We start from the raw sequence: 57,378 nt of genomic DNA on the forward strand, positions 1-57,378 counted from the left end.
CAACTGTCACTTCTTTTACCGTGCCTGCCTGCTCTACCTCAAGCGCTAATTCTGGTGCTTTTTTAGCCCCGTCGCTTGCTTTTGCAATAGCAACCACGATGTCATCATAATCTTCCACCACTACACCATTGATGGTTTGCAAACGGGCTCCCGTTTCTACACCAGCAGCCTGTAAAGCACCGCCATCTACCACCGTTACTTGATTGGTCTGGGTATCAGGGACACCTCCCTGTAAGAAAAAGAGGAGGATAAAAGCCAACAAGCCAAGAATGAAATTATTCATCGGACCTGCAAAGTTAGTGATGAGCCTTCCCCAGATAGACGCATTTTGGTATTGTACATCTAGTGGAGCAATCCGCACTTCTGTCCCATCTTCTTCCACAATGGTCGCGTCGTGGTCCACCTTGAACGTTTTTTCTTCCTCTAACACAAGACCGGTTATTTCCAGCTTACTTTCAAAATCAAAAGAAGTCACATTCATGGGGAGGCTCGTATTGTCCAACATTTTATTCGACAGATTGATTCGAGTCACAATCCCTTCATCATTAATGGTCAACGAGACAGGCGTGCCGGTTTTAATCTCGGTCGTGTCTTCACCCCAACCAGCCATCCGAACATAGCCACCCAAGGGCAGTATACGGATGGTGTAGGCCGTCCCATCTTTTCCAGTATGTGCAAAGATTTTCGGACCCATTCCAATGGCAAACTCTCGGACAAGAATGCCCGATTTTTTCGCAAAATAGAAATGTCCAAATTCATGGACAACCACTATCACACCAAATATAAAGATAAAGGCAATAATTCCCTGCATAGATTCTCCTTAAAATAATCCAAAGAAGTGCATCAACGGAAAGACAAAAATCAAACTGTCAAAACGATCTAAAATACCGCCGTGTCCTGGAATTAACTTTCCAGAATCTTTGACACCAAAATGGCGCTTGATGGCACTTTCAACCAAGTCTCCAAATTGAGCAAAAATTGAAAAGAGGGCTACTAATCCCATCATTTCAAGGAAGGAATACTGACCTGCCAATTGCTTGTCAAACAACAAGAAGATGGCAGCAACAACCACTGCTGAAAGAATGCCACCCAGACTACCTTCAAGCGTTTTATTCGGAGAAACCCTTGGCATCAACTTACGACGTCCAATTTGACGACCAATCATATACGCTCCAATATCCGTTGCCCAGACGATAAAAAGCGCAAAGAGAACGGTGTTAATACCATCCATTCGAGCACTGACTAGCTGATGAAAACCAAATCCGACATATAAACTCGAAGCAATCGGATACACCACATCAGAATACGAATATTGACCAATTTGAAAAACGACAGATGAGAGCAGCAAGAGCACTACAATTGCATAGGCTGTATAATTCCCATCCGTTGGCAGAAAAGAAAGGTAGTTCTCCAAAGGCAGAGTCAATACGAGAGCTGCCAGCATGGCCAAGACGCCTTCGATGGAACTCGGCGACAATCGATTCATCTTCAACAGTTCTGCTGTCCCAATCATAGCTAATAAACCGATTAACAACTGAAATGGGACCCCTCCCATCACAAGTAAGGGGATAAAAATAACGAGGGCTAAGGCTCCGAAAACAACCCGCTTTTGTAAATCTTTATTCATCATATTCTCCTTAAATGCCACCAAATCGACGATGGCGACGATTGTATTCTACAATAGCCTCTTTCAATGCTTGTTCATCAAAATCGGGCCAGGCAATATCGGTAAAATACAGCTCACTGTATGCTGTCTGCCACGGCAAAAAGTTACTCAACCGGATTTCACCACTCGTCCGAATCACCAAATCGGGATCCCGCAATCGATCTGGTAAACTCCCTGTATAGAGATAATCTGCGATGACAGCCTCGTCAATATCACCGGGATTAAACTTAGCATCCAAGGCATCCTGTACGATTGATTTAACTGCTCGTGTCAACTCATCACGGCCACCATAATTCAGTGCAAAGTTCAAGATTAAACCAGTATTGTTCTTAGTCTTTTCTTCTGCTTTTTGCAAGGCATTCAAAGTGGCTTCTGGCAGGCGTGTATGGTCTCCAATCATCTGAATTTTCACATTATTGGCATGCAAATCAGGTACATACTTATCATAAAATTCTACTGGAAGATTCATGATGAACTTCACTTCCTTTTCAGGACGCGACCAATTTTCTGTGGAGAAAGCATAGACTGTCAACACCTTGACACCCATATCTGAAGCAGATTTCGTGACTGCCTGAAGGGCATCCATCCCTGCCTTATGCCCCATAATACGGGGTTGCATCCGTTTCTTCGCCCAACGACCATTTCCATCCATAATGATGGCAATATGCTTAGGGACCTCTAAAACGATATCTTCTGTTTGTTTCTTTCCAAAACCAAAGCTAAACATAGTATTTCCTCATTGATAAAATCATTTTATTATACCACATTTTGGACAAATATAGCCAATTTGAGATAAAAAGAAGGTGAAGAGGCTATTCCTCTTCACCTTTGTAGCTTCGATTGTTACTTTTGAGAACTGTCCAGTACCAAGAAACCTCTGTATAGCCCTGATGCTCATACATGGCTCTGTTTTCTTCTTCCGAGATTAGAATAACTTTCTGATAATCTGCAATGGCAGCTAGTTGGAGGGCTGTCCCAATGCCACGACCACGGTATTCCTTAGCCACGTGGAAATCATCGACTTCAACGTATGCACCAAAAAACCAAGCAGTGACATCTCCGATAATTTTATCCCCCTCCAAAGCTAGATAGACCTTGGAAGAATTCGACAAGAGAGTTTCCTCGTGGTCTGCCTTCATCTGATTCGCATAGACCTGTCCGTATTCCAAATTGCCTTGATATTTCATTTGGATATAGGTTTCCAGATGCTCTTCTGTTAACTCTACAATCTTGATGGCACCAAGATCACGGGGGGGCAGTTGCAATTGGTCTACAGAATTGGTAAACACTAGGTGCTTGGAAAATTCAAACCCTTGCTCCTCCAACTCCTTCCGTAGCACATCTGAAAACTCTTCTTTCTCTGCAAAAAAGAGAAAGGCAAAATCGCTCGCGTAATTAGCTTGTTCATCTGCTATATAGGCCAAATCTACCTTCAGTTCATCTACTGTCGGCATCACCTTGTAGCTTAGATAATTTGAAAAATACCGTTCTGATGTGACAGGATTTTTAAAATACTTGAAGCGGTCATTTTCTTTATAAATCGGTTCTCCAGATTCTAGTAGTTCCTTATAGTTCATCCTATCCTCCCTTGTTTACAAAAAAAGAATAACAGATGTTATTCTTCAATGGCGCTTTCTGTTTGTTCAGCCGTTTCTTCGACAGCTACTTCTGTACTTGTTGCTGCCTCTTTGACACGGTTGCGAATAGCAGAACGGTCGAAAGTCAAGTAGACACCATCAATGTCTAAGACGACCTTTTGTTCATTGATTTCATCAACGATACCATAAAGGCCACCGATGGTCACAATCTCGTCACCTTTTTTAATTTGGCTGAGACTGTCCATACGATTTTTTTGTTGCTTGCGTTGTGAATAAAACATCCACGCTACCATCGCTAACATCAGCGCTGGAAAAAATAATTGTTCCATGAGTAACTCCCTTTTTTCTAATAATTTTTATTATATCAAATTTAACCTTGAATGCCAATCAACTACTTGACGCGAAATAGGTTTTAACCTCATCCACATACCCATACTGCTGATTATAGGCTGCAAGGCGTTTTTCATCATGTGTATAGGTGTAACCTTCACGCACTAGTCGCTCATAGAGCTCGAGGTATGGCAAGCCTTTCTTCTTAGCCAACGCAATCTCATCCTCCACATCATAGGCCACCTTACGAAACTGGATCTGGTCAATCTCCGCTTCACCTAACGTCAGCACTAAATAATGTGCTCGCAAATCCAGCGGTACCTCCTCCCATTCGTAAAAGGGTTGGCCAATAGAACCAGGATTCAAAATCTGCCGTCCATACTGGTCATAACGGAACACTTGATGGTGAATGTGGGCATAAATCGCTACATCAACTTCCCGGTCCGGAAACAGTTTGTCTATTTCTTTCTGAGGCGCTGGCACGGTTAATTCTGGTCCATAATGCTTGTCCGGCAGGTTGTGAGAAAGCTGAAAACGAAGGCCATTGCGTTCCACTTTTTGCGTAATAGGAAAGGTACGTAGCCACTCCAAACTTTCTTGGGATAGATTTTCTAATACATACTGGTTGAGGCGGTAGAGGTGAACGGAACGTGCGGAGGAGAGGTCAAGTGGTTCTGATGTCACTACTTCCCTATCTTCCCACTCATCCCAGTTGCCACGGACACAGACCGTCACATTCAACTGCCGCAACTGCGCAACCATCTCTTCTCCTCCAGGACCAGGTCCACATAAGTCGCCCAAGAACCAATACTCTTCCACGCCGAGAGATTTCGCATCCGCTAAGACAGCTTCAAAGGCAGTCTGATTGCCGTGAATATCTGCTAAGATTGCAATTTTTGTCATCAGATTTCCTTACTAGAAAAGAGCGTTCCCGCTCTTTTTCAACTATTTGCTAACTATTTGCCCAAACTGATTCTAAAATGTTTGTTTGGTCACGGTCTGGTCCGACTGAGAAAGTCGAGATACGGACACCTACCAATTCACCAATACGGCGAACATAGTTACGGGCATTTTCAGGAAGCTCATCAAGGCTACGAACACCTGTAATGTCTTCTTCCCATCCTGGAAGTTCTTCATAGATTGGTTTGCAGCGCTTCAATTGCTCCAAGCTTGCTGGGTAGTGATCAATACGCTCACCATCCAGATCGTAAGCCACACAGATTTTGACGGTTTCTAGACCAGAAAGAACATCAATTGAGTTAAGTGACAAGTTGGTAATGCCTGACACACGACGGCTATGGCGCATCACGACAGAGTCAAACCATCCCACACGGCGCGGACGACCTGTTGTTGTGCCGTACTCATGACCGATTTCACGAATGCGTTCACCGATCTCATCAAAGAGTTCTGTTGGGAATGGTCCATCACCAACACGGCTAGTGTAAGCTTTACATACCCCAACAACCTTGTTGATCTTGCTTGGGCCAACTCCAGAACCAATCGTCACACCACCTGCAACTGGGTTTGATGAGGTAACAAATGGGTAAGTCCCTTGGTCAATATCAAGCATAACCCCTTGCGCCCCTTCAAAGAGGACACGTTTGCCAGCATCAAGGGCATCGTTCAAGATAACAGAGGTGTCTGTTACATATTGCTTAATTTGTTGCCCATACTCATAGTACTCTTCAAAAATCTCATCAAATGCAAGCGGTGTGCTATCATACATTTTCTCGAAGAGACGGTTTTTCTCTTCTAAATTAATTTTCAAACGTTCCGCAAAAATTTCTTTATCCAAAAGATCTGCAATACGGATACCAACACGCGCAGCCTTGTCCATATAAGCTGGGCCAATCCCTTTGATGGTGGTTCCGATTTTGTTGTCACCCTTTGCATCCTCTTGCAATTGATCTAACTTGATGTGGTAAGGCAAGATAACGTGGGCACGGTCAGAAATACGAAGATTGTCCGTTGTGACTCCCTCATCATGCAGATAAGCTAATTCTTTTACCAACGATTTAGGATTAACAACGACGCCATTTCCGATAACAGAGATTTTTTCTGGAAAGAAAATCCCTGATGGAATCAAGTGCAATTTGAATTTCTTCCCATCAATCACAATTGTGTGACCCGCATTGTCACCACCTTGGTAACGTGCAATCACTTCTGCATCTGCAGACAAGAAATCCGTGATTTTACCTTTACCTTCATCCCCCCATTGGGTACCAACAACTACTACTGATGTCATATTTTTGATTAGGGCTCTTGAAAATAGCAGAGCCTCCACCTTTCTTGAGAAACATGGCAGGAATTTCACCTGCGAGTTTGTCTTACACTCTATTATAAAAAAAAACGAACTTTTTTTCAAGATAAGATATCAAAAATAGAAAAGACGAATATTTGTTCTGATTTCAGCCCCAAAATACTTATGCCGCCGAATAATATTGAAAATCTCTTTTAAATTTTCAATCCCTGTATCAAAAATTTGTTTTTAGGCTGGAAAGGCGATAAAATAAGGATATTATCAAAGTAGAGGCATCTTATGAACTTATCAAGATTATTACAAGACGCTCCCCAAAATTTGCCCATTTTACAGGGAACTTTTGGACTCGAGCGCGAATCTCTTCGGATTAACCAGAACCATCGAGTGGCGCAAACTGCTCACCCTTTAGTTTTTGGTAGCCGTAATTTCCATCCCTTCATCCAGACTGATTACAGCGAACCACAACTCGAATTGATCACACCTATTGCTTCGTCTACAAAAGAAGCCCTGCGCATCTTAGGGGCCATCACGGATGTTGCCAGTCGTTCCATCAGCAAAGACGAATACCTCTGGCCACTCTCTATGCCACCCCAAGTGACAGAAGATGAGATACAAATCGCTGCATTAGACAATCCCTATGAATATCAATATCGAGTTGGCTTGGGACAACGCTACGGAAAACTCCTCCAGTCCATGAGTGGCATCCATTATAATTTTGAATTAGGGAAAGAATTAATCCAGCAACTTTTTCAACTCAGTGGATATGACAATCTGGTCGCTTTTAAAAACGATCTGTATTTGAAACTCGCACAAAATTTTTTGCATTATCGTTGGTTTTTGACCTATTTATATGGAGCAACTCCTCTAGCAGAAGAGGGATTCTTGAAAGATGCGCCAGAATTCCCTGTTCGCTCGCTGCGTAATAGCCAATATGGTTATGTCAATTCAGACGATGTTGCGATTTCTTTTGCTAGTCTAGAACAATACGTTACAGATTTAGAAACGACAGTCCAATCTGGTAAACTGTCTGCAGAGAAAGAATTTTATTCAGCTGTTCGCCTACGTGGTAGCAAACACAATCGAGATTATTTAACCCAAGGAATTCGTTATCTGGAGTTTCGATCTTTTGACCTCAACCCCTTTGAAGCACTAGCCATCAGCCAAGAAACACTGGACACCGTCCATCTCTTTCTTCTCAGCCTTTTATGGATGGAAGAATTAACAGATGTGGACAAGTGCTTAGAAAAGGCAACGGCTCTCAACAATCGCATCGCCCTATCTCATCCTCTTGAGCATTTGCCAGCCGAAGCAACTGTTCAGAAAATATTGGTAGCTATGCGTTCAATAGTGACTCAGTTCCAGCTAGAAGATTACTATATGACTCTGGTGGACAAAGCAGAGCAAGCCGTTCTTCACCCTGAGCAAACAATTGGTGGACAATTAGTACAGCACATTCAGAAGAATTCCCTTGAAGCCTTTGGGCAACAGCAAGGCCAAGCCTTCCATGACTATGCTTGGACAGCACCTTACGCTCTTAAGGGCTATGAAAATATGGAGCTCTCTACACAGATGGTTCTATTTGATGCCATTCAAATGGGCATTCAATTGGAAATATTAGATGAAAACGACCAATTCCTCAAACTCTGGCATGGGAATCATGTGGAATATGTCAAAAACGGCAATATGACCTCGAAAGACAATTATGTTGTCCCACTAGCCATGGCCAATAAAACGGTCACCAAGAAGATTTTGGACAAGGCTGGTTTCCCAGTGCCAGCAGGTAGCGAATTTGGAAATAAAACAGAAGCCCTTCGCTACTACGGACGAATCGCTCAAAAAGCCATTGTTGTCAAACCAAAATCCACCAACTTTGGTCTGGGTATTTCCATTTTCCAAGAACCTGCTAGTTTAGAAGATTACGAAAAGGCTTTAGATATTGCCTTTGCTGAAGATAGTAATGTCCTTGTGGAAGAATTTATCGCAGGCACAGAATACCGTTTCTTCGTCCTTGACGGCAAATGTAAAGCCGTCCTCCTTCGAGTGGCAGCTAATGTCGTTGGAGATGGGACACACACTATCCGTGAATTAGTGGCTATCAAAAACCAAAATCCTCTTCGCGGACGAGACCATCGTTCTCCACTTGAAATCATCCAATTAGGGGACATTGAGCTTCTTATGTTGGAACAGCAAGGTTACACACCAGAATCCATTTTACCTGAAGGTGTCAAAGCTGACCTTCGCGGCAATTCCAATATTTCAACAGGCGGAGATTCAATTGATGTGACCGAGCAAATGGACGACTCTTTCAAACAACTTGCTGCCGATATGGCGACTGCTATGGGAGCTTGGGTTTGTGGCGTTGACCTCATTATCCCTGATACAACAGTTCCATCAACAAAAGAAATACCTGCCTGCACTTGTATTGAATTGAACTTCAATCCTTCTATGTATATGCACACCTATTGCCATGAAGGGCCGGGTCAAATCATTACCAAAAAGATTTTAATGAAACTCTTTCCAGAAATGTAATACATTAGCGCTCTTCCTTTGAGGGAGCGCTTTTTCTATGGTCATAACGAAGAAACGCCTCTCTTTTTCGACTCAACTTTCTTTGTCACACCTTTACAGGCAAACAGTTGTTTTCTCATCCATTTTTCTGTAAAATGAAAGCAAGAATATTGTTTAGAAAGATGTGAAGCACATGGGGAATCGATATTACCCACCTCAGAAAAATAAAAATACTGCCCTCATCGCACTTGGAGTCATTATCCTACTCGTTGTTATCACCAACCTGATTCCTCTATTGGTCATGATAGGGGTTGGAGCTGGAGCCTACTACCTCATCACAGAAAAATCACGAAAGCAGAAAAAGCTGTATCAAACACAAATTTTGCAGTTGGATACTAGTCTCAAAAAATCAGAACAAGAATTACAAAGTCTAGGACAACTATTGGATAGGCAAGAGTACCTCCAGTTTGAAAAAGTAGCCAAACGATTACTGCAGGGATTAACCTCCCTATCGTACACAGCACATTCTCTCCAACCACATATGGAAGTAGGTCGCTTTACGGCGATTTCACAACGTATCAATAACCAAAAAATAGCCATCCAGCAGCAACTGCAACAACTCCATATTTCGCCAGATAGCCAACCAGCTACCAGTGAAGAAGAAATGATCCTACGAATGGCGCCTGAAATTATCCAAACCTACCGAAATATTCAAACAGATCACCAATTGATTTTAAAGAAAATCAAGGAAGCTGATAATGCTGCTGAGCTAAAAGCCTTGCACGAAACAAATATGAAGCGTTTCAAGGATATTCTAGATGGCTACTTGCGAATCAAAGCCTCACCAAAAGATTATTACAATGCAGATGAGCGACTACACCAGGCCAAGATTGCCTTGGAGCAATTTGACTTAGACTTGGATGAAACCCTACGTCAACTCAACGAGAGTGAGCTCAAAGACTTTGAAATCAGTTTGCGTATGATGAATTCGCAGAAAACAGAAAACCACCCCTTCTCAACTAGTTCCGATGTTTACTAATGACACCTAAAGGAGATACCATGGCTGACACATTTAACTTTGATATTGATAAAATTGCCAATGAAGCAATCACAAAGACAGATAAAACTACTGAAATCATCACTGCTGAAACCACTAGCACGAACGGGCAATTGGCTTTTTTAGAAAAACTAACACCCGAACAACGAACAGCTATTTCAGCCAAAGCCCCTGCTTTAGTAGACAATTTCATTGCCGATCAAAACGCACTACTAGACTTTGGGACATCTGCTGTTGAAAGTGTCAATGCAACTGTGAATCATATCTTAGCAGAGCAGAAAAAATTAGAAATTCCACAGGTAGACGAACTCTTAGCCAATGCCAATAAAGAATTGCACGGTTTTGTAGTGAAATACAAGGATGCTACACCAGCTGAATTGGAAAAGAAACCAAACTTCCTTCAAAAACTCTTCAAACAAACCAGCAACAGCCTGCAAGAATTCTATTTTGACTCCAAAAATATTGAGCAAAAAATGGATGCGATGGCAGCTAGTGTAGTCGGACAAGAGGACACCCTTGCTCGCAATATCGTCTCAGCTGAAATGCTGATTGAAGAAAATACAAAATCTATTGAGAATTTGGTAGGGGTCATTGCCTTTATCGAAGCTAGCCAACAAGAATCCGCAAACCGCGCTAATAAATTGCAAAACGAGATGTCTCTTCTAGATACTCAAACGCCTGACTACCACAGCAAATCTGCTGAATTGGCTCGCATGACGGAAGTGATTAACACATTAGAGCAACAACACACCGAATATGTCAGCCGTCTCTACGTAGCTTGGTCCACTACGCCACAAATGCGTAATCTGGTCAAAATCTCTTCTGATATGCGCCAAAAATTGGGAATGCTTCGTCGCAACACGATTCCGACCATGAAGCTCTCCATTGCGCAACTCGGAATGCTCCAGCAATCAGTCAAATCTGGGATGACAGCGGATGCCATTGTCAATGCAAACAATGCCGCCCTTCAAATGTTAGCTGAAACCAGCAAGGAAGCCATTCCCGCTCTAGAACGGACTGCACAAAGTCCAACGGTTTCCATCCAATCGGTCACAGCACTGGCAGAAAGCCTCGTTGCTCAAAACAATGGCATTATTGCTGCGATTGAAGGAGGACGTCAACAACGGGCTCAACTAGAAGCAACTATCATCAAGTCTGCTGAAACCATTAACGACTCTGTCAAACTGCGCGACGAAAAAATTGTGCAGGCCCTACTGAATGAAGGCCGGGAAGCACAAAAAGAAGTTACAGAAAAAACCGTTGCAGAATAAGAGAAAAAGACGAGTAATTTCAGATTACTTGTCTTCTTTTTTATGGTAGAATAGAAACACTATGGATAAATTAATTAAAACAATTTCAGAAAATGGACACTTCCGTGCCTTTGTCTTGGATAGTACAGAGACCGTACGGATAGCACAAGAAAAACACGACAGTATGGCTTCTTCAACAGTTGCACTCGGCCGTGCCTTTATTGCCAACCAACTCCTTGCAGCCAACGAAAAAGGAGATACGAAGATCACCCTTAAAATTTTAGCAGAGGGAGCAACAGGGGCTATCATCAGCATTGCCAACAACAAAGGCGAAGTAAAAGGCTATATTCAGAACCCTGACTTGGATTACAAAAAAACAGCGACTGGCGAAGTCATCGTGGGTCCTCTTGTGGGACAAGGACAATTTTTAGTCATTACCGACTATGGTATTGGCCACCCTTACCACTCCATGACCCCACTTGTCTCTGGGGAAATCGGTGAAGATTTGGCTTATTTCTTGACCGAAAGCCAACAAACACCATCTGCCGTTGGACTCAATGTCCTCTTAGATGAAAACGACCATGTTAAGGTAGCTGGTGGCTTCATGCTTCAAGTCTTACCAGGGGCCACAGAAGATGAAATTGCTCGTTTTGAGAAACGCATTCAAGAAATGCCAGCCATTTCTACTCTTTTGGAATCAGATGCCCACATAGAGGCACTGTTATCTGCTATCTACGGCGATGATCATTATAAACTACTCTCCGAAGAAGCACTGAGTTTTGCTTGTGATTGTTCAGCAGAGCGCTTCCTTGATGCCCTAGCCAGCTTGACGACAACAGACATTCAAGAGATGATAGAAGAAGACAAGGGTTGCGATATTACCTGTCAATTCTGCCGCAACCACTACCACTTTACCGAAACAGACTTGGAGGAACTCATCCGTGACAAATCTTAATACGCCTTTCATAATTGGGAATGTGGAAATCCCCAACCGTACCGTCCTTGCTCCTATGGCAGGTGTGACCAATTCAGCCTTTCGTACCATTGCCAAAGAAATGGGCGCGGGTCTCGTTGTCATGGAAATGATTTCCGAAAAAGGACTCCTCTACAACAACGAAAAAACGCTCCATATGCTCCACATTGAAGAAAACGAAGCTCCGATGTCCATCCAACTTTTTGGTGGGGATGCCGAAGGCCTCAAGCGGGCTGCCGACTTTATCCAAAGCAACACCAAGGCCAATATCGTGGATATCAACATGGGCTGTCCTGTTAACAAGGTTGTCAAAAATGAAGCAGGTGCTAAATGGCTGAAAGACCCAGAAAAAATTTATCACATTGTCAAAGAAGTCACTTCTGTCCTTGACATTCCTCTTACCGTGAAGATGCGGACTGGCTGGAATAGCCCGGAGTTAGCTGTTGAAAATGCCCTTGCTGCTGAAAGTGCAGGCGTATCTGCCCTCGCTATGCACGGTCGGACTCGTGAGCAAATGTACACAGGAACTGTTGACCTCGAAACCCTCACTAAGGTTGCTAAGGCTATTACCAAAATTCCATTTATCGCTAACGGAGATATCCGCAAGGTCGAAGACGCTCGTCAGCGCATTGAAGAAGTCGGTGCAGATGCTGTTATGGTGGGACGTACTGCTATGGGCAATCCCTATATCTTCCAACAAATCAACCATTACCTCGAAACAGGCGAAATCCTACCTGATTTGACTTTCGCAGATAAGCTGAAAGTTGCGCATGATCATTTGACTCGTTTGGCTAACCTCAAAGGCGAAACCATTGCGGTTCGTGAATTCCGCGGCCTCGCACCACACTACCTACGCGGGACAGCTGGCGCGGCCAAAATCCGCGGAGCCGTGGCAAAAGCTGAAACGATTGCCGAAGTCGAAGCACTGTTTGAGCAAGCCACTCAACAAGCATAAAAAAACTCTAAGCAGGTCGCGCCTGCTTAGAGTTTTTTGTGTTTCACTAAAAATGTTGGATCAAAGCCATTTCACCATATCTCCCTTATTCCTCCGCAAAGACTTGCGTAGCTTTAACCGCTTTTTTCCAGCCCTTATAGAGCTGTTCCTTCCGCTCAAGAGACATTTCAGGAATAAAGAGTTGACCCGTCGCATTTAAAGCCTGCAAATCTGTCAAGTCCTTCCAGTAGCCAACAGCCAAACCAGCTAGAAAAGCGGCCCCTAATGCGGTTGTTTCCAGATTTTGTGCGCGAGCAATCGGTATGCCCAAAATATCTGCTTGAAATTGCATAAGATAAGCATTCATAGCTGCACCACCATCCACTCGCAGTTGAGGAATAGCAATTTGTGCATCCAATTGCATGGTATCAATGACATCACGTACTTGATAAGCAATGGATTGTAAGGTAGCCTTGACAAAGTCTTCCTTGCTGGTGCCACGGGTCAAGCCAAAGACAGCACCTCTTGCTTCTGAATCCCAATATGGCGCGCCTAGACCCGTAAAGGCGGGGACAACATAAACCTCATCTGCACTCGTAGATGCCCGAGCTAATCCTTCGGATTCTTTTGAAGTTTCAATCATCCGTAGACCATCTCGTAACCATTGAATCGCACTACCTGCTATAAAAATTGAGCCTTCTAAGGCGTAATACACCTTCCCATTCATCCCATATGCAATGGTTGTCACCAGATTGTTCTTGGACAGTTGCATCTCCTCACCTGTATTCATAATGATGAAAGAACCGGTGCCATAGGTATTTTTAATCATTCCCGGTTCAAAGGCTAATTGTCCAAAGAGGGCAGCCTGTTGGTCACCAGCCATCCCTGAAATAGGAACTGAGCCACCATAGAAATGAAACGGCACCGTATACCCATAAATTTCTGAATTAGACTTCACTTCTGGAAGCATGATTTTAGGAATCCGTAACAACTCTAAAATCTCGTCATCCCATTTTAGCTCTTTGATATTATAGAGCATGGTCCGTGAAGCATTGGAATAATCCGTTACATGAACAGCTCCATCTGTCATCTTCCAGACCAGCCAAGTATCAATTGTTCCAAACAGCAGTTCGCCCTTTTCAGCCCGTTCCTGTGCCCCTGGTACTTGATCCAAAATCCACCGCACCTTGGTCGCCGAAAAGTAAGCATCAATCACAAGACCTGTCTTCTCATGGAACAGCTCCGTATAACCATCCGCTTTTAATTTCTCTGCCAAATCCGCTGTTTGACGTGATTGCCAGACAATGGCATTGTAAATCGGAAGACCTGTCTTCTTATCCCAAACCACAGTGGTCTCCCGTTGGTTCGTAATCCCAATCGCTTCAATATCCGCTGGCTTGACATTGCTCTGAATGAAAGCTTCCGCAATAACCGATTGAACGGAATTCCAAATCTGATTGGCATCATGCTCTACCCAGCCAGCCTGTGGAAAGATCTGTGGAAACTCTTTTTGACTAGCTACGACCTGCTCACCCTTATGATTGAAAATAATGGCACGGGAACTCGTAGTCCCTTGGTCAATGGCCATAATGTATTTTTCTGTCATAGTCGCTCCTTTTTGAAATCGTTTTCTATTTTATTATAAACTAAATTAACAAAATTGGCGACTTAAAAACGAATTGGATGACCAGCAAAAAACCAGAGCGAACTCTGGTTTTACAACTCTTTCAATAAAATATGGTCTGTGTCTTCCTGTTGACCTGTCCGATAAATGTGTTCCCCTACTTTCTGGAAACCTTTTCCTTTATAAAAAGTTTGAGCAGCATCATTGTGCTCCCAAACTCCCAACCAAGCGGAAGAACAGTGTTTCTCTTTCGCACGAGATAATGCAAAATTCATCAAATAAGTACCGAAGCCCTGTCGCTTTTCAGAGGGCAGAACATAAATCCTCTGAATTTCCATCGTATCGTCACGAACATACTCTGTCTGCGCATTGCCTGTATTCAGTTTGACATACCCAACTAATCGCTCATCTACATAAAGAAAATAAAATTCCGAATCTGGATGATTGAGCTCCTTTGTCAATGTTTCTAGACTATAAGCCTCTTTTAAGTACTCTTCCATATCTTGTGGATTGACAATGCTCTCCTTAAAGGTGTCAAAGTAGGTTTCTGAGCTAATCTGACTCAGAGTCGCTACATCTGACACCCCCACTCGTTTAATAGTATACATCTTTACTACCTCACGACTTCAAATTTTAAATGGTCCTTTGTCACACCAATTTTCAAAGTATCGCCAGCAACCACTTCTTCACGAAGCAACATTTCCGCCAACTGATCCTCCACTTTGGTCTGAATGACACGACGAAGGGGACGTGCTCCCATTTCAGGATCATAGCCTACTGTTGCTAACCATTTAAGAGCAGATGGCTGGAATTTTAAAGCAATCCCTTTTTCTGCCACAATTTGGAGCAATGGTTTGACCATGACCTTGACTACTTCCTGCATATCTTTTTCTGTCAGACTATGGAAAACGACCTTTTCATCAATTCGATTGATAAATTCTGGACGATAGGCCTTTTTCAATTCCTCAAAAATCCGTTTCTCTACATGCTGTTGACTCTGCGAAAGATCTACTGCACCAAATCCAACAGTCTTATCATCCCGTAAAGCTGTTGCCCCCAGGTTAGAAGTCATGATAATCAGGGTATTTGAAAAATCAACCTTCCGTCCCTTACTATCCGTCAATACGCCATCATCTAAGACTTGTAAGAGAACATTAAAGATATCTGGATGGGCCTTCTCCACTTCATCAAATAGAAGAACAGAATAAGGTTTGTTGCGAACTTTCTCAGTCAATTCGCCACCTTCCTCGTAACCAACATAACCCGGAGGTGCTCCATTGAGTCGGCTGGCCGCAAATTTTTCCATGTATTCACTCATGTCAAAACGAATCAAGGCAGATTCATCATCAAAGAGCACTTCTGCCAAGGCCTTGGCCAATTCTGTCTTCCCAACCCCTGTTGGTCCAAGGAACATGAAGGAACCGATTGGTCGCTTGCCGCTACGAATGCCTGATTGGTTGCGGCGAATTGCTCGACTAACAGCAGAGATTGCTTCTTCCTGCCCAATCACACGCTTATGCAATTCGCTTTCCAAATTCAAATACTTTTTCGCATCTGTTTTGGTTAATTTCGTCACAGGAATTCCAGATAAGACACTCAAGGTTGCCAATACATCATCAGATGTCACCTGGATCGGAAAGTGAGGACGATCTCCATCTTCCTCTTCCGCCTCTAAAATCAGTTGACTGACTTTCTTGTATTGCTTTTTCAGAAATGCTTCTTCTAGCATCGCTTCTGGCTTTTGTACTTCTTGACTTGTCGCAGTATTTTGCACTGTTGCGCTCGCCTCATCTAGCAAATCAATTGCAGAATCCGGTAACTGTTTGCTTGTCAGATAACGCTTAGCATAGGTGACCGCCGTCACAATCGCATCATCTGTAATCGTCACACGATGATGATGTTCATACGAGGAACGTAACCCTCTCAAAATCGCCATACTATCTTCAATACTAGGCTCCTCTACCAGTACCTTCGCAAAGCGTCTCACCAAGGCCGCATCCTTTTCAATATGCTTCTGATACTCTTCCTGTGTCGTCGCACCCACCATATGCAAGGTTCCACGTGATAAGGCTGGCTTCAAAATATTAGCCGCATCCATGGTCGAATCAATCCCTGAACCGGATCCCATAATCGTATGCAATTCATCGATAAAAAGAATGACCTTGCCATCTTCTTCAATATCCGTAATAATATTGTTCATCCGTTCTTCGAAATCTCCACGAAAACGAGTCCCAGCAACCACACTCATTAAATCTAATTCTAGAACACGCATTCCTTGAAGACTAGTTGGCACCTGACCTGTTGCCACCCGTTGAGCCAATCCCAAGGCAAGTGCCGTCTTCCCTACTCCGGCATCTCCGACCAAAACAGGATTATTTTTCGTTTTTCGTGATAAAATCTGGATCATCCGTGAAATTTCTTTCTCTCGGCCAATCACAGGCTCCAATTCTCCAGCTCTAGCTTGTGCTGTCAAATCGCGCGAATAATCATCTAAACCACCACTTTGAGGCTGAGGCATCCCCCCCATCATACTGGCCATGGTTTGTTTATTTCCGGCATTTCCTTTTAAGAGATTACGTATAGCCTTCAGTTCCTCTTTTGAAAAACCCGCTTTTAGTTCTAAATTCTTTCGAAGATCAATATACCGTAATTCATTATCTGAACCTTCTAAATGAAAACCAGCCCGATCCAAAATTTGTGCAGCCGTTGACCGACGATCTAATAAGATAGCCATGAAGAGATGCTCCGTCCCCAGGTACTGTGCCTTTGTAATCTCTGCAATCTTCTCTGCCAACTCTTCCATTTCTAGTAACCGTTTAGAAGAAGGCAGTATTTCCTGTATTGCCAACTCTTCCTTGTAACTTCTCTCTGTTACTGCAAATGTCGCTTGCTCATAGGCATCCACATCTACCGGAAAATCCGCCAGTACTGCACCAGCTACAGTATCATGATTCAGTACAAATGCCAGCAATATATGCCACGTCTCTAAATAAGCACACGCATAACGCTGTGCAATCAGTTGTGCATCTTCAAAAACACGCACCAATCCATTTGAAAATCTCATCCTATCCTACTTCTCTTTCCTATCCAATCTTCGCAATACTTGACGAAGCATTTGTGCCCGAATAGGACCTGCATCCTGGCCAAGCACCTCATCTGTTCCCATTGCAAGAACCAAATTCCCCTCACGCTCTGTCATCAATCCTTCATCAAATAAGAGTTGTAAAATATCCGAGTACACAACCCATGATAATTCCTCTCCCATATTTTGAAGAAGGTCATAAATCAATTCATGCTTATCAGAGAAGGTGACGCGGCCAATACGAATATAGCCACCGCCACCTCGTTTGCTTTCGACAATATAGCCACGACTGGCTGTAAATCGCGTCTTAATGACATAGTTAATCTGACTGGGTACCACCTCAAAGCGACTAGCCAGCTCACTTCGTTTCAACTCTGCTACACTAACTTGCTCCAGTATCGCCTTAATATATTCTTCGATGTAGTCTGATGTATTCTTCATTCCCATTTCGGCGCCCCTTTCTCACTGACTATTATTGACTATTATAGCATTCCCCTGATGAGATTTCAAGAAAGAGCCCTCTTACCATCCCTTATGCCCGTAGCAAATTCTTGCATTTTCAGATTTTTTTCATTATACTAGCTAGCATACAAAATGAAAAATGGAGAACAAAATGTTTCATACAAACGATTTTTTTGAAAACATTAAAAACTTTAAAGCTGTTCCACCACAAGAAGCACGTGAATTACTTGAAGCTAAAGAAGGTGCCATTCTCTTTTTAGGTCGCGATACGTGTCCATTCTGCCGCCGTTTTGCACCAAAATTGGCTACAGCAGCTGCTTCACAAAACTGGACTGTGTATTTCCTACATACACAAAATCCAGCCTATTCGACCCAAGAAATTGCGGACCTACGCGATCAATACCATGTTCCTACCGTACCAGGACTTCTTCATGCCAAAGCTGATGGTGTTCAAGTCCGTTGCGATAGCTCCCTATCCGTTGAAGAAATCATTGATTTCATTAATGCCTAAACCTTATCCGCAGATGTCTTGCGGATAAACTCACTTTTGTATGTTCGAGCTCATAAAAATGGTCTCCCAGACCATTTTTGTTATTTAACAACCAGACTCACATACATCGCATCATTTGAGCATTTCAGCAAAAAAGAGACCGCGAGGTCTCTTTTTTGCTTTTATCAATATTAGTTGTTCAAAGCGGCTGCCATTGTAGCTGCTACTTCAGCTTCAAAGTCATTTGCTTTCTTCTCAATACCTTCACCAACTTCAAAACGTACGAATGAAACAGCTTTGGCATTTACTGATTCAAGGTAAGCTTCAACTGTCTTGCTGTCATCCATGATGTACACTTGTGCAAGAAGCGTGTAAGCTTGGTCCACTTGAGTGTTGTCAAGCATGAAGCGGTCCATTTTACCTGGGATGATTTTATCCCAGATTTTTTCTGGTTTGCCTTCTGCTGCCAATTCAGCCTTGATTGCTTCTTCTGCTGCTGCAACCACTTCGTCTGTCAATTGAGCTTTTGAACCATATTTCAAGAATGGAAGTGCTGGTTTGTTAACCATTGCACGGCTTTCGTTGTCTTGTTCAATCTTGTGGTTCAATTGAGCCAATTCATCTTTTACAAATTGCTCATCCAATTCAGTGTATGAAAGAACAGTTGGTTTCATCGCAGCAACGTGCATTGAAACTTGTTTCGCAAGAGTTTCGTCGCCACCTTCTACAACTGTGATAACGCCAATACGTCCACCGTTATGTTGGTATGCTCCAAAGTGTTGCTCATCTGTTTTTTCAACCAAGGCAAAACGACGGAATGAAATTTTTTCACCGATAGTTGCAGTTGCATTTACGTAAGCTGCTTCCAAAGTTTCACCAGAAGCGGTTGTCAATGCAAGAGCTTCTTCGTTGTTAGCAGGTTTGCCTTCCGCAATCAATTTAGCTGTTTCGTTTACCAATTCAACGAATTGAGCATTTTTCGCAACGAAATCTGTTTCAGCATTGACTTCAACAACAGCAGCAACGTTACCAGAAACGTAAACACCAGTCAAGCCTTCAGCGGCAACACGGTCCGCTTTCTTAGCTGCTTTTGCCATCCCTTTTTCACGAAGCAATTCGATTGCTTTTTCGATGTCACCATCTGTTTCAACCAATGCTTTTTTAGCGTCCATAACACCGGCACCAGATTTTTCACGCAATTCTTTAACGAGTTTTGCAGTAATTTCTGCCATGAGAGTTCTCCTTTTTGAAATATTTCTTTTAATAAGCAGTGCTTACTAGATTATGATTACCATTAAAATAGAGGACAGAGCAGGAACGCTCTGCCCTCTTGGGTTAGATTGCTAATTATTCAGCGTTTGAGCCTTCAACCACTTCAACCAATTCTTCGATTGATTCAGTTGATGCTTCTTCAGCAACCATTTCTGCTTCAACAGCTGCAACACTGTCTTCACCTTGGTTACCTTCGATGATTGCGTCAGCCATTTTTGCTGTGATTAATTTAACAGCGCGGATTGCATCATCGTTAGCTGGGATGATCACATCGATGTCATCTGGATCTGTGTTTGTGTCCACCATCGCAACAACTGGGATACCCAATTTTTTCGCTTCTTTAACAGCGATTTGTTCTTTATGTGGGTCAACAACGTACATTACGTCTGGGATACGTGGCATATCTTCGATACCGCCCAAGAATTTTTCAAGACGTGCGCGTTGTTTGTTAAGAAGTGCAACTTCTTTCTTAGGAAGAACTTCGAAGACACCTTCTTCTTCCATTCGTTTGATTTCTTTCAAACGAGCGATACGTTTTTGGATTGTTCCCCAGTTAGTCAAAGTACCACCCAACCAACGGTGGTTGATGAAGTATTGACCAGCACGAATAGCTTCGTCTTTCACTGCTTCTGCAGCTTGTTTTTTCGTACCAACGAACAAGATAACTGCATCGTTTGCTGCTGCATCACGAATGAAATCGTAAGCTTGGTCAGCCAATTTTACAGTTTGTTGCAAGTCAATCACGTGGATGCCGTTACGTTCTGTGAAGATGTATTTTGCCATCTTAGGGTTCCAGCGACGAGTTTGGTGACCAAAGTGTACACCAGCCTCAAGAAGTTGTTTCATTGAAATTACTGCCATGAGTATTTCTCCTTTTTTGTTTTTCTCCTCTTCCAAACGTCAGCTTGCATGGGCAACCCGAAGGCAACAGCCCCACAATGGATTTGGAATGAGTATTTTGTTGTTCACACAACTTATATAGTATACCAAAGATGAAAGGGAAAAGCAAGCGTAACAATGCTTATTCCTTAAATAAATTCAACTGGTAATTTCCCAAAGTAAGTTCCACTTTGACTTCCGTAGTGGAAGTTAGTCTAAAACGGATTTTTATGGTGGAATTAAGTCTGAGACGTTTGCTAGATAGCAAATCACACTCTTTTGAAAATTCTAGCTTGACCAAAAGCAAATTTTAAGGTAGAATAGTTCTTGTTATGGCGGTATAGCCAAGTGGTAAGGCACGGCTCTGCAAAAGCTTGATCGTCGGTTCAAATCCGTCTACCGCCTTGACGTGAGAAAAGCACTCAATTGAGTGCTTTTTGTTTTTTCAAGAATATTCTTGACATCACAACATAATGAAAAAAATCGCCCTCTTGAGCGATTTTTTGTTGTTTACAATTCTGCAATTTGGCTAAGGTTGACCTCAGCTACTGTATCGTTACCGAACATAGAGATAATCATCTTCACTTTGTTGTTGTCAATTTCAGAAACTTTTCCTTCGTATCCAGAGAAAGCACCGTCAATAATGCGGACTGTGTCACCAACTTGAACATGGATATCAAATTCTTCCACAGTTTGTCCCATAGATACAAGAATTTGACGAATTTCTTCTTCCAAAAGTGGAGTTGGTTTTGAACGGTTCCCGTGTGAACCCACGAAACCAGTAACGTTTGGTGTGTTACGCACCACAAACCAGGCTTCATCTGTCATCACCATTTCGACAAGGACATAACCAGGGAAGCGATTTTCTTCTACTTCTTTCACCTCTCCGTTTTTCTCTACTTTTACAGTTTGGGTAGGGATTTCTACACGGAGAATATTTTCCAACATATTATACGTGTGTGCCCGTTGTAGGAGGTTTTCTTTTACCTTGTTTTCATAACCAGAATAGGTCTGCAATACGAACCAACCTTTATCAAAACTATCTAACATAGCCTTATCCTTTCATAATAAAAAAGCCCGAAGGCTTTCGCTTTTCTTCATTATAGCATGGCAATTTTTCTCTTGCAAGCATTAACTAGAAAATATTTAGGATTCCGAGTAACCCTTTTGACAACAAAAGGTCAAAGAGGTAAATCAAAATCACAAAGAAGACACTATATTGCATGACAGAAACAAAGTCTGTCCATCCTTGCTTTTTCGTTGGCCAAGTTGTGTCTTTCAAAATTTGAATCGTATCTTTGAAAAAATTCACGTCTTACTCCTATCTGGTTTCCTTGTGGGTCGTATACTGTCCACAGTGTTTACAATATTTATTTACTTCTAGGCGAGTCGGTTTTGGATTGCTAGAGAGTTGAATCGAGTAATTTCTAGATCCACAGACCGTACACGCTAGGCTTGCTTTTTTTAATGCCATAAGCCCTCCATCTTTTTTATTTTATCATTTTTTTGGGGATTTGACAACTACTCAAACCACGAGGTAATGGAATCCCATAAATTTTTTGCCTTATTTGGTAAATCAGCATCTTGGATACTCTTTTGAGTCTGGTCAATCAAATCCTGTGCCTTTTGTCCTAAATCATCAATCGTTGATTGGACCTGATCCGGCATTTGAGGTGTAGTTTGGTCTGTTGTCGCAGTGATACCATTTTGAACATAGGCATTTTCCACATTAAAAGGAGTCCCCTTTGTGTATTGCAACAAGGATGCAGCCACCGTTTGGAAGACCACTGGTGCCATCCAAGAAGTATTGCCATCAATATAGTGAGTCTCGTCGGTCTTTTCAAAGCCTACCCACTGACTAATGACTAAATCTGGCGTATAGCCAATAATCCATTGGTCATTAATGAGATTAGCATCAAAATTGGTCTCTGTTGTCCCCGTTTTACCTGCAATATCATATCCGTAAACATCGGCATTGTAGCCAGTACCATTTGTAAAGGTCCCCAACATCATTGATGTCATTTTATTCGAAACAGATTGATCTAAGACGCGACTACTTTCTCCCTTGTGAGTTGCCAATACCTTCCCACTGGCAGTTTCAATCCGTGTAATCAGGTGAGCATCCTTCATGACACCTCCATTGGCAAAGGTGGCGTAGGCTTGTGCCATTTCAAGAGGATTCGTAGACACCCCACTTCCGATGGACACACCCAGTACCTTGTCCACATCTTTCATGTTCAAGCCAAATTTTTCACCGTAATCAAAGGCTTTTTTTATCCCTAATTGATTCACCGTGTACGCAGCAGGTAAATTCAGTGACTGGGCCAAGGCTTGGTACATCGGTATCGTATCTGAAGTTGAACCATCGTAATTATGCAAGGTATAACTACCATAAGTTTCTGTGTGATTATCCAATTCCTTGTCAATACTCCAGCCAGCTGCAACTGCTGGAGCGTAAGCAACAAGTGGTTTGATCGTGGACCCTGGACTCCGCTCGGATTGTGTTGCAAAATTAAAGCTGCGAAAGGCAACGTCTTCTGAACTATTGATTCGTCCAACCAATGCACGGATAGCACCCGTCTTTGGATCAAGAGCCACACTGGCTGCCTGTGCAGAGCTGCCGTCTTGCAATGATGTAGGGAACATACTTTCGTCATTATAGATAACCTGCATGCTAGCCTGCGAATTTTGATCCATCTCCGTGTAAATGCGATAGCCATTGTTGATGATATCACTTTCTTTCAAACCATATCGGTCAATCGCTTCTGCTATCACCGCATCAAAATAAGAAGGATAGCTATAGTTGCTTTGTTTGCCCGCGTAGTTATCATAGAGCTGGCTCTGCATATCGACCTGAGAACTCGCCTCTGCTGTTCCATTATCAATATATTTGGCATCCGCCATCGCATGCAAGACTGTGTTACGACGATTGGTAGCATTTTCAATCGAATAGTAAGGATTGTAGATTTCTGGTCCTTTGAGCATTCCAGCAATGGTAGCAGCTTGTTCCAAATTTAATGCCGCAGCGCTGGTTCCAAAGTATTTCTGGCTGGCATCTTCAACTCCCCAGACCCCGTTACCAAAGTAGGCATTGTTGAGATACATGGTCAGAATCTCGTCCTTGCTGTACTTTTTGTTAATTTCCAAAGCCAAGAAATATTCTCTTGCCTTCCGACTAATGGTCTGTTCTTGAGTCAGAAAGGCATTTTTAGCCAACTGCTGAGTAATGGTAGAGCCACCACCTGTACGCCCCAGAGTTAAAATCGCTAAAAACGTTCGCTTGTAATTGATGCCAGAATTCTTATAAAAAGTACGGTCCTCCGTTGCCACAACAGCCTGTTCCAGCAGATCAGAAATGGCGTCGAGCTCCACATAGGTCCCTTTTTGACCAGAAAGTGTCCCTGCTTCAACATTGTCCTTATCATAAATAACGGTTGTCGCTTTCAATGCCGCTTGTAAATCGTCTACATTAGCCGTCTTTGCCAAATAAAAAAGATAACCACCGACTGTCAATACAAAGACTCCAATCACAATAAACAAGATCTTTGTTAGCTGGTAGCGACGCCAAAAGCGGCGAATAGGCTCTGGAATGCGAGAGGGTTTCTTTGGTTTGTCTTCGTCATTTCCTGTCCCTCTCCTGCGACTTCGTGAAGCACTTCGAGAGAATTCTTGCTGGGCATTGTTGTCCTGGTACTCGTTCATATCCTTACTCTTTCCATTTTTTTCTCATTATACTACATTCACTTTTATTTTTCAGCTTTGAGTGGTCTTTCGTGATGGTTCATCTCATAAAATCATTCTCTAGACGGAAAATTCATCACTTTTATGATAAAATAGGGATATTCTGAAAAAAGGATGATACGATGACTGAATTATATGATATTACCATTATCGGTGGAGGCCCTGTCGGTCTTTTCACCGCTTTCTATGCCCACTTGCGCCATGCCAAGGTCAAATTGATTGACTCCCTGCCACAACTCGGTGGCCAACCTGCCATTCTCTACCCTGAGAAAACCATTTTGGATATCCCAGCCTATTCTCAATTGACAGGGAAGGAGTTAACCGATAATCTCATCAAGCAATTGGAACCATTTGATACGACTATCTGCCTCAATGAAACTGTGACTGGTATCGAAACAGGTGAAACAATCCACATCACAACGACTAAAGGAGTTCACCAAACTAGGACAGTGATTGTTGCTATGGGAGGAGGCGCCTTCAAACCGCGTCCGCTAGAAGTAGAAGGTGCTGAGCAGTTCGACAACATTCACTACCATGTCTCCAATATCCAGCAGTATGCTGGGCAAGAAGTGGTCGTATTGGGTGGAGGAGATTCTGCAGTTGATTGGTCGCTAGCTTTTGAACAAATCGCAAAAAAAACAACGATTGTCCATCGTCGTGATGCATTCCGTGCCTTGGAACACAACGTGGAAGATTTGAAAGCATCCAACGTAGACATTCTAACTCCTTATATCCCTAGTGAGCTAGTGGGACAAGACCATCAAGCACAGGAAATCATTATCAAAAAAGTCAAAAGCGAAGAAACGATGGCTCTTCCTTTTGATCACCTCTTTGTTAACTATGGTTTCAAGTCTTCAGTTGGAACCCTGAAAGAATGGGGTCTTGAGCTTCATCGCCACCGCATTCTCGTAAATTCCAAACAGGAAACATCTGTAGCGGGTATTTATGCGGTAGGAGATTGCTGCTCCTACGAAGGAAAGGTCGATTTGATTGCGACAGGTTTAGGTGAAGCCCCAACTGCTGTCAACAACGCTATGAACTTTATCAATCCAGCTGAAAAAGTTCAACCAAAACACTCAACGAGCCTCTAATATGCAGTTTACCATTTCAATCCCAGAAGCATTGCCAGAGATGACCGTCAAGGAGTTATTGGAAGATTATTTTCTCATTCCTCGCAAAATCCGGCACTTCCTGCGCACTAAAAAACATGTCCGAGTAAATGGAGAAATCGTCCATTGGCAAGAAACAATTGGCCCCAAGGACTATATTGAATTGATCTTCGATGCCGAAGATTATCCAGAAAAAGAGATCCTTTTAGGACAGGCTGACCTAGTAGAAGAACTCTATCAAGATGAACACTTCATCATTGTCAATAAACCCGAAGGAATGAAGACGCACGGGAACGAGCCAACTGAGGTTGCCCTTCTCAATCACGTGTCCGCCTATGTCGGACAAACCTGCTATGTCGTTCATCGACTAGATATGGAAACAAGTGGTGCTGTGCTTTTTGCAAAAAATCCCTTTGTCCTCCCGATATTGAACCGTCTGTTAGAAGACAAGAGGATTTCTAGAGAATATCTGGCCCTTTGTCAGGGAACATTTACAGAGACCGACTTTACCCTTCGTGATCGAATCGGCCGCCACCGCCATGATCGTAGAAAGCGCGTCGTGGATCCGCGTAAAGGTCAGGAAGCTGTCACACATGTCCAGGCCTTAGAAAGCAATCGCAAAACAAGCCTTGTTCGTTGCCAACTAGAAACCGGGCGGACCCATCAAATCCGTGTCCATCTTTCCCACCAAGGCCATCCGATAATCGGTGATCCACTTTATCATCAAATGCCTGCACCACGACTCATGCTCCATGCGCAGACCTTGCGACTAACACACCCCTTCACACTAGAAGAGATTTGTGTGTCTGCCACATCTGATACATTTGATACTTTCCTCAAAAAAAGAAAAAGTTTGGATAAAATCCAAACTTTCAGAGTATAGACAAAGTCTTTTTTAGACTTTCCTTAAGTGATAACGGACGGTAGCGACTTCCGATGGAATTCCATACCTAAGTTTTGAGCCTAATGTCTCAAAACTTCCGGGTGCCTGAAACTTTATAGTTTCAGGCACTTTTATCACGGCGGAAAGTCTGGATTACATTTTGCAAACACCCCTAATTTTTCATAATCAGCCATTTTTTCAGGCTGATTTTATTAGGAAAGTATAGTTTGTCTTCAACCTAAAAGTTTGGATAAAATCCAAACTTTTTTAATTAGTCAAATAAATTTCCAAGTTCTACTTGAACTTTTCCTTCTTTGACATCAATATCTGTCACAGCTAGGAGTGATTTATAATTAGCTACACTACGAACGCCCTGCTGGTTTTCTGCAAAGACCGCTACACCTGCCAAGGTACTGTCAAATTCAGACAAGAGACTAATCATCCCGTTGATGGTTCCCCCATTTTTCAAGAAGTCATCCACAATGAGGACGCGGCTACCTGCTGGCAAACTCCGTTTGGACAAAAACATTTTCTCAATCCGATCGCTGGATCCTGAAACATAATTGACAGAAACAGTGGAGCCCTCTGTAATCTTTAAGTCACGACGAACAATCACAAATGGAACATTGAGAACATTAGCGACTGCATTGGCCAAAGGAACCCCCTTGGTCGCAACTGTCATCACTGCATCAATATTTTCATTCTTGAAATGATTGGCAATAATCCGTCCCACATTTTTCAAAATGTAAGGTGTAGACAGTAAATCAGAAGAATAAATATAACCACCTGGCAAAATACGATTGCTTTCAGCCATCTTCGTCCTCAAGTCCTCAGCAATTTGAAGAGACTCCTCCTCAGAAATAGATGGAGTAAAAATCACGCCACCACTGGCACCCGTCACAGTCTCGATATGACCAATAGCGCTCTCTTCAAAGGCTTTCTTGATGATGGCAATATCTTCTGAAATAGAAGATTTCGCTGACTCATATTTTTCAGCAAAGGTATTGAGACTGGTTAATTCATAAGGATGATTCATCAAATAATTAGAAATGACCACCATCCGTTCGCTTCTTCTTAATTTCATATGTTTCCCTTTTTTCCTATTTTTTTCCATTATATCACAAATCACAGAAAAAACGAACCTTTTACCTTCAAAAGTGCTCGCTTTTTCGTTTTTTATTAGAAAAATCTATTTATTTAGTTTTGGTTTGTAGAAGGCGCGGTTGTCCATAGCAAAGATACGGTTGGTCATTTCGCCCTCTCCCACCTTATCCAATGCTGTGATCATCATCATCATCTCCGCATCAATATTATCAATCATGTGCAGAATTTCTGCTTCCATAATCTGAGGACGGACAGGGCTACCATACTCAAGCAGACCGTGATGACTAAGGATGACATGGCGAAGGACCGTTACATCTTCTTTATCATCTTCAATCCCTAGCTCTGTAATCACCTTGGTAATTTCTTCATTGACGAGGGAAATATGACCAATCAGATTGCCTCGTACCGTGTAAGAAGTATTGTCTGGGCCTGTCAACTCGATGACCTTGGCCAAATCATGCAACATAATCCCTGCAAAAAGGAGGCTCTTGTTCAACTGTGGATAGACATCTCCGATTTTATCCGCCAACCGCACCATGGTTGCCGTATGAAAAGACAAGCCAGAATAAAAGGCGTGGTGGTTGGTTTTAGCTGCAGGATAAGAATAAAATTCCTTGTCGTACTTGCTATAAAGGGCACGCACAATCCGCTGCCAAGTCGCATTTTCAATCCGAAAAATAATTTGACTTAGATATTCTTTAGTATCCTTCACATCGACAGGTGGTTTTTCTTTAAAGTCTGCTGGATCATTTGGCTCACCCGCTTGTGGCAAACGAAGGGTAATCTGGTTGACCTGTGGCATATTGTTGTAGATTTCACGTCGGCCAGCCATATGCACTACCACTCCTGCCACAAAGTGTTTGATTTTACCTGGTTGGGCATCCCAGAGATTACCCGTGATTTCCCCTGTATCATCTTGGAAGGTTAGAGCGAGATAGTCTTTTCCAGCTCTTGTCTGTCTCAACTCGGCTGATTTAATCAAGTAGAAGCCTTCAAAGTACTCATCCTTTTTCATTTGGTTAATTTTCATCTGTATTCTCACTTATTTCTGTTAGATTGAGGAGGTTTCGTGTTTGATCATCCTCGTACAATTCAATGGTGCGTAGGGTTCGCTCAATAGCACTAGTCCTGCGATGGAGCAATTCATCTAAGTTATTGCTAGCATTGCTCAAATGTCTTTGCGCCTTTATCAACACATCTCCAAACTTGCCAAATTCTGTCTTCACATTTCCCAATATTTTACTAATGTCATTTGCTGACTTTTGAATATTCAGGGTCTTAAATCCTACTGACAAAGAATTCAAAAGAGCTGATAAGGTGGATGGCCCTGCAATCACAATGTGTTCCTGACGACGCAGCCCATCGAAAAATTCAGGATTGCGAACCACTTCTGAATACAGACCTTCCGTCGGCAAGAAGAGAATTCCAAAATTCGTTGTTTCTGGCGGATTGAGGTACTTGCTCTGGATATCCTTGGCAAATCGCTTGATAGAAGCCAGTAAATTCTTACGATATAACTCAATTTGCTTTGTATCTCCTGCCTCATACGCCTCTTCCAAACGATAATAATCCGCCAGAGGAAATTTCGAATCGATTGGCAGGTAAACGTAATCGCCCTCTGCCTGTCCCGGCATCTTCACAGCATATTCCACACGCTCACTCGAACCCGATACTGTTGCGAATTCGCGTTCGTATTGACTTGGTGTTAAGATATCTTCAATAATTTGTCCCAACTGCAACTCGCCCATGATTCCACGGGTTTTGGTATTAGACAAGACCTTATTCAACGTCCCGACATCACGCGCTACCGTCTGCATTTCACCCAGACCGCGATTGACTGACTCCAACTGCTGAGATACTGTCTCAAAGGAGGCTTGCAAACGTGTCTGCAAAGTTTTCTCCAATTTCTCTTCCACCGTCTGCCGCATTTCTTCCAAACGTTTTTCATTGGATTCCTGCAAGGACTGCAAGCGTTGGTCTGTCGCATCCCGATTTTGCAAGAGACTTTGGTGCATTTCCTGACGAATGTCTGTCAAATGCTGGTAAATTTCCCTACGTAGCTCTGTCATTTCTTGGTGAAGCAACTGTTGCTGGGCACTCTGCCTTTGCGCCCCAGCCTCCAATTGATAGGTCAACTGATCTGATAGTTGATCTGCTGTCGCCTCTGATTCTCGCGTCAGTTGCTGACTCATGGCCTGCACCTGCATCCACAAAACCACCGTCCCTACCAAGACCAAGACCAGTAAAATGATGCTAACAATCTCCATCCTAGTTCCTATCCTTACTGTAAATAATCACCACATAGCCTGTGTCTAGCGTAATCCGAATATCACCCTCCAAAAATTCATTGCTACTGTAACATTTCTTGAAGAAGAAATTTTCCTCTTTCAATGGGTATTTCGCATTTTCAATTCCTAAACGGCTCCCGTCGGCAGGCATAAAAGAAATATAGGTCATGTCTTCTTTAGGAGCAATCAAGTGCTGACCAGCTGGACGAAAAGCGATCCAATTCTCTTGCCCAACCAACTCAATCTGCTCCATAAAAGGCGCGATAGTTGGCTCACTCGCCAAAAATAAATTGGACAGCAAATGGTCAATTCGACCGCCTAAGGCACCAAATACCTGAACATCCGCCTGTGGATAGCGCTGAAAGACGATCTTTAGAGCCAACTCCAAGTCTGTATCATCCTTTTCTGACGGAGCTTGAATCATTTCGGATGCTAATTGACGAATTTGTTCAAACTCTTCTTCTGTGACCGAGTCAAAATCACCAATCGCCAAATCAAGTGGTAGCCCATGTTTTAGAAGAAAAAGGGAGCCTGCATCCACTCCGACAAAGATATCCGCATCTGTCGTAAGCATATCCAGGTCTCCACCTGCAAAAAGTGCAATTTTAGTCATGTAAAGCTACTTTCAAAATCTGAACATTGGTATCCAAGTCCCCTCTAAAGAGGTAAGACCCCGCCACAAAAACATTGGCTCCAGCTTCCCTAGCAGAATGAATCGTCTGATTGTCGATCCCACCATCCACTTCAATATCAAACTGCAAACCTTTTTCATCTCGCAATTGAGCCAATTCTGCAATTTTCTCAGCCATCTCAGGAATATAGGCCTGGCCCCCAAACCCTGGATTCACCGTCATGATAAGCACTTGGTCAGCCAAATTTAAAACATGGGCAATGGACGCAATCGGAGTCCCCGGATTGATGACAACACCAGCCTTCATACCAGCCGCCTTAATCTTTTGCAAAGCACCGTGAATATGCTGCGTTGCCTCCGCATGAATGGTTAAAATATCTGCACCCGCACGCGCAAAGCTTTCGATATGGTGCTCAGGATTGGACACCATCAGATGACAGTCAAAGACCAATTTGCTATGTGGACGCATGGCGGCAACCACATCCGCACCAAAGGAAATATTCGGTACAAAATGACCATCCATCACATCAATGTGAATGTATTCTACACCTGTTGCCTCTAGGCGTTTTAATTCTGATTCAAAATTCGCATAGTCCGCTGCTAGGATAGACGGAGCAAGTTTGTAGTGTGACATAAGCAACCAACTTTCTATTTTGTTTTACTTGTTTTCTTATAGGTTTCCCGCGTTTGCTGAATCTCGCTGAGAAATTGGAGATAGTTTTCATAACGACTGTGAGCAATTTCACCAGCTTCCACCGCTGTTTTCACTGCACAAGACGGCTCATGAGTATGGGTACAGAGACGGAATTTACAGTCTTGACTGGTCTCAGCCAGCTCAGGGAAACACTCATTGAGCATCTCACTTTCCTTGACTTCATAATCCAAAGAGGAGAAACCAGGTGTGTCCGCAATTCTTCCACCATTGACAGGGTAGAAACTGACCGCACGCGTTGTATGACGACCTCGTCCCAAACTGTCTGAAATTCGCCCTGTCTCCAAAGCCAATTCTGGCGCAATTTTATTGAGGAGAGTGGATTTTCCAACCCCTGTCTGCCCCATAAAGACTGTGATTTTACCAGCCAGTAAGGGAAGCAAATCCGTGAGTTCATAAATGAAAGGATAGCCAATTTTTTCATAGAGAGCTTTAAAAGCATCCAAATCAGTCTTATCTTCCAGCAAATCCAACTTTGTAATATAGACAATAGGGAGAATGCTCTTTTGCTCCAGCAACACCAAGAATCGATCTAAGAGATTGGCGTTAAAGTCCGGTTCTTTCGCACTCATAATGACCACCGCCTGATCAATATTAACAATCGGTGGACGCACCAAGCTATTTTTTCGTTCATGGATTTTCAAAATATAACCTTCCGAATTTTCCTCAGCCGAAAAGTCCACAAAATCCCCAACATAAGGCGTCTGCCCCTTTTTTCGGAAATTTCCACGTGCCCGTGTCTGATAAATCTGCCCTTCTGACTCTACATAGTAAAAGCCAGCTAATGATTTGATAATAATTCCTTGCAATGAAACTCCTTTTGGCCAGAGTAATCCGCTACCCCATCCATTTCTTACTCCCTCTATTATACCAAAATTTCCATCAGATGGTGATTTCGATTCAATCTCCCCTTCAGAAATTCCCAAAAGAAGATGGAAAGGACTTGTATTTTCCCGAAAATTCGTGTATGATTAAGTCACTACCCGCGGAGGTGGTGGAACGGCAGACACGCATGCTTCAGGCGCATGTGCCCGTACGGGTGTGAGGGTTCAAATCCCTTCCTCCGCATGTTTTGTGAGTGCTAGCCTCGTCAGCTTGTCTCGATATACTTTAGTATTATCTTCGACTGCGCTTCCTCGCTATCGCCTCACAAAATAACCATCTAGATGATTGTTCAATTTTACGCACCCCCGTCAGGCTGATGAGATTGGTCGCAAGGCATAGACGAAGCGAACTGTCCATCAGCTACGACGCATCATATTAATCAACAAGATCAGCTTGTCTCAACATACCGATGAACTTTAGTTCTTTCTGCACTCATCCGTCTTGTCAAAGAAACTCAAACATAACATTCTCATCATTCCTTAAAACTTTCTTTTTAGAGAGTTTTTATTCTCTACATCACACTATTTACCTAGCCATCCATTTTATTCTGGAAAGGTGGCCCAGCTTGGTACGGCACCGGACTCGAAATCCGGCAAGTGGACTCTGTTCACACGCGGGTTCAAATCCCGTCCTTTCCTTAAAATCCCCTATAAATCAAGAAAAGACGAGCCACCCTCGTCTTTTTATTGATATAAATTATCCATAACCGCAACCAAATCTGGATGCACATATAATTGATCTAAGTATTGTCGAAAAGCAGTATCCAACTCTAATAAACTGCTAGCAAAAACACTACGACTAGCACCGTCGACATCCTTTTCTACCAATTTCCAAAATGTTAGAAATCGTTCCTTGCCAAATCGATTCATCAAATATTGAACAAAACAACCAGCAACAGGGTACGTCAAACTACAATCCAAAGTCTCAAAAATGGAACACTGAGCCAAATCTGTTAGGCTCGGTAGCAGCCCTTTCCTATAAAAATACAGAGTCCAAGACTGGTTATCAATCCCCCACCAAAGCTGGTCGAAGTACATAGCCAATCCTTCTTTTAAAAAAGTAGAATGCGGCTCATGAATCGCATTGGATATCAGATGCGCATCTTCATGAAATCCAAGACATTTCACCTGTTCATTATACACAGCATAAATGGTATCTGGCATTCGCGCAAAACCATTACAAGGCTCCTCTTCGCCTAGTGCAGCACCAACTTCCTCTGGTGTCTGGCAGAGATAATAATGAATTTGATAAGGTAATACCATCTCTAACACCTGAGAAATGTAACGATAACAAGCCTCTTGTCCTTCTGCGATGCCCACAATGTCCTGACTCGCCAAACTCCCATCCTCATAATGAAAGATATAGTGTTCTGTTTCAAATACGCACATCCCTATCCCCTTTCAAAAATCATGCAACTAAGAATCTCGGCAATCAATCGAATTTTCTAGGCTAATCCTACTTCTCTCAACGCATCCGCTAATCTGCCAAAATCAGCAATGGTCAATGCTTCACCACGAATACTTGGTGCCAGCTCTGCTATTTCCAAAGCCTGCTCAAGTTTTGCTTTCACCTCTTCTGACTTGCCAAAGCGGTTGGTCAAGTTGTTCCAGAGGGTTTTACGGCGATGCACAAAGCTGGCTTTGGCCACATCAAAGAGGAAATCTTCATCTTGAACGTCCACCAAAGGCGCTTCACGGCGCACCATTTTTAGAATGGCACTATCCACATTTGGGGCGGGCACAAAGACCGTACGAGGCACGATAAAAGCAACCTTGGCCGTCATGTAATACTGCACCGCAATGGACAAGCTACCATACGCCTTGGTATTTGGCTCTGCAGAAATGCGGTCTGCCACCTCTTTTTGCATCATGACCACAAACTCCTGGAAAGGAATTTTGCTCTCAATCAAGTGCATCAAAATCGGCGTCGTGATGTAATAAGGAAGGTTTGCGACCACCTTGATTGGCAGGTTAGGATTTTTGAATTTTTGAATCTGCGTCTGCAAGTCTGTCTTCAAAATGTCCTCATTGACCACCTGCACATTGTCAAAGTCGCGCAGGGTATCTGCCAAAATCGGAATCAGACGGTCATCAATCTCAAAGGCCATGACCTCAGCCGCATTCTCTGCTAAAAACTCCGTCAAAGCCCCGATTCCAGGTCCAATCTCGATGACATTGATATTCTGGTCAATCTCTGCCGTGTCCACAATCTTCTGTAAAATATTGGTATCGGTCAAAAAGTTCTGACCGAAGGATTTCTTAAAGGTGAAACCATGGCGCTCAAGGACGGCGCGGGTAACGTTTTTGTCTGCGATATGCATGATAAATTTACTTTCTATAATCTAAAATATTGTCTCTTATGCCATTTAAGAGTGGAATAAACTCAGAAAAATCAAAATTTTGATAATATTTTAATACATAATTTGATAGTATTTCCTTCCCGTAATAGTTAAAACCACCATTTTTCTTAAAAGTTTTATTTTGTCCATCTAGATACAAAGTAGGCATTTTTTGTTTAGCAATTAACAAATCTTCAATGTCGGATGAACTACCACTATTTACATTTTTCACTAATGGTGTTGACATTATATACAGGCTGGATTTTTGATTAATTCTATAGTTTACCATTGGATTTCTAATTGTATCTAAATTATTTGGACTAATATCTAAATCCTTTGAATAACTCGCAAATTGATAAAATGGGTGTCCAGTTGGTTCATTATCAAATAAAAATATTGTTGGATGTTTTGGTTGCCTTGATGTTAATTTTTGAAAATATTCTATGTAATTGGGATATAATAACTTTTCTTTAGCTGACATTTTAAAGTCCTCCTTGTTAGAAAAATAATTATACCAATAATTAAAACCTTCTCCTCCTTCTGGCACATTAAAGAGATACTCTATCGTATTACTGTGTTTCAAAAAATCAATTTTAAAAATAAATTTATCACCATCTCTTTCAATCAATTCAGGATATTGTGGATAGAGATTCTTCAAGGCAGCCTTTATATACCTAGGATCTGTTTTTCCCTCGGTTACTATAATAGGTTTACTGTTTCCGTAGAAATATTTATAAAATAGAAATTTTTTATATTCTTTTTCTTTAGAATCAAATAAAGCCATATACATTTTCTTTTCTTCTTTACCAATACTGTAAAATTCTTCAGGAAGATTATGGGTTTTGTGTTGTTTATTGTAAAATAATTCTTTCCTTAAATCTCTATTGTAAAAAATATATTTCCAGTAATACTTAGAGTCTGATTTTTTTGACGACTTCTTCCCCAAAAGATTTTTTTGAGCTTCTAGATTATTTTCAACTAACGATTTCTTGTACAAAAGATAGTTGTTATATTGACCTATTTGAAAAATAAATGCAAAGCGACCTGTCAACTGTTCAATCGTTCCCTGTTTTCCATCGATTTCAAATGTTTCATCTTTATATAACTTAAAAGCCATCGCACGAGTATTCTTAATATACTCTCGCTTTACATTAAGTTTTTTATTGACAATTAGACCAGTAACTTCCTGACGTTGCATGTCATCACTCAATCTTGTCTTTTTCGAATTTATCTCAAATCCTGAAGAAACAATTAATTCTTCAAGCTCTTCCAAAAATTTATCTAATTCTTTGGTAGCTTTCAATTTATTAGAACGCAAATTACGATTTGTGGAAAAAGTCAGATCATCTGCATATCTAGTATAAGTGAAACGATATTTCTTAGCAATTTTGACAATTCGATAATCGAGAATTCTAGTAATTAAATTCGTAATAATAGGTGACGATGGAGCACCTTGAGGAAGTTTTCCTTGATAACAGGCGATTTGTGTAATAACAGTTGCGACTTCGGGTGCTACTTGAAAATCTTTATCTTTTATAAAAAAGCCTCTCACTCTGCCAAAGTTGAAGCTTTCAAAATAGTCTTTTAAATCAATATTCAAAATATACTGTTTATTCCTATGTAGCTGTGCATTTGTAATAATACTCTTATTCTTTTCAAATGCATGCGACAGCATGGGAATTTTAAAATTTTTTTCTTTTGACTTCACTGTCAAATCATCAATGTAACAATCCCACAAAACATTTACCAGTTTTTTCTGCAAGAATTTTAATTCTGGTTTAGGAGCATGAATAGGCCTCACTTCTCCATTTTTCTTAGGGATAGAGAACACTCTATATAAGTTATCAGTTCCAATATTATATAAAATATAGTTAATATAGCTACTGTTTTTAAATCCCAGTAATCTTGCAAAATCGTCTTTATTATCTAATTGCTTTAACTTATTCATTTAATCAGCCCTTATCTCTGTATCAAATAAAAAAAGCGTATGATTACTCCTATGCGAACGACAGTACTAGAATAATTCCGAAATAGCTAAAGATACTATTAAAACAATTTTCTCAGGTGCTGAAATTCTATTTCCTTAAGCGGAAATACTGGAGTGAGCTGAACACTCTTCTAACATTGAAGTTAATACTTGCGAACACACAAGTCAAAAATCTAATCATACGCAATAACATTGTAACAAAAATATTATTTTTTATCTAGTTATAGTGTAAGTCAAAAAATCAACCTTAAACGTTTAAAAACATATTATACAGCTGTGCCTTCCTATTATAGTTGTTAAAATGGTAAATCAGCATCGTTAATTTCAACAGGTAGAACTGGAACTGGTTTTGGAAATTTATTTTCATAAAAGTCAATTAAGAATAAACCAACTGTAGCACAAGCATTAATGACAAAGTAAGCATATAAGTCCTGATCAATTAAATATTTTTTAGACTCTTGACCGTGATGGAGTGTTTTATCACTCCTCAAATCTTCGATTGCTTTTGCAACAGTGGTTAAGGTGCTACCTATAGATTTCATTTCATTAGGAAGTTCTGGGCTATCATTATTTAAACCAAACACCTTCAAGATTTCTTTAACTAATTTTCCACTTGTCTTATTACTAGCATCAATGTGTGAAAATCTTTCATCAGATAAAATTTCTTTTAATATACTTTCAAGAACTGAATTTGCATTTCCAACAGATTCAGCTGGATCCTTCTCTATGTTTTGAAAAGCTTTTTCAAAGCTTATAGAGGCATTTTTATAATCATCCTTCAATTTATTCCGAAAAGTTGGAATTGCAGGAATAAAATCAGGTGTTTCAACCCCTAAATCTATAGCCATTTTTAGTAATTTATCAGGTACCTCTACAGCTATACTTACCAAAGTTTCAGATAGATTAATTTTATTTTTATTATTTCCTTCTGTGAAATACGAGATATAAAAATCAGCATGTCCAAAATCGTCATACACTTCTTGGTTTAGTCTAATATATTGCTCCACGTTTTTATAACTACTATATTTATTCCAGATTTCTTCTTCAACTTTTTGTAATAACTCCATCCTATAAACTGGTGAAATTTCCATACTATCTCTAAAATCCTCTCGTCACGCTATAATCTGCTATTCTCATGTGTGTTCTTTCTAATTTTCAAGTTCAACTAAAAGTTGTTGCTTCATCTGTTCTAACTCTCTACCTGAAGTTCGTTTTTCATCGGAGTACATTTCTTCAAAGGGCAACCACCAAACTGGACCTTTCCCATCATGTCCATAATTTCCTAAATCACCAAACTTTCTAGGGAAGAGATGCCAATGCAAATGACTGTCACCATTTCCAAGACTTTCAATATTCATTTTCTCCGCTGAAAAAGCTGTGCTGACTGCTTGTGACACATCTGCCATTTCAGACAAATGTTTATCACGAAAATCCTTTGGCAAATGATGCAACTCAGTTACATGCTCCTTGCACAGAAAAATCGTGTATCCTTTAAAATGCTGATAGTCACCGATGACAACATAACCTGTTTCCAATTCTTTGACAAAGTAAGGATTCGTCCCTGATGTAATCATGTCGATTCGTTCACAAATGAGGCACATATCATCCCTTCCCCAATTCACTCAACTTATCCACCACACTCAACTTTCGCATAGTCGCTACAATCCCAAGTTTCTTCTCCAAAAAGTTGGTATTCAACTTTTTCTTTTTAGCCTCTCCAGGCAGATACATATACAGACACTGACTGCCTTGATGAAGTTCTTCATCGCCAAAGTCTCGGTTTAGAAGCTCTGCTATTTTGCTTGAAGAAATGGCATCGTTGGTGAAAACTAGATGAATACGTGAAAAATCATAACTATCATCAAAGGGATTTTCATGAACTGCCTTGGCTAGTTGTTCAGGATTTTTGACAATCACCGACAAATCTGCCCCAATCTTGTCTTTGATGGTATCGTGAATCTGCTGACTCAGCTCAGTATCCGACAATTTTGACTCGCAACAAATGTTCCCACTTTGAATATAAGTTTTAACTTTCTCCAGTCCTGCTTCTTCTAAAATCTTAACGAGGTAAGCCATTTTAGGAATGCGATTCTGCCCAACGGGAGTGACACCACGAAGGAGGGCTACACGTTTCATTTATATTTCTCCATCACGTCCTCAACTTCTGCCAAGGTGATGCCGAACAATTCCAAGCGTTTAAGCAGTTGTTTGCCGTTGCTGTAGCCAATGCGGAGCTGTTCTCCAAGGTACTCACGGCGTTTACGACTATCGGCTCCCATCAGAAGTCCAAGGCGCATAAGGTCGGACTTAGTGATGTCAAACTGGTTGTCATCGTCGTAACTTCCAAGCACATTTGAGAGGGCCTTTTGTAAATCTTCAAAGCTAGCATGCTCAATCCCAAGCGAGCGTCCTTTGGTCTTCGACTTAGGAGCAGCCTCATCACGATTGAGAAAGGCGTGGCGAACAGTTGGAACTGCCTGCATGATGATTTTCCGAATGCGCTCGCCATTATAATCGGGATCGGTAAAAACAATCACACCACGCAGCTGGTTCAAACGCTCAATCCGCTCCAAATCCTCATCGGTGATTGCAGAACCTCGTGTTTCATAGGTATCCACTTCATAAAATCGTCGGAGATTAGCGGTGTCATCCTTTCCTTCGACAACGATGACTTCTTGTATTTTTAGTTTTTCCATAGTTTTGTTTTTTTGATAGTTTCCTTAGGTGATGGGGACGTCAGCGACCGCCTCTGGCGTTCTATGACTTATTTTTGAGCCTATCGTCTCAAAAATCCCCTGTAACAGCATAATATGCTATTACTCTCATCCTAGCGGAAACTATCGGATTGAGCGACATGCGTCGCTTTCATTAATCCTCTAATCTAAATAAATTTTTCGCATTTGCAGTGGTTGCTGTTGCGACTTCTTCTACAGTCAAGCCACGGAGTTCGGCGATTTTTTCGACAACGTAGCGGGTGTAGGCGGTTTTGTTTTCCTTACCACGTTTTGGGACTGGCGCTAAATATGGCGCATCTGTCTCCACTAGAATTTTCTCTAATGGCAATCGCTGCGCTGCTTCTTGAATGTCCAGTGCCTTCTTAAAAGTCACTACACCTGAAAAGGAAATCATCATACCAAGCTCGATAAAGCGCTCTGCCATTTCCAAAGAGCCCGAATAGGAGTGCATGATGCCACCACGAGGGCCAACTCCTTCACTCTTGATTATCTCATAGGTGTCCTCAAGTGCGTCACGGGTATGGACGACAAAAGGAAGGTCAAGTTCCTTAGATAGCTGGATTTGACGACGGAAAACAGCTTCTTGAATGTCCTTGGGGTCCTCCATCCAATAATAGTCTAAGCCAATTTCGCCAAGTGCAATGACTTTCGGATGTTTCAACTTATCAAGGAGGTAGGCTTCCACCTCATCATTGTAAGAACCCGCCTCTGTTGGATGCCAACCGAGCGTCAGGTAAATCTCTGGGTTAGCGTCAGCCAGCTCAATCGCACGCTCAATGGTCGGCGCATCAAAACCAACCACGTTGTGAATCTTCACGCCCATTTCTTTAGCTAGAGCCAACTCCTCTGCCACGGTATCTGTAAAATTCTCCACGTTCAAGTGGGTGTGCGTATCAAAAATGTTGATTTGTTCTTGTTTTTCCATGTTTTTATTATATCACAAACTAAAAAAGCTAGCGAATCCGCCAGCCTTCTCTTATTTTAATCCAAGTGCTACCATTTCTTTTTCAATCATGGCATAGGCTTTTTCCCAATCTTCGTCAAATGAAATATCCAATTCATCTGTATTGATTTTCATTTTTGGACCGTAATTGTAGTTTTCATACCATTCACCATAGTGACGATGTAACAACTGATAGTATGCTAACAATTCTGGATTGTCATTGACCTGCTCATAGCTACGACCACGTTTTTCAATGTTGGTCATAATAGTGTCAAAGCTGCCGTCTAAATAAACCAACAAATCAGGTGCTTTTTTAGGAAGACTTTCAATTTCTTCCATCATATTGTCCAAGAGCTCCAAATAAATCGCATACTCTTCTTGACTGATACTACCTTGTAATGTATTGATATAGGTAAACAAGGCATCTTCATAAATCGAGCGATCAAGGATATTATTATTTTCTAAGTAAGCTTCCTTGATAGATTTGAAACGCTTGTTCAAGAAATAAATCTGCAATACAAAACCATACCGATCTGGATCTTCATAATACTTGTCTAAAATCGGGTTATTATCTACTGGCTCAAAGAAAGCCTGCGTTCCTAACGCTTCTGCCAAACGAGTTGTATAAGTTGTCTTACCGACACCAATCATACCTGCCATTATAATCACTATGTGAACCACCTCTAACAAACCATATTAGCACAATCAGCCCACCTTGTAAAGGGAACAAGAAAAACTCAGACAACAAAAAAATCAACAGACTCGAGTTTCCGTTGATTTCTTTCAATTTCTTAAGCCACAGCAAGCACTTTGCGGCCTTTACGGCGACGAGCTGCTAATACGCGACGTCCATTTTTAGTAGACATACGGTTACGGAAACCGTGTTTACGCGCGCGACGGATTTTACTTGGTTGAAAAGTACGTTTCACGATGAATACCTCCTGATAGATTTTCGTATTCGTTTAGCCGGCTAGTGTGATATCAGTTACTAAACATACCATATTATTTTATAAGAAATAGACACGTTTGTCAAGGATTACTTTCACTTTTTTCACCTTATCCTCGAAGGTAATTTCCCAAAGTAAGTTCCACTTTGACTTTCGTAGTGGAACTTAGTTTGTGAATTTAGCTTATCCTCGAATGCGACAGGGACGCAGCACTTTTCCAAGAGGGGCATTTGACTGACTCTTCGACCTACCACACTGCAATAGCGTCTCCGCTGAAAAACTAGATAGGAAAAAAGAAGCCTAACGGCTTCTTACATTAATCACGATTTCCTTCGATATCCACTACTACATAGCGGTTTGGTTCATTGCCTTCTGAGTAGCTTGTTAAGCCATCCATCTTCGAAATGATACGGTGGATAATTTTACGCTCGCTGCTAGACATTGGATCTGTGTGATAGGCTTCTTGGTCCTCCAATACGCGCTCTGCCAATTTTTGGGCATAGCCTTGAAGAACTTCCGCACGGTGTTCTACATAGTCATTGACATTGATGGTAATGTAAAAATTACGCTCATAGCGGTTGTACAAGAAGTTTTGCGCCAAAAGTTGCAAAGCCTTCAAGACTTTTCCATGGTAACCAATCACGCGCCCTGGTTCGTTTGTATCCACTTGGATATTGACACTGCGGCGATTGTGTGAACTTTCGATACGCGCTTCCACATCCATGTCATCTAAAATTTCTTGAACATAAGCAGACACCTCAGCGACCACTTCGTCAATATTGTAAGACGGTTCTACTGGAATGTCCAAGTTTGAGAACTCTTCTTCTGCAGAAGTAGCTGGTGCCGTTTCTTCTTGGATAATCTCGATACGACCAGTCTCTTCTAAAATCGTCTTGGCTTCCTTGTCGTTCTTGAGAATTTCAGCTTTAATGTCGTCATCAAGAGTTTGACCTGATTTTTCAAATTCTTTCACTGCAGCGACGACCTTCCCAAGATCAATCGTTGCTTCCGATACACTTTTGACAGGCTCGTTCAATTCATTGATTTCACTTGGAACACCACGAACAGCCTTTTGATTCGCCTTCACAACTGTTGTCTCACTGATGACATCAATATCTACTTGAGCTGGTTGCTTGCCAAAGCCTAAGAAACCTTTCTTCTCACGTGCCAATACGGTGATGTGAGCTTTCTTACGAGGAATATTTAATTCATTCAAGCCATTCTGAATTGCTTCTTCAACTGTTGCACCTGTAAATTTCATATCTAGTCTCCTATTTTTTCTTGCGAGCTTTTTTCTGAGCTCGACGAATTTTCGCTTGACGCTCTTTTTCTGCATCTAATTTTGCCTGACGCTCGGCTATAATTTTAAAGGGATTGTTCAATAACAGGGTTTGGAAAACTTGGTAAGCATTTGACACTGCCCAGTAGAGCGCAACCCCACTCGCAGCATTAATGGCAAACCAAAAAATCATCAATGGCATGAGGTAGGTCATCGCCGTTGTCACACCATTTTTTTCAACTGCAGCCTTGCTGCTCAACCACATGCTGAGGAAGGTGAAGACAGCTGCTAGAATTGGCAAAATGAAGTACGGATCACGCCCACCCAAGTTCAACCATAAAAATTGACCAACCTTCAAAAATTCCACGCGTGTCAAGGCTTGGAACAAGGCCATCAAAATTGGCAACTGAATCAGCATTGGAAGGAAGGATGACGACATTTTGATGTCATTTTCCTTATAAAGCGCTTGGGTTGCTTCATTCAAACGCGTACGGCTTTCCATATCCGTCCCCGCATACTTTTCTTGCAATTCACGTAATTGAGGCTGAATCTCTTGCATCTTCCGCGTTGAGGTCATTTGGATTTGGAAAAGCGGAAGTAAGAGGGTCCGAATTAACAGTGTAAACAAGATAATCCCGATCCCGATATGACCATTAATCGAGAGGAATTGGATAATCTTTGCAAACCAATAAATCAACTGCTCCCACGCCCCTGAAGACTCACTGGTAACAGGAGATGTTCCACAGGCACTGAGCACCACTAGCGACACCGCTAGCAAACTCGTCCATTTAAGTTTCTTTTTCAAGTGATGTACCTTCCTGGTAAATTTTAGCTAGTTTCAAAACATGAAGTAGATTTTGTTTCACTTCACTATAAGAGAGCTCCTCCACTCCCTTACGCGCTATAATGACAAAATCATCGGCGACCAATTGCGATTGGCACTCTATCAAGACATGGCGGATTTTCCGTTTGATTCTATTGCGCACCACAGCATTTCCCAACTTCTTACTCACAGACAAGCCCACTCGAAAGTGTTTTTGTTCCTTGGGCAAACGATAAACCACAAATTTGCGGTTGGCAACGTTCTGTCCATGGGTGAAAATCTGGTCAAAATCCTGCTCACGCTTCACGCGGTAGCTTTTCTTCAAAATGTTACTCCATCTTTCAAAATTACTATTATTATACCATAAATTTCAAAAAAGCCAATAAACTCATGGTTTATCAGCTTTTTAACCTTTTTTTAAAACAAAAATGAGAAATTTCCCCTACAGTTCAATCGTTTACAGAAGAATGAACCTACGATTTATTTTTCTTCCTATAATAGCTTAAAATAGTAGTAACGATTGTTACATTTTACTACGATAAGGATGTTTATGAAAAAAATTCTCAACCACCTGACGACACTTGTCATCATAGCAGGTATTTTCATTATTAGCTACCCCGTCATCAGTCAAGTCTATTATAATTATAAAAACACACAAGAAATCACAAACTTCAGCACGGGTGCCCAATCACTTTCTTCAGAAGATATTGAAAAGCGGATGGAGTTGGCAAGAGCCTATAACGCCTCCTTGCAAAACCTAGCCGTCAGCGACCCCTATTCTGAAGATCAAAAGGCCCAAGGCCAGGCAGAATACGCACGAATGCTGGCTGTCCATGAAAAAATCGGCAGTGTCTCTGTTCCTTCCATCGATATCGAATTACCTATTTACGCAGGCACAGCAGAAGAAGTCCTCCAAAAAGGAGTGGGACATTTGGAAGGGACTAGCCTTCCGATTGGCGGAAGTAGCAGTCATACTGTCCTCACCGCTCACACAGGACTTCCGAATAATCGACTCTTCACTGACTTAGACAAAGTCAAAAAAGGAGATGTCTTCTACATTCATAACATCTCTGAAACCCTTGCTTATCAAGTTGATTCGATTACCATTATTGAACCTCAAGACTTTTCATCATTGAGTGTTACACCTGGAGAAGACTATGCGACACTTCTCACCTGTACACCGTACATGATCAATTCACATCGGCTACTCGTGAGAGGGAAACGGATTCCATACAATCCTAAAAAGGCTCCTGTCGCATCACGAGTGCAAAAAATCTCGATTCCACCACTCTACTTGGCTGTCTTCTCAATCATTTTGCTGATCCTCCTATTCCTATGGTGGGACAAACGCAAAAAACGCAAGAAGGCATCAACATAAGGAAACACCATGAAAAATAGAAAACGTCCATCAAGAAATTGGACCAAGATTACCTATCGCCTCTTACTCGTCATCTGAGTGATTGCCATCTTATACCCCTTTTCCAGCCAACTCTATTACCAATACATCAACCAGCAAGAGGTTCAGGAATTTGACAGTCAAAAGAGTAAACTTGACACCAGTGCTGTTGATAAACGAATCGAGTTAGCTACTGCTTATAATCGGACGCTGACGCCAGCTAAATTAGGCGATCCCTTCACCGAAACCGAAAAAGAAGGGATTGCGGAATACGCGCGGATGCTCGAATTACAAGAGCAGATTGGCTACGTAACAATCCCCAGCATCAACCAAGAACTCCCTATTCGAGCAGGGACGAGCGAGAGCGTCCTCCAAGAAGGGGCGGGACACTTAGAAGGAACCAGTCTCCCTGTAGGCGGTGAAGGAACCCATACCGTCATCACCGCCCACCGTGGACTTCCCTCCTCCCGCCTCTTCACAGATCTTGATAAGGTCAAAAAAGGAGATATCTTTTATATCACTAATATCAAAGAAACCCTTGCTTATCAAGTGGACCAAATTTTAGTCGTTGAACCAAATGACTTTGACCCTGTCTTAGTTGTGGACGGCGAAGATTATGCCACCCTTCTGACCTGTACCCCCTATATGATCAATTCTCACCGCTTACTCGTCAGAGGGAAACGGATTCCAATGCCAGAAAAGACATCCAAGGCCAATAAGAAGAAGGTGGACTACTTCCACGAGTATTACTGGTTTATGATAGCCATTGCTATTCTTTTACCTGTGATTCTCCTTACACTCTTTTACCGCTCTAACAAAAGAAAACATAAATCCAGATGAATAAGAAAAAAATAATCGGACTGCTCATTCTATTGATCGGTCTAGCCGTCCTAATGTTTCCCTTCCTGTCGATGATTCAAGATGATCTGAGGCAGATAGAAGCTGGTAAACACTACCAAGAAACGATCCAGAAAAACAAAAAACAACTACAAGAAAAGCGAAAGACGCTTGAAAATACCACTACCGAAACACAGGTGGTACAAGATATCTTTAACCAAAGCCGACAAGAGGCCGAACAGCAAAAAAGTCCCTATGCCAATCTACTCGACACCGACCAAGTCAATGGTCGCATCAGCATTCCAGCACTCGGACAAAATTTCGACCTCTACTTAGACGCAACCTACGAAAAAATCGAAAAAGGGGTTGCCACCTTAATCGGGACTGGAGCCCCCTTGGGCATCCCCGGTCAGCGTCCCATCATCGCAGGGCACCGTATCACCTATAACGACATGTCCTTCTATTTCCTTCCTAATCTAAAACCTGGCGACAAGATTTATGTCACTTTTTTAGATCAGACGTTGGAATACGAGGTCTACGATAGTGAGGTCATTGGAGAATACAACTCAGACAAACTCAAGCCCTTCCCGAATGAAGATATCATTACCCTCATGACCTGTGTCAACCCGCCAAATTATGACCAGCGTCTCCTTGTCAATGCCAGACGAGTCAAACACACCAAACCACTGCCACCCAAAGATGCTACATTGACACAATTCTTACAAACTCCATCTGTATCAGCACGGACAAAAGTAGAACGGCTTCTCCCATACCTCATCGTCACATTAGGCAGCATAGCCACACTCTACTTCCTACGACGCCTCGTACAAGAAATCTATCCAAAGAAAAAGAACGTGTCGATAAAGAAATAGTCATAAATGAAATGACTATCCCTGATATCTTGGGTCAACTGAGAAGTTCAATTGTCGTTACATTACTAGTAAGTGTGGAGCATGTTTATGAAATCAAAATTAATAAACAGTACTCCAAAGAACGAATTTTATTTTTCCCATCAAATAGTGAATCTAGCATTGTACTAACTTTTTATTTTGACAAACAAAACGAAGCAGATTGCACGAATGTACTTGCAAAAGAAACAGAGGAAATATACTCGGGCAGAACATTGACCTAGGAAATCGTCAAATATGAAAAAGCGACTGCTCAACTTTACACAGACGAATGGCTAGGTTATAATAAAGTTGCTAAGATGTGTGAACATGACTTTGTAAGTTATGTCGCTCATGAATACGCACAAAAAGATTAAGGGGGAAAGCAATGACAACTTGGTATGATTACATGGTAAGAGCCAGCGAACATGCTGGAAGCGATGGTGATTTATGGTTTCGTTATCTCTACAAGGTTATTCAAGATAATGAGACAAAGCTAACCACCGATGATGTTGAACAGTTATTGAAAAATCCTACCTTAACACCTTTTCAAAAGACGACCCTACAAGATGCCCTAACAGATGGTACACATACAAGAGAGCATGTCTTACAAGCCAATCGTAAGAGCCAACCAAAAGATATTTTGAAATTGTTTAGAGAGGGAAACTATGGATAAGAAAATTTTATTCGAAGCTCTCAATACTGAACTAGCCAAAGAGAATATTGTCCTTGAAATTATTTGTGTTGGTGGTTTTGTCCTAGAGTATTACAATCTTCGGGGAACACAAGATGTCGATGCATTTTATCAAGAAGATACTAAAATCAGAAGTATTATTGCAAAAGTTGGGGGTGATTTTGGTGCGAATGAACCTGATGAGTTATAGCTGAACAACAATGTTACAAATATGAATAAAATACAGCCACGGTCTATCTGTTAGAAGGCATTTAACTATTCAAATCTAACGATTCTTATACCGCCGCTATCTTATATTCTCGGAATGAAGCTAGAAAGTGGGCGAGAAAGAGATAGACAAGATGCAGGGGAAATTATTAAACTATTGAAAATTTGGTCTATAAAAGATGTTATCGTTAAACTCAAAGAATATGGATTTCAACCTGATATTTCAATGGTTTTAGAAGTCTTTGAAATAGCCTATGGTATGGAATGGTTAGCAGAGTATATGAGCAAACACTCAGATGAATTTAGACATTATTAAAAAGACGATTTCTGAAAGGAGGTCGCCTTTTTTAGTATATAGCTCTTCTTTTAGCAAAAATTGCTAAATACGGTGTCAATATGATATTACTATCGTTTCCATATGTTCGTGCTTTCATAACAAATTTGACAGCAATGTCTGGAATACCGTCAATCAACATACCCGTTATTTCAATAGAAGAAATTTTAGGAAATTAATGAGATAGAAAGATTAATCATCGCTAGTCTTTTTTAACTGGTGTTCTGATTAGGAAAAGTGATTCGCTCCACTGTAGATTTAACTGTTACACAAATTTAAAATCAAGAAAAAGAAATGGCGCGACTACTTTCAAGGACGGATCAAGAGCCGTAATCGCAACCTCAAATCGCACTTGATCATTCCCTTTTCCTGTACAACCATGCGCAATCGTGGTTGCTCCTGTTTGGGGCGCCATTTCTACTAGTTTTTTTGAAATAAGTGGACGACTGAGAGCAGACACCAATGGGTATTTTTGTTCGTAGTAGGCGTGAGCTTGCAGGGCAGGCAGGACATACTCTTCGGCAAATTCTTCTTTCACATCTAGGACATAGGATTCGATTGCCCCAATTTTCAAGGCCTTGTCATGTATAAAATCAAGGTCCTTTCCTTCACCGACATCCATGCAAACAGCTATTACATCGTAGTCTTTTTTCAACCAAGCAATGGCCACTGAAGTATCTAATCCTCCAGAATAAGCTAAAATCAACTTCTCTTTTGTCATATTCCGTCCCCTTATTCTCTTATTTTGTCATCCCTATTTTGAGTAGGTAAGGGGTATTGTATCGCATATTTATTCACAAGTCAATTATTTTTGTATAAATATTTCATAAAATCGTTTTCTCTTGCCCAAAAGCAATGTTCGAAAACAAAAAAGGAGTCCCTTCCTGCTTTCGCAAGAAGAGACATCCTGTTTTTTTTTATAAACTATTCAACATATTTTCAATGTGTTGGATTGATTTTTCGCGTCCAAGTAGGTAGATGGTATTTGGTAATTCTGGACCATGCATTTCACCTGATACAGCAATACGGATTGGCATGAAGAGGTTCTTTCCTTTGATGCCTGTTTCTTTTTGGACAGCCTTGATTTGCGGGAAGATGTTTTCAGTGACAAATTCCTCGTCCGTCATGGCTTCCAATTTTGCCTTGAAGGCTGCAAGGACGGTCGGTACAGTTTCACCTGCCATCACTTCGCGCGCTTCTGCTGTCAACTCTGGGAAATCAGAGAAGAAAAGGTCTGTCAATGCTACGATCTCATCTGCTGATTTGAGCTGTGGTTGGTAAAGTTCCACCAATTTTTCAGCCTTGTCTGTCAAGCGACCTGCTTCCTCTAAGAATGGTTTGCAGAGGGCAAATACTGTCTCTAAATCAGCATGTTTTAAGTAGTCATTGCTCATCCAGTCCAACTTCTTCTGGTCAAAAGCTGCTGGTGACTTGCTGAGACGATGCTCATCAAAGAGCTCAATCAATTGCTCACGAGAGAAGATTTCCTCTTCACCGCCTGGGTTCCAACCAAGAAGAGCAATGAAGTTGAAGACTGCTTCTGGAAGGTAGCCTTTTTTACGGTAATCTTCGATAAATTGAAGGGTGTTGGTATCACGTTTTGAAAGTTTTTTGCCCGTCTCAGAATTGATGATGAGGGTCATATGACCAAAGGCTGGTGCCTCCCAACCAAGGGCTTCATATACCATCAATTGTTTTGGCGTATTGGCAATATGGTCATCTCCACGAATCACGTGTGAAATTTGCATATCATGGTCATCAATGACAACGGCAAAGTTATAGGTTGGGTAGCCGTCTTTCTTCTGGATTACCCAGTCCCCACCGATGTTGCCACCTTCAAACTCGATATCCCCCTTGACCATGTCTGTCCATTTGTAGATACCAGACTCATTGACTGCCAAGCGGACTGTTGGAATGATACCTGCTGCTTCGCGCTCTGCGATGTAGGCAGTTTTTTCTTCCTCAGACATACCAAGGTATTCATTGATGTAGCGTGGTGTTTCCCCTGCTGCTTCTTGGCGTTCGCGCTCTGCAGCCAATTCTTCTTCGGTGACGTATGATTTGTAGGCTTTGCCTTCTGCTAAGAGTTGGTCGATGTATTTTTGATAAAGGTCCAAGCGCTCTGACTGACGGTAGTTTTCGTGTGTTTCAGGACTTTCGTCCCAATCAATTCCCAGCCAGCGTAGGTTTTCAAGCTGTGAGCGTTCACCGTCTTCGACATGGCGTTTGCGGTCTGTATCTTCGATACGGATAATAAAGGTACCGCCATGGTGACGGGCATATAAGTAATTAAAGAGCGCAGTCCGCGCATTTCCAATGTGTAAGAGTCCTGTTGGACTTGGTGCGTAGCGCACACGAATCGTATTTGACATGAAATTTCTCCTCTTTGAAGTCATCTTTTTTATTATAACACTAATCAGGAAAAATAGTGAAAGATTTAAGTTTTTTTGCATAAAAGGTGGCTACTAAGGGCTTGTAGCCAGATTTTTTAATCTTCGACGATGGAAATGAATGAGAAATGGACGTGCATTGTCAGAACCAAAACAGTTGCTTCTCACTCTAATTTCTTCTGATAGGAAGTCATGTCGCCAGTCAAAAAACCAGACCTTACTTGCTGATGGCGTAAGATCTGGTTACTTTTTATTTCATGACAAACTGCCACCTGAATGTCAAACGTTGCGCATTTCTTTCTTATCTCTATCTTGCTTCATGAAATAATATCTGGTTTCAAGGATAATGACAGGTGATAAGGCTAGAAGGGCGATAAGGTTCGGAAGCGCCATGAGTCCATTTACAATATCTGCAATAATCCAGACTAATTTCAGTTCAATGAAGGCTCCAAGAAGCACCATAACTGTGAAAAAGAGACGGTAGTACTTGAGGTATTTGGTTCCAAAAAGAAACTCGAAACACCGTTCTCCGTAGTAATTCCAGCCCAAAATAGTCGTGAAGGCAAAGAGAGCTAAGAGAACTGTCAAGATCATTCCGCCCCATTGAGCATAGGTAGAGGTAAAAACCGACTGTGTGAGGTGAACACCATCTGCTACTCCCGTCCACTTTCCTGTCACCACAATGGAGAGACCTGTCAAACTACAGATAATCAAGGTATCAATAAAGGTTCCTGTCATGGAAATCAAGCCTTGTTCGACTGGTTTGTCAGACTTGGCTGCAGCCGCTGCAATCGGAGCACTTCCGAGTCCAGATTCATTAGAGAAAACGCCACGCGCTATCCCGTTTTGGAGTGCCATCCGCATAGTTGCTCCTGCAAAACCACCTGTCATCGCTGTTCCTGTGAAGGCAGAGCTGAAAACTTGCTGCAAAGCTGGCAACAGATTGTCACGATGCACAAAGAGAATCCCTATTGTCGCTAAAATGTAAATAATGGCCATAAAGGGCACAACTGCTGTCGCCACCTCGGAAATGGTCTGAATCCCGCGAAATACGATGACACCTACCATAATCGCTAAGATAAAGCCGACAAGACGGGCATCGATAGCAAAGCTATTTTCAATAGAGGTAGTAATCGCATTGACCTGTGTGAAGGTCCCCATTCCAAAGACGGCCACTAAAAGGCCACTCACTGCAAAGAAAACTGCCAACGGCCGCCTTTTTTCACCCATCCCAAGAAGAATGTAGTGCATAGGACCACCTGCACTATTCCCATCTGCATCCTTGGTGCGATACCGGATGGCAAGGAAGCCTTCCGCATACTTAGTAGCCATCCCTAAGAAGGCGGCCACCCACATCCAAAAAAGAGCCCCCGGTCCACCCGCCTTAATAGCTGTTGCCACTCCGACAATATTCCCTGTACCAACCGTTGCGGCAAGCGCCGTACAGAGAGCTGCAAAACTGGACACGTCTCCTTGTCCACTTTCATCACCTGATAAAATCAAACGGAAGGCCATCGGGAGTCTCCGCATCTGAAAGATTCCCAAGCGAACCGTCAGATAAAAACCTGTACCTACTAATAATAACAAGAGCGGAGCCCCCCAGACAAAGTCCTTGACTCTCAGCATCCATTCAACCATTTTTCTCCTTCTCCTTACCCCAAGAGAGCATACAAAAGGGGCCTTTTCAGCCCCTCTGGATATACGAAAATTTGGAAATGCATTCCCTTTTCGCTCTGTCCTTTTGCCTGAGAGTTTGAGCAGTGTCCTGCCTTGCCCCTTCGGCGCCATGATGGTCTCTCCAGAGTTCCGTCCATTTCACAGTTGGGTTCTTCCCTTCTACAAAATTTCAACCGGTATTCAATTTTTATAGAATCTATTATACCTAAAATTCGTGAAATTGCAATTTCCTATCCAATTTTTTACTTTTTAAGCAAATCTACGAACAATCCATAACCTGCTGCTTCCATTTCATCTCTTGGAACGAAACGCAAGGCAGCTGAGTTGATGCAGTAGCGGAGTCCGCCCTTGTCTCGTGGACCATCATCAAAGACATGGCCCAAATGAGCTTGTCCTGCACGACTACGTACTTCGATACGACTCATCCCATGTGAATGATCTTGGTAATACTGAGCAACTTCCTTACTGATTGGTTTGGTGAAAGAAGGCCAACCACAACCTGAGTCAAATTTATCTGTTGATAGAAAAAGAGGTTCACCTGTAGTAATATCTACGTAAAGACCCGCTTCGTCACTGTCCCAGAATTCATTTTCAAATGGACGTTCGGTCGCTGCTGCTTGTGTCACTTGATACTGCAAATCAGTCAATTCTTCCTTTAAGATGCTTTCTTCAGGTTTTTGGTAGTTTTCCACATCAATCACTGGAATCTTTGCCTGTGTCACATCGATATGACAATAGCCTGTCGGATTTTTCTTGAGGTAGTCTTGATGGTAGTCTTCTGCATCAATGAAGTGACGCAACGCTCCCACTTCAACAGCCAATGGCCCACGACCAAATATAGCTTCTTGCTCTGCCATGACCGCCTGGATGGTTGGTAGATCATTGTCATCTACATAATAAATCCCTGTGCGGTATTGACGACCTTTGTCTGCACCTTGCTGGTTGACAGAAAATGGATCAATGATACGGAAATAGTAGAGCAAAACCTCGCGTAAGCTCAATACAGTCTCATCATAGACAAGGTAAAGTGTCTCAGCATGATCAGTTTGCTTCAAGAGCTGATAAGAGGTGGTTTCTACTTGTCCATTTGCATACCCTACTCGGGTCTTGATGACGCCGTCAATCTGAGAAAAATACTCTTCTACTCCCCAAAAACAGCCACCTGCCAAATAAATTTCTTTCATTTGTATGCCCTTTCTATTTCTACGATATTCTCAAAAAACAAAAGGCTGGGTTTCCCCAACCTTTTTCAGTTTTAGCCAATTTCTGCTAAAATGGCTTTGATTTGGTCTTTACTGTGAACACCTGCTACTTGTTTTACAACTTGACCATCTTTTTTAAACAAAAGTGTTGGGATAGACATAATACCAAAGTTGCGTGCTGTTTCTGGATTTTCATCTACATCCATCTTCATGATGCGCAATTCGTCTTCGTCAACTTCACTGTCCAATTGCTCCAAAATAGGGGCTTGCATACGACATGGACCACACCAAGTTGCCCAAAAGTCTACAAGGACTACTCCTTCTTTTGTTTCTGTTTCAAAGTTTGCATCTGTAACGACTTGAACCATAAGATTCTCCTTTTCTTGTATTTGTATTGTTATTCTACAATAAATTTTTTTTTTTTCCAAAAATTTACTACGGTATTTCTTTTTTGTTCGACCTTCCTTGCTAAGAGTGGTACAATAACCATATTAGAAAAGAGGTTAAGACCATGACAACGCTATATGATTTTACTGTAACAGCACAAGATGGCACCCCCGTCCCTCTAGTAGATTACACTGGCAAGGTCGTTTTGATTGTCAATACCGCCACAGGTTGTGGATTGACACCTCAATACGAAGGCCTCCAAACACTCTACGATCGCTACAAGGACCAGGGGTTTGTCATTTTAGACTTCCCTTGTAACCAATTCATGGGGCAGGCACCTGGTTCAGCTGAGGAAATCAATGAATTTTGTACCCTCAACTACCAGACTACCTTCCCTCGTTTTGCCAAAATCAAGGTCAACGGAAAGGATGCAGAGCCGTTGTACCGCTGGCTCAAGGAGGAGCAAAAAGGAGCACTTGGAAAAGCCATCGAATGGAATTTTGCCAAGTTCTTAATTGACCGCGAAGGTGCGGTTGTGAAACGCTTCTCTGCTAAAAGTGACCCCATGGAAATGGTCGAGTCCATTGAAGCATTGTTGTAACAGTCATCCCCATGTCCTGTTTTGGAGCATGGGGATTTTTCATTCTAACTCAATGGTTTCAGAGATATAGTAGTGAAATTGGTGTCGACTTGCATAGGGCTTGACTAGTGGAGTGATCTCTGATGTCTCGCCGTATTCCAACAAGTAAGCCGATAAGCCATGTGCTGCAATGGTGTCCAGATAGTCTTGATTATCTTTTCGTTCTGCCTCGGGTCGCAGCACCATCATTCTCGTGTCAAATCGAATGCGAGTAAAGACTTCTTCTTGATTCACAGCATCTAATTTCCCTTGTAAGACGCCTTGCTTCAACCCTTTTAGGACAAAGTCTTTGCCTCCATTGACCATGAGTTTCAGACCTAATCCGTCTAATTCTGTCACGATAGTGAGCAGTCCTTGGTAAATGGTTTGATCAGGATAGAGGCTATACACATCAACATTATCCAAGAAAAGGCCGTCCACTCCTTTTTTCTTAAGAACTTTCGCCTGCCGGAGCACATAGGATTGCCAGCTCGGCTGTGAAACGTCAACCCAAGCTTCACCAGGCCAGTGCTCGTAAGCTCCCAACATCAGGTCGTTGAATTTTTCTTGCCCTTCACGAAAGTTTTCAATAGAGCCAACGTTTAGGTAGGAATAAATCTGTCGATTGCACTGCTTGCGAAGTTGCTGAAGATCTGATTTTTCATAGTAAGCAGCATCAATGACCACTAGTGCATAATCGCGAATCTTATGGCTTTTCTCGGCAGAAACACCCAGAAAAACACCGTAATCTTTCTGCACAGAAAATTTTCCAGAGCAAAAAAGGAGAGGTAGAAAAACAAGTGCCAATCCGATGATCCATTTGCTGCCTTGCTTCATCTGCTTCTCCTTTCTCGTTATTTAAAGGTGACAATCGTTGCGCCAGATCCGCCCGCATTTTGCGGGGCATAGCCAAATTCTTTGATATGCTTGTTGCGACGTAGGTACTTGGTAACACCCTCACGAATCACACCCGTACCGATACCGTGGATAATGTCCACCTGTGCCATATTGTTCAGCAGGGCTTGGTCAATAAATTCATCCAATTCCTGCATGGCTTCTTCGTATCGCTTGCCTCTGAGGTCTAACCGAGCTTTTGGTCCTTTGACATTGGCACGTTTGACCACATGCACTTGTTTTTTCTTAGGCGTCTCATCTTTTTCGACTTTCACGAGACCAAATTCATCTCGTTTCAAGGTCATCTTGATCAGCCCTACCTGTGCTTCCCAGCGGCCATCTTTGAGCTGATTGATAAGGGTCCCTCGTTGACCATAAGCTGTCACTACTATTTCGTCCCCAATCTTGGCTGCGCGCTCTTTCTTGGCCTTTTGTAGGACCTTATTCTTTGATAAATCGACCACATCTGGTGCCAATTTTTTCAGCTGGCTCTTGGCTTCAATAATCTGATGCGGTTTGAGACTCGCTTGGTCGTGGAGGTTTTTCAAAATGTCCTCACTTTCAGCTAGGGCCAAATCGACAATTTCCTGAGCTTCTAGACGTGCTTTATTGAGCTCATTTTCCCGTTCACGCGTGAGTTCGTTATAGAGTTTGTGGAGGACGCGGTTCATTTTCATGTTGTCTTGCTCCACTTCCTTGATACGGTCTAATCGCTTACGACTCTCTAACGTTTGTTTTTCCAATTGTTCAATGACACGATTCACATCACTGTCTGTATCTGTCCAATCCTGTGCCGCCTGAATAATCCCATCAAACAAACCAATCCGTCTGGCGATTTCAAAGGCATTGGAACGTCCAGGGACCCCTTGCATAAAGCGGTAGGTGGGGCGAAGACTATCTGTGTCAAATTCCATGCTGGCATTTTCCACTCCAGCAGTCTCAATCCCATAAGCCTTCAACTCTGGATAATGAGTCGTTGCCATCGTTTTAATTCTTGCCAAGCGGAGATGGTCTAGAATTGCCATTGCCAGGGAAGCTCCCTCTTGCGGATCTGTTCCTGCTCCCAACTCATCAAACAGTACAAGCGAGTCCTCATCCGCCTGCTCTAGCATTGATACAATATGGGTCATGTGGCTGGAGAAGGTTGACAAGCTTTGCTCAATCGACTGTTCATCCCCGATGTCTGCGAAAATTTCCTTGAAAATCGCTACTCGACTCCCCTTATCCGCTAAAATCGGCAAACCAGATTGTGCCATCAGATGCGTGAGCCCCAGCGTTTTGAGCATAATCGTTTTCCCACCGGTATTCGGCCCTGTCATGACAATAGCCGTTAATTGACTGCCAAAATGCAAATCATTGGCAACTGGATTGGTCAACAAAGGATGGCGGACATTTAAGAGAAGAATGTCCTGCTGAGTCGATAAGCTGGGCGCAATTGCCGCATGACGTTGGGCAAATAGGTGCTTGCCTCTGACCAAGTCTAAATGTCCAATCACCCAAGCATTGTTTCGGATAATGGAGGTATGCGGACGAATATGATGAGACATCTCTTCTAGAATCCGCGCAATCTCATAGCGCTCCTCCGCACGCGCATTGGTAATATCTTCATTTAGAGCCACAACTGCTCTAGGTTCAATATAGACTGTCGCTCCCGAAGCGGAAATATCATGCACCACACCCGCAATCCGATTGCGATAGGTATTCTTAACAGGTAGGACATTGCGACCATTTCGACTGGCTAAGACTGTATCAGACAGCATTTCTGCCTTTGTTTTTAGTAATTCTTGCATCACTTGCCGAACTTGAATCTCTGATTCCTGAATCTTTCGACGGATTTTCATTAGATTTTCGCTGGCAAAATCTTCGATAAAACCTGCATCGTTGACCGCCATCAAGGCACCTTGCAAGGTTGGGAAGGTTTCTATTTTTTCAAATAGGACCGCTAGATGGGGCAACTCTACATTTTCTAATGCCGCATAAAAATCTGCTAGTTCTTTGGAAACCTCCAAGACCTTTTTGATGCTCAATAATTCGGGAATATTTAAATCAGCTTCCAATTCTAATCGGCGCAAGGCTAACCCGACATCACTGGTCTTTCCGAGCGAAAAATGGGGATAATATTCAAATAATCCTTCCATATCTCTCATTTCATCGAAGGCTTGCTGAATGCGTGAGGCCTCCATCATCGGCTCTAATTGCCGTAATTCATCTAAGCCTTGTTCTGTTACCACAAAGGGCTCAAACATCGCTTTTACCTTATCAAATTCTAAGGTTTCTAAAATTTTTCTATTCATTTATCTTTCCTATCAAAAAGAGCAAGGCAATTGCCTTACCCCATCATATTGGTCAACCAAAGTTTTTTCAACAGTCCCGTCGTAATCGGCATATACTGAATCAGGGCATTGGCAACCACACTATCATGTAGCATGTTTTGCACCGTGGCAACAGGAATCGTCGCCACAATCGTCAGAGCCATTTGAAGAGAAATAGCCGTGACAAGGATTGATAAAGCACCACTAACCAGATTTGTAGTGGTTGTATCTGGATCCACAAATCGAATGAGATGGACAAAGATCCCAATAAAACGCATGACGGCGTATACCAAAACATAAATCGCTAAGAAGGCTAATCCTGCGTAAAATACCTGATCCAGCTTAAACAAATACTGACTCTCAAAATAATAATTACTAGAACCTTCTGTCGCATTCGCAAAAGGAACCCACAAGTAGAAAATGCTAGCCAACTTTTGATAGGAGCCCGCTGCTACAATGAGGGCTAATACACTAGAGAAGGTATAAAAAATCTGCAAAACCAGTCCTCGGCTATAACCAATGTAAAAGCTCCAAGCCAAGATGACTAGTAAAATAATCGAAATCATGATGGGTCCTCAAGTTCATCTAAATCCACAAGTGTTACGTTCTTTTTCAAGACTTTCTCTTTCATACTCGCCAACTCCTGCTCTGTCTTTGCATGAGCCATTTCCCTTGTCAGCTGAACAGAAAGAGCATTGATGGCTAGTAAGATTGCCAGGGTCTCAGGATCAGCGTTGGGCATTTTTTCCTGA

Annotated in this window: 57 protein-coding genes, 3 tRNA genes, 3 pseudogenes and 1 riboswitch (2 of these 64 cut by a window edge); of the genes and pseudogenes, 18 read left to right on the forward strand and 45 right to left on the reverse strand. The window is 42.1% G+C overall.

Translation table 11 applies throughout. The features are described from left to right. From rseP to A3I9_RS0110170, 7 genes are all read right to left on the reverse strand, one after another. A protein-coding gene (gene rseP, locus A3I9_RS0110140; protein WP_018378920.1) for an RIP metalloprotease RseP crosses the window boundary here: on the reverse strand, positions 1 to 811 show its 5' portion. It extends 449 nt beyond the left edge of the window; the window shows 811 of its 1,260 coding nt (coding positions 1-811); its start codon is at positions 809 to 811; the stop codon falls past the left edge of the window. 9 nt (positions 812 to 820) lie between these two features. After that, on the reverse strand, positions 821 to 1,627 hold the full coding sequence (locus tag A3I9_RS0110145) for a phosphatidate cytidylyltransferase (protein ID WP_018378921.1): 807 nt from the start codon (positions 1,625 to 1,627) through the stop codon (positions 821 to 823). A gap of 10 nt (positions 1,628 to 1,637) precedes the next feature. Then, positions 1,638 to 2,393, reverse strand: a complete 756-nt coding sequence (locus tag A3I9_RS0110150; RefSeq protein ID WP_018378922.1) for an undecaprenyl pyrophosphate synthase — start codon at positions 2,391 to 2,393, stop codon at positions 1,638 to 1,640. Between the two features lie 85 nt (positions 2,394 to 2,478). After that, positions 2,479 to 3,243 carry a GNAT family N-acetyltransferase gene (locus A3I9_RS0110155; RefSeq protein WP_018378923.1) on the reverse strand — a complete coding sequence of 255 codons (765 nt, stop codon included), beginning with the start codon at positions 3,241 to 3,243 and terminating at the stop codon, positions 2,479 to 2,481. 38 nt (positions 3,244 to 3,281) lie between these two features. Beyond that, positions 3,282 to 3,593 (reverse strand): preprotein translocase subunit YajC, encoded by a 312-nt coding sequence (gene yajC, locus A3I9_RS0110160; protein WP_018378924.1) that lies wholly within the window; start codon positions 3,591 to 3,593, stop codon positions 3,282 to 3,284. 58 nt (positions 3,594 to 3,651) lie between these two features. Next, positions 3,652 to 4,497 carry a metallophosphoesterase family protein gene (locus A3I9_RS0110165; protein ID WP_018378925.1) on the reverse strand — a complete coding sequence of 282 codons (846 nt, stop codon included), beginning with the start codon at positions 4,495 to 4,497 and terminating at the stop codon, positions 3,652 to 3,654. Positions 4,498 to 4,546: 49 nt separating this feature from the next. Then, positions 4,547 to 5,839 (reverse strand): adenylosuccinate synthase, encoded by a 1,293-nt coding sequence (locus A3I9_RS0110170; RefSeq protein WP_018378926.1) that lies wholly within the window; start codon positions 5,837 to 5,839, stop codon positions 4,547 to 4,549. Positions 5,840 to 6,133: 294 nt separating this feature from the next. Between A3I9_RS0110170 and gshAB the strand changes: the two genes are divergently transcribed. The 5 genes from gshAB (at position 6,134) to dusB (ending at position 12,597) form a co-directional block, all read left to right on the forward strand. Further along, the gene (gene gshAB, locus A3I9_RS0110175; protein WP_018378927.1) at positions 6,134 to 8,383 is read left to right on the forward strand and encodes a bifunctional glutamate--cysteine ligase GshA/glutathione synthetase GshB; all 2,250 of its coding nucleotides are present in this window, start codon (positions 6,134 to 6,136) and stop codon (positions 8,381 to 8,383) included. 172 nt (positions 8,384 to 8,555) lie between these two features. Beyond that, positions 8,556 to 9,401 (forward strand): hypothetical protein, encoded by an 846-nt coding sequence (locus A3I9_RS0110180; RefSeq protein WP_018378928.1) that lies wholly within the window; start codon positions 8,556 to 8,558, stop codon positions 9,399 to 9,401. Positions 9,402 to 9,421: 20 nt separating this feature from the next. Continuing rightward, positions 9,422 to 10,690: a toxic anion resistance protein gene (locus tag A3I9_RS0110185; RefSeq protein ID WP_018378929.1), complete on the forward strand. Its 1,269-nt coding sequence runs from the start codon at positions 9,422 to 9,424 to the stop codon at positions 10,688 to 10,690. Between the two features lie 61 nt (positions 10,691 to 10,751). Beyond that, entirely contained in the window at positions 10,752 to 11,624 is an 873-nt protein-coding gene (hslO, locus tag A3I9_RS0110190) for an Hsp33 family molecular chaperone HslO (protein WP_018378930.1), read from the forward strand. Then, on the forward strand, positions 11,611 to 12,597 hold the full coding sequence (dusB, locus tag A3I9_RS0110195) for a tRNA dihydrouridine synthase DusB (RefSeq protein WP_018378931.1): 987 nt from the start codon (positions 11,611 to 11,613) through the stop codon (positions 12,595 to 12,597). The genes hslO and dusB overlap by 14 nt, the downstream gene beginning before the upstream one ends. Positions 12,598 to 12,682: 85 nt before the next feature. Here dusB and glpK read toward each other — a convergent pair whose 3' ends face one another. From glpK to A3I9_RS0110215, 4 genes are all read right to left on the reverse strand, one after another. After that, on the reverse strand, positions 12,683 to 14,182 hold the full coding sequence (gene glpK / locus A3I9_RS0110200) for a glycerol kinase GlpK (protein ID WP_018378932.1): 1,500 nt from the start codon (positions 14,180 to 14,182) through the stop codon (positions 12,683 to 12,685). Positions 14,183 to 14,292: 110 nt separating this feature from the next. After that, positions 14,293 to 14,808, reverse strand: a complete 516-nt coding sequence (locus A3I9_RS0110205; RefSeq protein ID WP_018378933.1) for a GNAT family N-acetyltransferase — start codon at positions 14,806 to 14,808, stop codon at positions 14,293 to 14,295. A 5-nt stretch (positions 14,809 to 14,813) separates the two neighbouring features. Beyond that, positions 14,814 to 17,264: an ATP-dependent Clp protease ATP-binding subunit gene (locus tag A3I9_RS0110210; protein ID WP_018378934.1), complete on the reverse strand. Its 2,451-nt coding sequence runs from the start codon at positions 17,262 to 17,264 to the stop codon at positions 14,814 to 14,816. Between the two features lie 6 nt (positions 17,265 to 17,270). Then, on the reverse strand, positions 17,271 to 17,729 hold the full coding sequence (locus A3I9_RS0110215) for a CtsR family transcriptional regulator (protein ID WP_018378935.1): 459 nt from the start codon (positions 17,727 to 17,729) through the stop codon (positions 17,271 to 17,273). A gap of 166 nt (positions 17,730 to 17,895) precedes the next feature. Here A3I9_RS0110215 and A3I9_RS0110220 point away from each other — a divergent pair, with 166 nt between their 5' ends. Continuing rightward, positions 17,896 to 18,255: a DUF6568 family protein gene (locus tag A3I9_RS0110220; RefSeq protein ID WP_018378936.1), complete on the forward strand. Its 360-nt coding sequence runs from the start codon at positions 17,896 to 17,898 to the stop codon at positions 18,253 to 18,255. A 170-nt stretch (positions 18,256 to 18,425) separates the two neighbouring features. On the opposite strand, the gene tsf is transcribed toward A3I9_RS0110220, so the two are convergent. Then, positions 18,426 to 19,466: a translation elongation factor Ts gene (tsf, locus tag A3I9_RS0110225; RefSeq protein ID WP_018378937.1), complete on the reverse strand. Its 1,041-nt coding sequence runs from the start codon at positions 19,464 to 19,466 to the stop codon at positions 18,426 to 18,428. 115 nt (positions 19,467 to 19,581) lie between these two features. After that, complete coding sequence (rpsB, locus tag A3I9_RS0110230) at positions 19,582 to 20,367, reverse strand: 30S ribosomal protein S2 (protein ID WP_018378938.1); 786 nt, start codon at positions 20,365 to 20,367, stop codon at positions 19,582 to 19,584. A gap of 352 nt (positions 20,368 to 20,719) precedes the next feature. On the opposite strand from rpsB, the gene A3I9_RS0110235 reads away from it, so the two are divergent. After that, positions 20,720 to 20,790: transfer RNA gene (locus tag A3I9_RS0110235), tRNA-Cys, on the forward strand. 105 nt (positions 20,791 to 20,895) lie between these two features. Here A3I9_RS0110235 and nusG read toward each other — a convergent pair. The 4 genes from nusG to pbp2a all read right to left on the reverse strand — a co-directional run bounded on the left by nusG (position 20,896) and on the right by pbp2a (position 24,087). Continuing rightward, the gene (gene nusG, locus A3I9_RS0110240) at positions 20,896 to 21,435 is read right to left on the reverse strand and encodes a transcription termination/antitermination protein NusG (protein ID WP_018378939.1); all 540 of its coding nucleotides are present in this window, start codon (positions 21,433 to 21,435) and stop codon (positions 20,896 to 20,898) included. An 85-nt stretch (positions 21,436 to 21,520) separates the two neighbouring features. Continuing rightward, complete coding sequence (secE, locus tag A3I9_RS0110245; RefSeq protein WP_018378940.1) at positions 21,521 to 21,697, reverse strand: preprotein translocase subunit SecE; 177 nt, start codon at positions 21,695 to 21,697, stop codon at positions 21,521 to 21,523. 9 nt (positions 21,698 to 21,706) lie between these two features. Continuing rightward, a complete protein-coding gene (rpmG, locus tag A3I9_RS13270; RefSeq protein ID WP_083903982.1) occupies positions 21,707 to 21,859 on the reverse strand; it encodes a 50S ribosomal protein L33 in 153 nt (50 codons plus the stop codon). Positions 21,860 to 21,906: 47 nt separating this feature from the next. Then, entirely contained in the window at positions 21,907 to 24,087 is a 2,181-nt protein-coding gene (gene pbp2a / locus A3I9_RS0110250) for a penicillin-binding protein PBP2A (protein WP_018378941.1), read from the reverse strand. 161 nt (positions 24,088 to 24,248) lie between these two features. On the opposite strand from pbp2a, the gene A3I9_RS0110255 reads away from it, so the two are divergent. Together A3I9_RS0110255 and A3I9_RS0110260 are read left to right on the forward strand one after the other, a co-directional pair. Then, a complete protein-coding gene (locus A3I9_RS0110255; RefSeq protein WP_018378942.1) occupies positions 24,249 to 25,217 on the forward strand; it encodes an NAD(P)/FAD-dependent oxidoreductase in 969 nt (322 codons plus the stop codon). 1 nt (position 25,218) lies between these two features. Beyond that, on the forward strand, positions 25,219 to 26,118 hold the full coding sequence (locus tag A3I9_RS0110260; RefSeq protein WP_018378943.1) for an RluA family pseudouridine synthase: 900 nt from the start codon (positions 25,219 to 25,221) through the stop codon (positions 26,116 to 26,118). Positions 26,119 to 26,389: 271 nt separating this feature from the next. Here A3I9_RS0110260 and purR read toward each other — a convergent pair whose 3' ends face one another. The 6 genes from purR to rsgA form a co-directional block, all read right to left on the reverse strand. After that, positions 26,390 to 27,202, reverse strand: a complete 813-nt coding sequence (purR, locus tag A3I9_RS0110265) for a pur operon repressor (RefSeq protein WP_026217437.1) — start codon at positions 27,200 to 27,202, stop codon at positions 26,390 to 26,392. A gap of 105 nt (positions 27,203 to 27,307) precedes the next feature. Further along, positions 27,308 to 28,252: a 3'-5' exoribonuclease YhaM family protein gene (locus A3I9_RS0110270; RefSeq protein WP_018378945.1), complete on the reverse strand. Its 945-nt coding sequence runs from the start codon at positions 28,250 to 28,252 to the stop codon at positions 27,308 to 27,310. Further along, positions 28,242 to 29,489 (reverse strand): DNA recombination protein RmuC, encoded by a 1,248-nt coding sequence (locus A3I9_RS0110275; protein ID WP_018378946.1) that lies wholly within the window; start codon positions 29,487 to 29,489, stop codon positions 28,242 to 28,244. The genes A3I9_RS0110270 and A3I9_RS0110275 overlap by 11 nt, the downstream gene beginning before the upstream one ends. A gap of 1 nt (position 29,490) precedes the next feature. Beyond that, on the reverse strand, positions 29,491 to 30,123 hold the full coding sequence (locus A3I9_RS0110280; RefSeq protein ID WP_018378947.1) for a thiamine diphosphokinase: 633 nt from the start codon (positions 30,121 to 30,123) through the stop codon (positions 29,491 to 29,493). Next, positions 30,116 to 30,775: a ribulose-phosphate 3-epimerase gene (gene rpe, locus A3I9_RS0110285; RefSeq protein WP_018378948.1), complete on the reverse strand. Its 660-nt coding sequence runs from the start codon at positions 30,773 to 30,775 to the stop codon at positions 30,116 to 30,118. Before rpe ends, A3I9_RS0110280 begins: the two co-directional genes overlap by 8 nt. 14 nt (positions 30,776 to 30,789) lie before the next feature. After that, a complete protein-coding gene (gene rsgA / locus A3I9_RS0110290) occupies positions 30,790 to 31,662 on the reverse strand; it encodes a ribosome small subunit-dependent GTPase A (protein ID WP_018378949.1) in 873 nt (290 codons plus the stop codon). A 176-nt stretch (positions 31,663 to 31,838) separates the two neighbouring features. Here rsgA and A3I9_RS0110295 point away from each other — a divergent pair. Continuing rightward, a tRNA-Leu gene (locus A3I9_RS0110295) sits at positions 31,839 to 31,921 on the forward strand. Positions 31,922 to 32,287: 366 nt separating this feature from the next. Further along, positions 32,288 to 32,376: transfer RNA gene (locus A3I9_RS0110300), tRNA-Ser, on the forward strand. Between the two features lie 45 nt (positions 32,377 to 32,421). On the opposite strand, the gene A3I9_RS12825 is transcribed toward A3I9_RS0110300, so the two are convergent. The 13 genes from A3I9_RS12825 to rnpA all read right to left on the reverse strand — a co-directional run bounded on the left by A3I9_RS12825 (position 32,422) and on the right by rnpA (position 43,115). Next, a complete protein-coding gene (locus A3I9_RS12825; RefSeq protein ID WP_018378950.1) occupies positions 32,422 to 33,126 on the reverse strand; it encodes a gluzincin family metallopeptidase in 705 nt (234 codons plus the stop codon). Between the two features lie 56 nt (positions 33,127 to 33,182). Further along, positions 33,183 to 34,058, reverse strand: a complete 876-nt coding sequence (rsmA, locus tag A3I9_RS0110310; RefSeq protein WP_018378951.1) for a 16S rRNA (adenine(1518)-N(6)/adenine(1519)-N(6))-dimethyltransferase RsmA — start codon at positions 34,056 to 34,058, stop codon at positions 33,183 to 33,185. 7 nt (positions 34,059 to 34,065) lie between these two features. Then, positions 34,066 to 36,024, reverse strand: coding sequence for a retron Ec67 family RNA-directed DNA polymerase/endonuclease (locus A3I9_RS0110315; RefSeq protein ID WP_018378952.1), 1,959 nt, complete (start codon positions 36,022 to 36,024; stop codon positions 34,066 to 34,068). A gap of 335 nt (positions 36,025 to 36,359) precedes the next feature. Continuing rightward, a complete protein-coding gene (locus A3I9_RS0110320; protein ID WP_018378953.1) occupies positions 36,360 to 37,154 on the reverse strand; it encodes an abortive infection family protein in 795 nt (264 codons plus the stop codon). 57 nt (positions 37,155 to 37,211) lie between these two features. Next, on the reverse strand, positions 37,212 to 37,664 hold the full coding sequence (locus A3I9_RS0110325; protein WP_018378954.1) for an HIT family protein: 453 nt from the start codon (positions 37,662 to 37,664) through the stop codon (positions 37,212 to 37,214). Position 37,665: 1 nt separating this feature from the next. After that, the gene (locus A3I9_RS0110330) at positions 37,666 to 38,199 is read right to left on the reverse strand and encodes a DUF1697 domain-containing protein (protein WP_018378955.1); all 534 of its coding nucleotides are present in this window, start codon (positions 38,197 to 38,199) and stop codon (positions 37,666 to 37,668) included. Further along, entirely contained in the window at positions 38,196 to 38,759 is a 564-nt protein-coding gene (rnmV, locus tag A3I9_RS0110335; RefSeq protein ID WP_018378956.1) for a ribonuclease M5, read from the reverse strand. Before rnmV ends, A3I9_RS0110330 begins: the two co-directional genes overlap by 4 nt. Before the next feature lie 172 nt (positions 38,760 to 38,931). Next, positions 38,932 to 39,705: a TatD family hydrolase gene (locus A3I9_RS0110340; RefSeq protein ID WP_026217438.1), complete on the reverse strand. Its 774-nt coding sequence runs from the start codon at positions 39,703 to 39,705 to the stop codon at positions 38,932 to 38,934. 69 nt (positions 39,706 to 39,774) lie between these two features. Further along, a complete protein-coding gene (locus A3I9_RS0110345) occupies positions 39,775 to 40,410 on the reverse strand; it encodes a deoxynucleoside kinase (RefSeq protein WP_026217439.1) in 636 nt (211 codons plus the stop codon). 122 nt (positions 40,411 to 40,532) lie between these two features. Then, complete coding sequence (gene rpmH / locus A3I9_RS0110350) at positions 40,533 to 40,670, reverse strand: 50S ribosomal protein L34 (protein ID WP_018368178.1); 138 nt, start codon at positions 40,668 to 40,670, stop codon at positions 40,533 to 40,535. 334 nt (positions 40,671 to 41,004) lie between these two features. Beyond that, positions 41,005 to 41,949: an RNA-binding cell elongation regulator Jag/EloR gene (gene jag, locus A3I9_RS0110355; RefSeq protein WP_018378959.1), complete on the reverse strand. Its 945-nt coding sequence runs from the start codon at positions 41,947 to 41,949 to the stop codon at positions 41,005 to 41,007. Between the two features lie 10 nt (positions 41,950 to 41,959). Further along, the gene (locus A3I9_RS0110360) at positions 41,960 to 42,772 is read right to left on the reverse strand and encodes a YidC/Oxa1 family membrane protein insertase (RefSeq protein WP_018378960.1); all 813 of its coding nucleotides are present in this window, start codon (positions 42,770 to 42,772) and stop codon (positions 41,960 to 41,962) included. Beyond that, positions 42,756 to 43,115 (reverse strand): ribonuclease P protein component, encoded by a 360-nt coding sequence (gene rnpA, locus A3I9_RS0110365; RefSeq protein ID WP_018378961.1) that lies wholly within the window; start codon positions 43,113 to 43,115, stop codon positions 42,756 to 42,758. The genes A3I9_RS0110360 and rnpA overlap by 17 nt, the downstream gene beginning before the upstream one ends. Before the next feature lie 225 nt (positions 43,116 to 43,340). Between rnpA and A3I9_RS0110370 the strand changes: the two genes are divergently transcribed. The 6 genes and pseudogenes from A3I9_RS0110370 to A3I9_RS12830 all read left to right on the forward strand — a co-directional run bounded on the left by A3I9_RS0110370 (position 43,341) and on the right by A3I9_RS12830 (position 47,127). Further along, complete coding sequence (locus tag A3I9_RS0110370) at positions 43,341 to 44,168, forward strand: class C sortase (RefSeq protein ID WP_018378962.1); 828 nt, start codon at positions 43,341 to 43,343, stop codon at positions 44,166 to 44,168. Positions 44,169 to 44,246: 78 nt separating this feature from the next. Then, positions 44,247 to 45,026 (forward strand): class C sortase, encoded by a 780-nt coding sequence (locus A3I9_RS0110375; protein WP_018378963.1) that lies wholly within the window; start codon positions 44,247 to 44,249, stop codon positions 45,024 to 45,026. After that, on the forward strand, positions 45,023 to 45,895 hold the full coding sequence (locus A3I9_RS0110380) for a class C sortase (RefSeq protein WP_018378964.1): 873 nt from the start codon (positions 45,023 to 45,025) through the stop codon (positions 45,893 to 45,895). The genes A3I9_RS0110375 and A3I9_RS0110380 overlap by 4 nt, the downstream gene beginning before the upstream one ends. A gap of 245 nt (positions 45,896 to 46,140) precedes the next feature. Then, positions 46,141 to 46,284, forward strand: a pseudogene (locus A3I9_RS13895) (IS1595 family transposase); the annotation flags it as partial. 14 nt (positions 46,285 to 46,298) lie between these two features. Beyond that, the gene (locus A3I9_RS0110385; protein WP_018378965.1) at positions 46,299 to 46,586 is read left to right on the forward strand and encodes a hypothetical protein; all 288 of its coding nucleotides are present in this window, start codon (positions 46,299 to 46,301) and stop codon (positions 46,584 to 46,586) included. After that, positions 46,579 to 47,127, forward strand: a pseudogene (locus A3I9_RS12830) (DUF6036 family nucleotidyltransferase). The gene A3I9_RS0110385 and the pseudogene A3I9_RS12830 overlap by 8 nt, the downstream one beginning before the upstream one ends. A gap of 313 nt (positions 47,128 to 47,440) precedes the next feature. On the opposite strand, the pseudogene A3I9_RS0110395 reads toward A3I9_RS12830, so the two are convergent. From A3I9_RS0110395 to trxA, 5 genes and pseudogenes are all read right to left on the reverse strand, one after another. Next, positions 47,441 to 47,866, reverse strand: a pseudogene (locus A3I9_RS0110395) (argininosuccinate synthase domain-containing protein); the annotation flags it as partial. 196 nt (positions 47,867 to 48,062) lie between these two features. Further along, entirely contained in the window at positions 48,063 to 49,517 is a 1,455-nt protein-coding gene (gltX, locus tag A3I9_RS0110400) for a glutamate--tRNA ligase (protein WP_018378969.1), read from the reverse strand. Positions 49,518 to 49,814: 297 nt separating this feature from the next. Continuing rightward, entirely contained in the window at positions 49,815 to 51,173 is a 1,359-nt protein-coding gene (locus A3I9_RS0110405) for an alanine/glycine:cation symporter family protein (RefSeq protein ID WP_018378970.1), read from the reverse strand. An 85-nt stretch (positions 51,174 to 51,258) separates the two neighbouring features. Beyond that, positions 51,259 to 51,347, reverse strand: a riboswitch (glycine riboswitch). A 107-nt stretch (positions 51,348 to 51,454) separates the two neighbouring features. Continuing rightward, entirely contained in the window at positions 51,455 to 52,396 is a 942-nt protein-coding gene (gene msrB, locus A3I9_RS0110410; RefSeq protein WP_018378971.1) for a peptide-methionine (R)-S-oxide reductase MsrB, read from the reverse strand. A gap of 71 nt (positions 52,397 to 52,467) precedes the next feature. Then, positions 52,468 to 52,782 carry a thioredoxin gene (trxA, locus tag A3I9_RS0110415; protein WP_018378972.1) on the reverse strand — a complete coding sequence of 105 codons (315 nt, stop codon included), beginning with the start codon at positions 52,780 to 52,782 and terminating at the stop codon, positions 52,468 to 52,470. 143 nt (positions 52,783 to 52,925) lie between these two features. Here trxA and A3I9_RS0110420 point away from each other — a divergent pair, with 143 nt between their 5' ends. After that, entirely contained in the window at positions 52,926 to 53,402 is a 477-nt protein-coding gene (locus A3I9_RS0110420; protein WP_018378973.1) for a glutathione peroxidase, read from the forward strand. A 39-nt stretch (positions 53,403 to 53,441) separates the two neighbouring features. On the opposite strand, the gene A3I9_RS12835 is transcribed toward A3I9_RS0110420, so the two are convergent. The 4 genes in view from A3I9_RS12835 to A3I9_RS0110440 are tightly spaced (at most 35 nt apart) and all read right to left on the reverse strand, a layout consistent with a single transcriptional unit that may run on beyond the window. After that, positions 53,442 to 54,257, reverse strand: coding sequence for an endo alpha-1,4 polygalactosaminidase (locus A3I9_RS12835; RefSeq protein ID WP_018378974.1), 816 nt, complete (start codon positions 54,255 to 54,257; stop codon positions 53,442 to 53,444). Between the two features lie 17 nt (positions 54,258 to 54,274). Further along, positions 54,275 to 56,608: an endonuclease MutS2 gene (locus A3I9_RS0110430; protein WP_018378975.1), complete on the reverse strand. Its 2,334-nt coding sequence runs from the start codon at positions 56,606 to 56,608 to the stop codon at positions 54,275 to 54,277. A 35-nt stretch (positions 56,609 to 56,643) separates the two neighbouring features. Then, positions 56,644 to 57,192, reverse strand: coding sequence for a CvpA family protein (locus A3I9_RS0110435; protein WP_018378976.1), 549 nt, complete (start codon positions 57,190 to 57,192; stop codon positions 56,644 to 56,646). Then, positions 57,189 to 57,378, reverse strand: the 3' portion of a protein-coding gene (locus tag A3I9_RS0110440; protein WP_018378977.1) for a cell division protein ZapA. The gene runs 122 nt beyond the window's last position; 190 of the gene's 312 nt are visible here — the last part of the coding sequence; its start codon lies beyond the right edge, outside the window; it ends in the stop codon at positions 57,189 to 57,191. Before A3I9_RS0110440 ends, A3I9_RS0110435 begins: the two co-directional genes overlap by 4 nt.

This window comes from Streptococcus ovis DSM 16829, from assembly GCF_000380125.1.
In the GTDB taxonomy this organism is placed as follows: Bacteria; Bacillota; Bacilli; order Lactobacillales; family Streptococcaceae; genus Streptococcus; species Streptococcus ovis.

What these genes read in the sequence shown, in the direction of transcription:
- A3I9_RS12825 (WP_018378950.1), bottom strand. Translation starts at nt 33,126, where the DNA reads ATGTGCGTATTTGAAACAGAACACTATATCTTTCATTATGAGGATGGG.
- gltX (WP_018378969.1), bottom strand. Translation starts at nt 49,517, where the DNA reads ATGTCAAATACGATTCGTGTGCGCTACGCACCAAGTCCAACAGGACTC.
- A3I9_RS0110320 (WP_018378953.1), bottom strand. Translation starts at nt 37,154, where the DNA reads ATGGAAATTTCACCAGTTTATAGGATGGAGTTATTACAAAAAGTTGAA.
- A3I9_RS0110315 (WP_018378952.1), bottom strand. Translation starts at nt 36,024, where the DNA reads ATGAATAAGTTAAAGCAATTAGATAATAAAGACGATTTTGCAAGATTA.
- trxA (WP_018378972.1), bottom strand. Translation starts at nt 52,782, where the DNA reads ATGGTTCAAGTCGTTACAGATGCAAACTTTGAAACAGAAACAAAAGAA.
- A3I9_RS0110165 (WP_018378925.1), bottom strand. Translation starts at nt 4,497, where the DNA reads ATGACAAAAATTGCAATCTTAGCAGATATTCACGGCAATCAGACTGCC.
- A3I9_RS0110275 (WP_018378946.1), bottom strand. Translation starts at nt 29,489, where the DNA reads ATGGAGATTGTTAGCATCATTTTACTGGTCTTGGTCTTGGTAGGGACG.
- glpK (WP_018378932.1), bottom strand. Translation starts at nt 14,182, where the DNA reads ATGACAGAAAAATACATTATGGCCATTGACCAAGGGACTACGAGTTCC.
- rsmA (WP_018378951.1), bottom strand. Translation starts at nt 34,058, where the DNA reads ATGCATATCGCAGACAAAAACGTTACCCGCGCCGTCCTTGAGCGCCAT.
- hslO (WP_018378930.1), top strand. Translation starts at nt 10,752, where the DNA reads ATGGATAAATTAATTAAAACAATTTCAGAAAATGGACACTTCCGTGCC.
- rpe (WP_018378948.1), bottom strand. Translation starts at nt 30,775, where the DNA reads ATGTCACACTACAAACTTGCTCCGTCTATCCTAGCAGCGGACTATGCG.
- A3I9_RS0110210 (WP_018378934.1), bottom strand. Translation starts at nt 17,264, where the DNA reads ATGAGATTTTCAAATGGATTGGTGCGTGTTTTTGAAGATGCACAACTG.
- A3I9_RS0110370 (WP_018378962.1), top strand. Translation starts at nt 43,341, where the DNA reads ATGAAAAAAATTCTCAACCACCTGACGACACTTGTCATCATAGCAGGT.
- A3I9_RS0110205 (WP_018378933.1), bottom strand. Translation starts at nt 14,808, where the DNA reads ATGTATACTATTAAACGAGTGGGGGTGTCAGATGTAGCGACTCTGAGT.
- pbp2a (WP_018378941.1), bottom strand. Translation starts at nt 24,087, where the DNA reads ATGAACGAGTACCAGGACAACAATGCCCAGCAAGAATTCTCTCGAAGT.
- nusG (WP_018378939.1), bottom strand. Translation starts at nt 21,435, where the DNA reads ATGTTAGATAGTTTTGATAAAGGTTGGTTCGTATTGCAGACCTATTCT.
- A3I9_RS0110155 (WP_018378923.1), bottom strand. Translation starts at nt 3,243, where the DNA reads ATGAACTATAAGGAACTACTAGAATCTGGAGAACCGATTTATAAAGAA.
- gshAB (WP_018378927.1), top strand. Translation starts at nt 6,134, where the DNA reads ATGAACTTATCAAGATTATTACAAGACGCTCCCCAAAATTTGCCCATT.
- rpmG (WP_083903982.1), bottom strand. Translation starts at nt 21,859, where the DNA reads ATGGCATTAAAAAAAGCAAGCCTAGCGTGTACGGTCTGTGGATCTAGA.
- A3I9_RS0110255 (WP_018378942.1), top strand. Translation starts at nt 24,249, where the DNA reads ATGACTGAATTATATGATATTACCATTATCGGTGGAGGCCCTGTCGGT.
- A3I9_RS0110280 (WP_018378947.1), bottom strand. Translation starts at nt 30,123, where the DNA reads ATGACTAAAATTGCACTTTTTGCAGGTGGAGACCTGGATATGCTTACG.
- A3I9_RS0110405 (WP_018378970.1), bottom strand. Translation starts at nt 51,173, where the DNA reads ATGGTTGAATGGATGCTGAGAGTCAAGGACTTTGTCTGGGGGGCTCCG.
- tsf (WP_018378937.1), bottom strand. Translation starts at nt 19,466, where the DNA reads ATGGCAGAAATTACTGCAAAACTCGTTAAAGAATTGCGTGAAAAATCT.
- A3I9_RS0110270 (WP_018378945.1), bottom strand. Translation starts at nt 28,252, where the DNA reads ATGAAAATTAACCAAATGAAAAAGGATGAGTACTTTGAAGGCTTCTAC.
- A3I9_RS0110420 (WP_018378973.1), top strand. Translation starts at nt 52,926, where the DNA reads ATGACAACGCTATATGATTTTACTGTAACAGCACAAGATGGCACCCCC.
- A3I9_RS0110180 (WP_018378928.1), top strand. Translation starts at nt 8,556, where the DNA reads ATGGGGAATCGATATTACCCACCTCAGAAAAATAAAAATACTGCCCTC.
- A3I9_RS0110435 (WP_018378976.1), bottom strand. Translation starts at nt 57,192, where the DNA reads ATGATTTCGATTATTTTACTAGTCATCTTGGCTTGGAGCTTTTACATT.
- A3I9_RS0110150 (WP_018378922.1), bottom strand. Translation starts at nt 2,393, where the DNA reads ATGTTTAGCTTTGGTTTTGGAAAGAAACAAACAGAAGATATCGTTTTA.
- jag (WP_018378959.1), bottom strand. Translation starts at nt 41,949, where the DNA reads ATGAAATTTACAGGTGCAACAGTTGAAGAAGCAATTCAGAATGGCTTG.
- rnmV (WP_018378956.1), bottom strand. Translation starts at nt 38,759, where the DNA reads ATGGAAAAACTAAAAATACAAGAAGTCATCGTTGTCGAAGGAAAGGAT.
- msrB (WP_018378971.1), bottom strand. Translation starts at nt 52,396, where the DNA reads ATGAAAGAAATTTATTTGGCAGGTGGCTGTTTTTGGGGAGTAGAAGAG.
- A3I9_RS0110385 (WP_018378965.1), top strand. Translation starts at nt 46,299, where the DNA reads ATGACAACTTGGTATGATTACATGGTAAGAGCCAGCGAACATGCTGGA.
- A3I9_RS0110380 (WP_018378964.1), top strand. Translation starts at nt 45,023, where the DNA reads ATGAATAAGAAAAAAATAATCGGACTGCTCATTCTATTGATCGGTCTA.
- A3I9_RS0110170 (WP_018378926.1), bottom strand. Translation starts at nt 5,839, where the DNA reads ATGACATCAGTAGTAGTTGTTGGTACCCAATGGGGGGATGAAGGTAAA.
- A3I9_RS0110430 (WP_018378975.1), bottom strand. Translation starts at nt 56,608, where the DNA reads ATGAATAGAAAAATTTTAGAAACCTTAGAATTTGATAAGGTAAAAGCG.
- A3I9_RS0110215 (WP_018378935.1), bottom strand. Translation starts at nt 17,729, where the DNA reads ATGGGAATGAAGAATACATCAGACTACATCGAAGAATATATTAAGGCG.
- yajC (WP_018378924.1), bottom strand. Translation starts at nt 3,593, where the DNA reads ATGGAACAATTATTTTTTCCAGCGCTGATGTTAGCGATGGTAGCGTGG.
- A3I9_RS0110330 (WP_018378955.1), bottom strand. Translation starts at nt 38,199, where the DNA reads ATGAAACGTGTAGCCCTCCTTCGTGGTGTCACTCCCGTTGGGCAGAAT.
- A3I9_RS0110325 (WP_018378954.1), bottom strand. Translation starts at nt 37,664, where the DNA reads ATGTGCCTCATTTGTGAACGAATCGACATGATTACATCAGGGACGAAT.
- A3I9_RS0110185 (WP_018378929.1), top strand. Translation starts at nt 9,422, where the DNA reads ATGGCTGACACATTTAACTTTGATATTGATAAAATTGCCAATGAAGCA.
- A3I9_RS0110220 (WP_018378936.1), top strand. Translation starts at nt 17,896, where the DNA reads ATGTTTCATACAAACGATTTTTTTGAAAACATTAAAAACTTTAAAGCT.
- A3I9_RS12835 (WP_018378974.1), bottom strand. Translation starts at nt 54,257, where the DNA reads ATGAAGCAAGGCAGCAAATGGATCATCGGATTGGCACTTGTTTTTCTA.
- A3I9_RS0110260 (WP_018378943.1), top strand. Translation starts at nt 25,219, where the DNA reads ATGCAGTTTACCATTTCAATCCCAGAAGCATTGCCAGAGATGACCGTC.
- A3I9_RS0110145 (WP_018378921.1), bottom strand. Translation starts at nt 1,627, where the DNA reads ATGAATAAAGATTTACAAAAGCGGGTTGTTTTCGGAGCCTTAGCCCTC.
- purR (WP_026217437.1), bottom strand. Translation starts at nt 27,202, where the DNA reads ATGAAATTAAGAAGAAGCGAACGGATGGTGGTCATTTCTAATTATTTG.
- rpsB (WP_018378938.1), bottom strand. Translation starts at nt 20,367, where the DNA reads ATGGCAGTAATTTCAATGAAACAACTTCTTGAGGCTGGTGTACACTTT.